Origin of the sequence: Streptomyces sp. SID5643 (assembly GCF_009872555.1) — a bacterium.
GTDB classification, from domain to species: Bacteria; Actinomycetota; Actinomycetes; order Streptomycetales; family Streptomycetaceae; genus Streptomyces; species Streptomyces iakyrus.
Genome location: NZ_WWIC01000100.1, coordinates 1 through 47,354 on the forward strand (window position 1 = coordinate 1; position 47,354 = coordinate 47,354).

38 protein-coding genes are annotated in these 47,354 nt (G+C 72.1%); 13 read left to right on the forward strand and 25 right to left on the reverse strand.

Features of this window, described 5'->3' with window-relative positions:
• Nucleotides 1-300: 300 nt before the first annotated feature.
• Entirely contained in the window at nt 301-2,673 is a 2,373-nt protein-coding gene (locus tag GTY56_RS12405) for a polysaccharide lyase family 8 super-sandwich domain-containing protein (RefSeq protein WP_161365187.1), read from the reverse strand.
• Nucleotides 2,674-2,888: 215 nt separating this feature from the next.
• Entirely contained in the window at nt 2,889-3,746 is an 858-nt protein-coding gene (locus GTY56_RS12410) for an SDR family NAD(P)-dependent oxidoreductase (RefSeq protein ID WP_161365190.1), read from the reverse strand.
• Between the two features lie 351 nt (nt 3,747-4,097).
• On the opposite strand from GTY56_RS12410, the gene GTY56_RS12415 reads away from it, so the two are divergent.
• Together GTY56_RS12415 and GTY56_RS12420 are read left to right on the forward strand one after the other, a co-directional pair.
• Nucleotides 4,098-4,700 carry a YceI family protein gene (locus GTY56_RS12415; RefSeq protein ID WP_161365192.1) on the forward strand — a complete coding sequence of 201 codons (603 nt, stop codon included), beginning with the start codon at nt 4,098-4,100 and terminating at the stop codon, nt 4,698-4,700.
• A gap of 217 nt (nt 4,701-4,917) precedes the next feature.
• The gene (locus GTY56_RS12420; RefSeq protein ID WP_161365194.1) at nt 4,918-5,703 is read left to right on the forward strand and encodes a S1 family peptidase; all 786 of its coding nucleotides are present in this window, start codon (nt 4,918-4,920) and stop codon (nt 5,701-5,703) included.
• An 80-nt stretch (nt 5,704-5,783) separates the two neighbouring features.
• Here GTY56_RS12420 and GTY56_RS12425 read toward each other — a convergent pair whose 3' ends face one another.
• Together GTY56_RS12425 and GTY56_RS12430 are read right to left on the reverse strand one after the other, a co-directional pair.
• A complete protein-coding gene (locus tag GTY56_RS12425) occupies nt 5,784-6,362 on the reverse strand; it encodes a YdeI/OmpD-associated family protein (protein WP_161365198.1) in 579 nt (192 codons plus the stop codon).
• 220 nt (nt 6,363-6,582) lie between these two features.
• Complete coding sequence (locus tag GTY56_RS12430; RefSeq protein WP_161365201.1) at nt 6,583-7,938, reverse strand: hypothetical protein; 1,356 nt, start codon at nt 7,936-7,938, stop codon at nt 6,583-6,585.
• A gap of 149 nt (nt 7,939-8,087) precedes the next feature.
• Here GTY56_RS12430 and GTY56_RS12435 point away from each other — a divergent pair, with 149 nt between their 5' ends.
• Entirely contained in the window at nt 8,088-8,747 is a 660-nt protein-coding gene (locus GTY56_RS12435; protein WP_161365208.1) for an SLATT domain-containing protein, read from the forward strand.
• 36 nt (nt 8,748-8,783) lie between these two features.
• Here the strand turns inward: GTY56_RS12435 and cimA are convergent, their stop codons facing one another.
• The 6 genes from cimA to ureA all read right to left on the reverse strand — a co-directional run bounded on the left by cimA (nt 8,784) and on the right by ureA (nt 16,181).
• Nucleotides 8,784-10,388, reverse strand: a complete 1,605-nt coding sequence (gene cimA / locus GTY56_RS12440; protein ID WP_161365210.1) for a citramalate synthase — start codon at nt 10,386-10,388, stop codon at nt 8,784-8,786.
• Nucleotides 10,389-10,689: 301 nt separating this feature from the next.
• On the reverse strand, nt 10,690-11,328 hold the full coding sequence (locus GTY56_RS40500) for a TolB family protein (protein ID WP_237524728.1): 639 nt from the start codon (nt 11,326-11,328) through the stop codon (nt 10,690-10,692).
• A 784-nt stretch (nt 11,329-12,112) separates the two neighbouring features.
• Nucleotides 12,113-12,712 (reverse strand): TetR/AcrR family transcriptional regulator, encoded by a 600-nt coding sequence (locus tag GTY56_RS12455; protein WP_161365212.1) that lies wholly within the window; start codon nt 12,710-12,712, stop codon nt 12,113-12,115.
• An 8-nt stretch (nt 12,713-12,720) separates the two neighbouring features.
• The gene (locus tag GTY56_RS12460) at nt 12,721-13,758 is read right to left on the reverse strand and encodes an agmatine deiminase family protein (RefSeq protein ID WP_161365214.1); all 1,038 of its coding nucleotides are present in this window, start codon (nt 13,756-13,758) and stop codon (nt 12,721-12,723) included.
• 9 nt (nt 13,759-13,767) lie between these two features.
• On the reverse strand, nt 13,768-15,477 hold the full coding sequence (locus GTY56_RS12465; protein ID WP_161365216.1) for an urease subunit alpha: 1,710 nt from the start codon (nt 15,475-15,477) through the stop codon (nt 13,768-13,770).
• Nucleotides 15,474-16,181: an urease subunit gamma gene (ureA, locus tag GTY56_RS12470; protein WP_161365218.1), complete on the reverse strand. Its 708-nt coding sequence runs from the start codon at nt 16,179-16,181 to the stop codon at nt 15,474-15,476. The genes GTY56_RS12465 and ureA overlap by 4 nt, the downstream gene beginning before the upstream one ends.
• A gap of 114 nt (nt 16,182-16,295) precedes the next feature.
• On the opposite strand from ureA, the gene GTY56_RS12475 reads away from it, so the two are divergent.
• A complete protein-coding gene (locus GTY56_RS12475) occupies nt 16,296-17,732 on the forward strand; it encodes a cytosine permease (RefSeq protein WP_161365220.1) in 1,437 nt (478 codons plus the stop codon).
• Between the two features lie 34 nt (nt 17,733-17,766).
• Here the strand turns inward: GTY56_RS12475 and GTY56_RS12480 are convergent, their stop codons facing one another.
• Entirely contained in the window at nt 17,767-18,855 is a 1,089-nt protein-coding gene (locus tag GTY56_RS12480; protein WP_033313230.1) for a branched-chain amino acid aminotransferase, read from the reverse strand.
• Nucleotides 18,856-19,097: 242 nt separating this feature from the next.
• On the reverse strand, nt 19,098-20,141 hold the full coding sequence (locus tag GTY56_RS12485) for a 3-isopropylmalate dehydrogenase (RefSeq protein WP_033313231.1): 1,044 nt from the start codon (nt 20,139-20,141) through the stop codon (nt 19,098-19,100).
• 154 nt (nt 20,142-20,295) lie between these two features.
• On the opposite strand from GTY56_RS12485, the gene GTY56_RS12490 reads away from it, so the two are divergent.
• Nucleotides 20,296-21,876, forward strand: a complete 1,581-nt coding sequence (locus GTY56_RS12490) for a purple acid phosphatase family protein (RefSeq protein WP_161365222.1) — start codon at nt 20,296-20,298, stop codon at nt 21,874-21,876.
• 61 nt (nt 21,877-21,937) lie between these two features.
• Here GTY56_RS12490 and GTY56_RS41125 read toward each other — a convergent pair whose 3' ends face one another.
• The 4 genes from GTY56_RS41125 to GTY56_RS12505 form a co-directional block, all read right to left on the reverse strand.
• Nucleotides 21,938-22,069, reverse strand: coding sequence for a hypothetical protein (locus GTY56_RS41125; RefSeq protein ID WP_272923361.1), 132 nt, complete (start codon nt 22,067-22,069; stop codon nt 21,938-21,940).
• Nucleotides 22,070-22,318: 249 nt separating this feature from the next.
• Nucleotides 22,319-22,861, reverse strand: a complete 543-nt coding sequence (locus GTY56_RS12495) for a GNAT family N-acetyltransferase (protein WP_161365224.1) — start codon at nt 22,859-22,861, stop codon at nt 22,319-22,321.
• Nucleotides 22,862-22,934: 73 nt separating this feature from the next.
• Nucleotides 22,935-24,566, reverse strand: coding sequence for an L-glutamate gamma-semialdehyde dehydrogenase (pruA, locus tag GTY56_RS12500; protein WP_161365226.1), 1,632 nt, complete (start codon nt 24,564-24,566; stop codon nt 22,935-22,937).
• Nucleotides 24,567-24,620: 54 nt separating this feature from the next.
• Complete coding sequence (locus GTY56_RS12505; protein WP_161365227.1) at nt 24,621-25,547, reverse strand: proline dehydrogenase family protein; 927 nt, start codon at nt 25,545-25,547, stop codon at nt 24,621-24,623.
• Between the two features lie 153 nt (nt 25,548-25,700).
• On the opposite strand from GTY56_RS12505, the gene GTY56_RS12510 reads away from it, so the two are divergent.
• The 5 genes from GTY56_RS12510 to GTY56_RS12530 all read left to right on the forward strand — a co-directional run bounded on the left by GTY56_RS12510 (nt 25,701) and on the right by GTY56_RS12530 (nt 32,194).
• Nucleotides 25,701-27,194 (forward strand): PucR family transcriptional regulator, encoded by a 1,494-nt coding sequence (locus tag GTY56_RS12510; RefSeq protein WP_202510069.1) that lies wholly within the window; start codon nt 25,701-25,703, stop codon nt 27,192-27,194.
• A gap of 108 nt (nt 27,195-27,302) precedes the next feature.
• Nucleotides 27,303-28,796, forward strand: coding sequence for an ABC transporter substrate-binding protein (locus tag GTY56_RS12515; RefSeq protein WP_161365231.1), 1,494 nt, complete (start codon nt 27,303-27,305; stop codon nt 28,794-28,796).
• Nucleotides 28,793-30,556 carry an ABC transporter permease subunit gene (locus GTY56_RS12520; RefSeq protein WP_346345471.1) on the forward strand — a complete coding sequence of 588 codons (1,764 nt, stop codon included), beginning with the start codon at nt 28,793-28,795 and terminating at the stop codon, nt 30,554-30,556. The genes GTY56_RS12515 and GTY56_RS12520 overlap by 4 nt, the downstream gene beginning before the upstream one ends.
• Nucleotides 30,546-31,514, forward strand: a complete 969-nt coding sequence (locus GTY56_RS12525) for an ABC transporter ATP-binding protein (RefSeq protein WP_161365232.1) — start codon at nt 30,546-30,548, stop codon at nt 31,512-31,514. Before GTY56_RS12520 ends, GTY56_RS12525 begins: the two co-directional genes overlap by 11 nt.
• Nucleotides 31,511-32,194: an ATP-binding cassette domain-containing protein gene (locus tag GTY56_RS12530; RefSeq protein WP_161365234.1), complete on the forward strand. Its 684-nt coding sequence runs from the start codon at nt 31,511-31,513 to the stop codon at nt 32,192-32,194. Before GTY56_RS12525 ends, GTY56_RS12530 begins: the two co-directional genes overlap by 4 nt.
• Here GTY56_RS12530 and GTY56_RS12535 read toward each other — a convergent pair.
• Nucleotides 32,181-32,759, reverse strand: a complete 579-nt coding sequence (locus GTY56_RS12535; protein ID WP_161365236.1) for a TetR/AcrR family transcriptional regulator — start codon at nt 32,757-32,759, stop codon at nt 32,181-32,183. The two genes, GTY56_RS12530 and GTY56_RS12535, sit on opposite strands and share 14 nt — an antisense overlap.
• A gap of 85 nt (nt 32,760-32,844) precedes the next feature.
• Here GTY56_RS12535 and GTY56_RS12540 point away from each other — a divergent pair, with 85 nt between their 5' ends.
• Nucleotides 32,845-34,386, forward strand: a complete 1,542-nt coding sequence (locus GTY56_RS12540; RefSeq protein ID WP_161365239.1) for an MFS transporter — start codon at nt 32,845-32,847, stop codon at nt 34,384-34,386.
• Between the two features lie 28 nt (nt 34,387-34,414).
• Here GTY56_RS12540 and serA read toward each other — a convergent pair whose 3' ends face one another.
• The 6 genes from serA to GTY56_RS12570 form a co-directional block, all read right to left on the reverse strand.
• Nucleotides 34,415-36,004, reverse strand: a complete 1,590-nt coding sequence (gene serA / locus GTY56_RS12545) for a phosphoglycerate dehydrogenase (protein WP_033313244.1) — start codon at nt 36,002-36,004, stop codon at nt 34,415-34,417.
• Between the two features lie 272 nt (nt 36,005-36,276).
• Nucleotides 36,277-37,275 (reverse strand): ketol-acid reductoisomerase, encoded by a 999-nt coding sequence (gene ilvC, locus GTY56_RS12550; RefSeq protein ID WP_161365241.1) that lies wholly within the window; start codon nt 37,273-37,275, stop codon nt 36,277-36,279.
• Between the two features lie 121 nt (nt 37,276-37,396).
• Nucleotides 37,397-37,921 carry an acetolactate synthase small subunit gene (ilvN, locus tag GTY56_RS12555; RefSeq protein ID WP_003993148.1) on the reverse strand — a complete coding sequence of 175 codons (525 nt, stop codon included), beginning with the start codon at nt 37,919-37,921 and terminating at the stop codon, nt 37,397-37,399.
• A gap of 21 nt (nt 37,922-37,942) precedes the next feature.
• Nucleotides 37,943-39,793 carry an acetolactate synthase large subunit gene (locus GTY56_RS12560; protein WP_161365243.1) on the reverse strand — a complete coding sequence of 617 codons (1,851 nt, stop codon included), beginning with the start codon at nt 39,791-39,793 and terminating at the stop codon, nt 37,943-37,945.
• A gap of 224 nt (nt 39,794-40,017) precedes the next feature.
• Entirely contained in the window at nt 40,018-43,062 is a 3,045-nt protein-coding gene (locus GTY56_RS12565) for an EAL domain-containing protein (protein WP_161365245.1), read from the reverse strand.
• A 437-nt stretch (nt 43,063-43,499) separates the two neighbouring features.
• Entirely contained in the window at nt 43,500-44,450 is a 951-nt protein-coding gene (locus GTY56_RS12570; RefSeq protein ID WP_202510070.1) for a 2-hydroxyacid dehydrogenase, read from the reverse strand.
• A 77-nt stretch (nt 44,451-44,527) separates the two neighbouring features.
• Between GTY56_RS12570 and GTY56_RS12575 the strand changes: the two genes are divergently transcribed.
• The gene (locus GTY56_RS12575) at nt 44,528-45,526 is read left to right on the forward strand and encodes an aldo/keto reductase (protein ID WP_161365247.1); all 999 of its coding nucleotides are present in this window, start codon (nt 44,528-44,530) and stop codon (nt 45,524-45,526) included.
• A gap of 125 nt (nt 45,527-45,651) precedes the next feature.
• A complete protein-coding gene (locus tag GTY56_RS12580) occupies nt 45,652-46,824 on the forward strand; it encodes a PQQ-dependent sugar dehydrogenase (RefSeq protein ID WP_202510071.1) in 1,173 nt (390 codons plus the stop codon).
• On the opposite strand, the gene GTY56_RS12585 is transcribed toward GTY56_RS12580, so the two are convergent.
• Together GTY56_RS12585 and GTY56_RS12590 are read right to left on the reverse strand one after the other, a co-directional pair.
• Complete coding sequence (locus GTY56_RS12585; protein ID WP_161365251.1) at nt 46,817-47,023, reverse strand: DUF6191 domain-containing protein; 207 nt, start codon at nt 47,021-47,023, stop codon at nt 46,817-46,819. The two genes, GTY56_RS12580 and GTY56_RS12585, sit on opposite strands and share 8 nt — an antisense overlap.
• Before the next feature lie 48 nt (nt 47,024-47,071).
• On the reverse strand, nt 47,072-47,354 hold a 283-nt coding region (locus GTY56_RS12590), incomplete at its 5' end, for a helix-turn-helix domain-containing protein (RefSeq protein WP_161365253.1).

Here is a 47,354-nt window from a genome sequence, read left to right on the forward strand (position 1 = left end):
CGCGCGGTCAGCTTGCCCTTGGCGTGCTGCGCGCTGGTCGCCTTCTCGCTCGGTCCGGCCACCGCCTGCGCACGGATCTCGTGCAGTTCGGCCACGCGTCCGCGCGCGTCGGTCGGCTCACCCGGCGCCTCATCCAAAACGGTCATGTAGTGACCTTACGAAGTCGAGCGAGGAATGCGGGCCGTCGACTCCTCACAGTCTCCGGCGTGTTTTCCTGGTACCCCTGAACAGAACCGTGGCGAGGTTGAGCCTTTCCAACTGCTCACGTGGCGTGTCGCTTGTAGGGGTCGCACAAAGCGGTCAGGCGAGAGTCACCTCACAGACATGGGTGGCACATGCCTCCCCCGGGGTGACGCGCACGCGCAGCCGGCGGCCTGTGGAGAACACCTCGACGGTCTCGTCCGCACGGTCGACCCGGCGGACCGGGTGGTCCCAGACGACCTCCAGCGGTTCGCCGGTACGGGGCGGTTCGCTCACGCAGAGGGTAGCGGTGCGGTCCCGGCGCACGACCAGCACGCTCGCGCCACCGGATGCGGAGAGCGGGCCCGCCGTCCCCGCCCGCCAGAAGGTGGCGGCCGTGCAGCCGAGGGAGGGCACGCTGACCGCCTGGCGGCCGGCGTCGTTGGCGAGGACCGACAGCCAGCGGCGGTCTGCGGCACGGCGCGCGACCGAGCGGCGGGAGGCCCCGGGCATCAGGACGTAGGCATACGTGGCGTCCTCGGGGTCGGTGCCGTGGTCGAGCCACAGGGTCTGCCAGCGGCGGGTGCGCCGCTCCGGCGTGCTTCCGGTGTTGATGTCGGACCAGGCGCCGGTGCGGTCCTCGCGCAGCGCCTTCGGCTCGCGGCCGAGGAGGATCCAGCCGCCGTGGTCCTCCAGATGGGCCCAGTTCGGGCCCTTGACGAAGCGCTGGGTGCCGGACGCGCCGAGGTTGCGGTTGTCGACGACCGTCTCGACCGGGACGCCGTCGGAGCAGGTGATCCCGGCACCCAGGCAGATCACCGCGTCCTCGACGCAGAACCAGGACTTGCGGGCTTCGAGGGTGGAGGCGAGGCCCTTGAGGTGCTGGCCCAGGGCCGCGTACGAGCCGTCGGTGGTGCCGCCGACCCAACGCGCGTCCGGGCGGGCCGTGCCCCACTCGCCGCCTTCACCGTCGGCGAGCCGCTTGGTCGAGACGGTGGTGCCGGGCAGGCGGTACCAGTCGACGGTCGGCCAGAACCAGTCCGTGTACTGGTCGCCGGCGCCCTCCGCCCACCAGCTGACCATGCCGGCTCCGGTGTGCCAGCCGCGGGGGTTCTCGCCGTTGCCGCACTCGTAGTGGGCGATGCGGTCGCTGGCCATGGCGATGTTCACGGTGAAACCGGGGCCGCGGTGGACGGCGCGGTCCATGGCGGCGAAAAGGTGGTGCCCGGGAGGTTCGGGCGCGGCCGGGACGGGTGAGACGGAGATGGCGTGCAGCCGGGCCAGGTCGGCAACGCCGAACTGGGGTGCCGTCAGGATCGGGCTCACGGTGTCGCGTTCCATCCAGCCCTTGACGCGGGCGTGCCAGCGCTCGCGTTCGGCGGGGCTCGCGCCGGCCGCGAGCAGGGCGATCGCGGCGATGAGCTGGTGGCCGTGGTAGTGGTCGCTGCGCAGCAGCTTGCGGTCGTCGGTGGTGAGGTGACCGCGGCTGATGGCCCGGCCGTTGACGCTGTCCATGACCAGCCCGTCGTGGATGAGCGGCGCGTAGGCGCGCTCGACGCTGTCCAGGACGATCTGCCGGCTGGGGTCGGTGACCTCCCAGTCGGATCCGGCGAGCAGGGCGAAGAGCCGGCCGAGACCGTCGAGCACGACCTGGCCGTACGTACCCGAGTAGGCGACCCAGGTGTGCTGGACGAACGAGCCGTCGGCGTAGAGGCCGTCGCCCCGGGTGACATGGGGGAAGACCGGGGAGAGGGCGTCCCGGCCGAGGGCGGTCCTGGCGGGGTCGCGGCCGAGGATGCCGCGCAGGATGACGGAGCGGCACAGGTCGACGCGGTTGGCGCCGGTGGAGGTGCCGCTGTAGTCGGCGAGGGCCGCATCGGGGATGAAGTGGTCGACGGCGTCGCAGGCGGCACGGACGCGCGCCTCCCCCAGCTCCTCGTACAGGGCGGCCGTGATGTCCATCAGCAGGCGGGGGCTGCCGATCTGCCACTCCCACCAGTTGCCGTAGCGGGTGGTTGCGGGGTGGTAGACGGTGGCGGAGAGGTGGTCGAGGCCGTGCAGGATGCCGTCGAGAAGGGCGGGGTCGGCGGTGGAACCGGTGCCCTGCTGGACGTAGGCCCGGGTCATGGTCCAGAGCCGGCCGTAGCTGAGGGTGATGCCGGCCGGCGGATCGAAGGGGTGGCCGGGCCAGAGGGAGTCCGCCGCCGGAGCCATGCTCGCGCGCAGATCGCGGGCGAGTGCGCCGGTCTCGGCGAGGCGGGCGGCGTAGGGCTCGGCCGCCGGGTCGTAACCGGCGCCGAGCGCGATGTCGAGCCAGCGGCGGCGCAGGGTGTCGTACGGATCGCCCGGCACGTCGGCGCCCCGGCCCGCGGCGGCCGCGCTCCCGGTCGCCGCCAGCGCCGCGGCGGCCAGCAGCAGGGCTCGGCGGCCGGGGCGGAACGGGGCGGCGGCCCCGGCGGTACGACGAGGGCGGACGCGGCGCTGGGGAGTCATGCCCATGCCCTACCACGGGGAGGCGGTCACCTGAACGGTGCGTCCGGCCGGAGTGACCGGAACGGGGGAACGGCCGGCCGGGCGCCGGAGCGCGCCCCAGGGGAGCCCGCACAGCTCTCGCCTGCTCCGCGACGCCCGGCACGCCGAGAGCGCGCACCGAACGCCGCGGCGTAGGCCCTCCGGTCGAACGGCGCGACCTTGCCTGCGGACACCCCCTAGCCGAAGCGGTTCAGCAGGCGGCGGTACAGGCCCGGCGCGAGGCCGCGGACCCGGCCGGGGACGGTCAGCCAGGTGGGGACGTAGGCCTCGTCGCGGTTGTGCCGGACGGCCTCCCAGATGGTGCCGGCGACGCTGCCGGGCGAGAGGAGGCCGGTGCGGGTGCCGTCGTAGGGCCTGCCGCGGCGGGTGTGGAAGGGCGTGTCGACGGCTCCGGGCACGACGAAGGTCACGCCCACGCCCGTGCCGCGCAGTTCTTGGCGCAGCGCCTCGGCGAAGGCGGCCAGGCCGGCTTTGGCGGCGGAGTACACCGCCTCCTCCCGCAGGCCCACGCAGCCGGCGACCGAGCCGAGCAGCACCACGCGGCCGCGTCCTGCCGCGATCATGGAGGGCAGTACCTCGCGCACGAGGTGCAGGGTGGCGTTGAGGTCCAGGGTCAGCACCCGGTCGATGTCGGTGTGCGGCATGGTCGCGAAGGGGCCCGCCCAGCCCATGCCCGCCCCGGCGACCAGGACGTCGATCCGGCCGGTGGTGTGCAGCGCCGAGCGGGCCAGCAGGCGCGGGCCGTCCGGGGCGGCGAGGTCGGCGGGCAGGACGACGGCCGTGGTGCCGGACGCCGTCTGCTCCAGGCGGTGCCGGTCGCGTCCGCTGAGGAGCAGCTGCCAGCCGTCCATCGCGAACCGCCGGGCCGTGGCCGCCCCGATACCGGAGGAGGCGCCGGTGACCAGGGCGACGCGCCGGTCGAGACGTCGCGGCGGCCCGTACTGGTTCACCCGGACGGGGACGGGGGTCGTGGAGCGGCGCGGGGCGGGGTCCGCCGGTGGGTCGTAGGCCGAGCCGGAGCCGGTGAGTGTCACGAGTCGCTCCCCTGCGCTGTGCGTCCGCCGTGGTCTCGTCTGTCTCCATACGGTCACTGAAAACGGAACCCCGTCTTGCCGGAGGCCGCCACCGCAGGGTGGGCCGGCCGGGGCCGGGTGCCCGGGCTCCATCGGCCCCCGGCCCTGGGAGGACCGCGTGCCGGGGCGCGGTGCGCCGCATCCGGCAGGACCACTCCCGCGGACGGGGCATTCGGCCAAGCGGGCGTACGGGAGGCACGCACGTCCTTCGGCCCACCCGCCGAAGATGTTGAACATTGAACGGAATAGGTCTACGGTGGGTCGCGTTGGAGTAGTTAAAGATTCAACATCACAACGCAGGAGGCGTACCCCATGAGCATCTTCAGCCGCAACGACGCCCAGACCGCCACCGCCACCGGTGCCGTGAACCCCGAGCCGGCCGCCCTGACCGGCGACTACACGATCGACCCCGCGCACTCGACGATCGGCTTCGTCGCCCGGCACGCCATGGTCACCAACGTCAAGGGCGGCTTCCAGGACTTCACCGGCACGCTCCACCTCGACGGCAGCGACCCGTCGCGGTCCACGGCCTCCATCGACGTCGTGATGGACAGCATCAGCACGGGCAACGCCGACCGCGACGGCCACCTCAAGAGCGCGGACTTCTTCAAGGCGGACGAGTTCCCGGCCATGACGTTCCGCTCCACCAAGGCGGAGGCGCTCGGCGGTGACGACTACCGGATCACCGGCGAGCTGACGATCCTCGGCACGACCCGTCCCCTCGCCATCGACCTGGAGTTCAACGGCGCCGCGAAGGACCCCTTCGGCAACGAGCGCGTCGGTTTCGAGGGCAAGGCGGAGATCCTTCGTTCCGAGTGGGGCCTGACCTGGAACGCCGCACTGGAGACCGGTGGTGTCCTGGTGTCGGACAAGATCAAGCTCAACTTCGACATCTCGGCCATCCGGACCGCGTGAGCTCCGTGGGACCGGCCCGGTGATCCCACCCGGGCCGGTCTGGCCGGTTCCCGCCCCTTGTGAAAAGACTGTCGGCGTTCCCATAATCCAGCAGCGATATTTTGACCAGTCCATGCCAGCACATGGACGTTCTTTTTGCTCCTGCTGCTGTCATGCGCTCGTCAATTTGATGCTTCGGTTGCACCTCCCCAGTCAACCCCCCACGGAAGGCATCACGTTGAAGAGACTCCTCACGGCCCTCAAGAGATGCGCGGCCCTCGGCGCCGCCGCGCTCGCGATCGCCAGTCTCCAGCCCGTTTCCGCCGCGCACGCCGCGCCGTCGCCCGTGGTCGGCGGGACCCGGGCCGCACAGGGCGAGTTCCCGTTCATGGTCCGGCTCTCCATGGGCTGTGGCGGCGCGCTCTACACCCAGCAGATCGTGCTCACGGCCGCGCACTGTGTGGGCGGTTCAGGCAACAACACGAGCATCACCGCCACTGCGGGGGTCGTCGACCTCCAGTCCACCAGCGGCCGGGTCCAGGTCCGCTCCACCAAGGTGCTGCGCGCCCCCGGCTACAACGGCACCGGCAAGGACTGGGCGCTCATCAAGCTCGCCCAGCCCATCAACCTGCCGACGCTCAAGATCGCCACGACCACGCAGTACAACGCCGGTGACTTCACGGTCGCCGGCTGGGGCGCGAACCGCGAGGGCGGCTCCCAGCAGCGCTACCTCCTGAAGGCGACCGTGCCCTTCGTCAGCGACGCCGCGTGCAAGGCCTACGGCGGTCTGTACAGCGGCCTCGTCGCGAACGAGGAGATCTGCGCCGGCTTCGACGCGGGCGGCGTCGACACCTGCCAGGGCGACTCCGGCGGCCCGATGTTCCGCAAGGACAACGCCGGCGGCTGGATCCAGGTCGGCATCGTGAGCTGGGGTGAGGGCTGCGCCCGGCCCGAGGCCCCCGGCGTCTACACGGAGGTCTCCACCTTCGCCTCCGCCATCGCCTCGGCGGCGTCGACCCTCTGACCGACGGCTTTCAGGGCCCGACACCGTCGCGGTGTCGGGCCCGTCCTCATCGCGCTCGCGCCACGGTCGCCCCGTGGGGGTCAGCGCGTTGAGACGCCGGATTCCAGCTTCTTCACCGTCGCCGCCACCTGCGCGGCGCGCCTTTTCGTCGTCCTGGCGCGGAGCACGCCGAGCATCGCCAGGTAGCGGTCCGTGCGGCCCAGGGTCTCGAAGGCCGCGGCGGCGCGGGGACTGCGGGCCAGGGCCGCCGCCAGGTCGGCCGGGACCTCGGCCTCCTTCTGGGACGCGTACGCCGCGTCCCACCGGCCGTCCGCCCGGGCGGACGCCACCTCCGCGAGGCCGCCGGGCCGCATCCGCCCGGCGGCTGTCAGTTCCTCGACGCGCCGGACGTTGACCATGGACCAGAGACTGCCGGGGCGGCGCGGGGTGATCCGCTGGAGGTAGTACGACGTGTCGAGTCCCTTGCGCTGCCCGGTGATCCAGCCGTGGCACAGCGCCACGTCGTTGACGTCGGCGGCCGTGACGGAGGGGACCCCCGAGCCCTTCTTCGCGACCCTGACCCAGAGGCCGGGGTGCGGGGCAGGGTGTGCCGTCAGCCAGGAGTCCAGGTCGGCCACGGTCGCGAAGGAGAGAGGGCCGGCGCCGTCGGAGGTGGTCATGGCGCCACCGTAGGGAGGAAGTAGGACAGGTGCCGTCCGCTGTGCGAGCAGCATGCGTGCCCTGGCCCCCTGGGCCGCACGCTCCGTCCCGGCACTCGCGCTCGTCGTCGCCCAGGGTGCCCTGTCCTTCGGTGTCGGCTCCACGTCGATCGCCCGGGCACCGTGCGCGGCCCTGGGGGCACCGACCGGCCCGGGAGGTTCCCGACGGCCCCCGCCTCCGTCAGAACCCGCCTCCGAAGTCCCCTCCCCCGCCGAAGCCGCCCCCGCCGCCGAAGTCTCCGCCGCCGAAGTCACCGCCGAAATCACCGGTGTCGAAGTCCGCGCCGGAGACGTCGCCGCCCTCGTAGCCGCCGAAGTCGCCGTAGCCGGAGCCGTAGTCGGCCGCGTAGGCGGGGCCGGCCATCATGCTGCCGAGCATGGTGCCGACGAGGAGGCCGGGCAGCAGTCCGCCACCGAAGTAACCGCCGGCCCAGGGGCCGTACGCCGGCCCGGCCTCCCAGTAGGGGCGGCGGCCGTAGTCGGTGTCGACCTCGCGGATCGCCGGGTCGCGGCCCTCGGCGAGACGCCTCTCGTCGGCCGCGCAGACCGGGACCTCGCGGGCCGCACCGCCCGGGGGCGTCCAGGTGGCGTCGGCGACGGAGGGCCCGTGGCGCGGGTCGAAGAAGCAGGGCGGGCGGCGCTCCGGCAGGACCCCGCCCTCGCGGCGGGCCGCGAGCCGGGCCAGGGAGAACCGGCCGTCCTCCACGGCCTGGGTGACGGCCCGGACGTCCTCCGGTTTCGCCGCCGCCGCCATGAGGGACTTGGCCTGTTCGTAGGAGTCCAGGGCACGCTCGTAGTCGGTGCGCATCGCGTCGTCGGCGCCGGGCTCCCCGGGGTGGAAGTCGAGGCGGTCGAGTTCCTCGCCGAAGGCGGTGATGTCCTCGTCGACGACCACCCGCAGCTTCTCCAGCGCGGCCCGCTGCTCCTCTTCGTGGCGGCGCCGGTTGCGGCGGACCAGGGCGTAGGCGCCCGCGCCGCCGGCCGCGACCAGCGCGCCGACCGTGATCAGGCCGCCGACCGGCACGTCGGTGCCCGGGCCGCCGCTCCAGCTGCTCGGCGCCGAACCGCCCACGTTGCGCAGGGCGTCGTCGACGAAGTCGTTCAGCTGGGCCTTGGTGTCACCCGCGTCCTGCACCGCCGTGACCAGGTTGGACACCGCCTGCCGGCTCATCACGGAGCTGTCGGCACGGGCGTCGAACCGGTCACCGAGGTGGATGCCGTAGAGGCCGGTGACGCCGGTCTGCGTGCGCAGGTTCCGGAAGAGGTCCTGCGTGGGGTAACCGGCCGGGAGGACGGCCACGAAGACGGGCTTGTCCGCGTCCTTGATCTTGTCGGCGAGCGCCTCGGCGTCCGACGCGGCCAGCTGCCCGGAGGCGGCCGGATCGACGTAGACGGGACTCTCGCGCAGTTCCTGGGCGACCTCCGAGAGGTCGGTGGCCGCGTGCGCACCCGGCGCACCGGCCAGCAGCACCGCCAGTACGGCGGCGACCGGCACGATCAGCAGACGTACGACGGTACGCACCAGTGCGGCCTTCATATGTTCGAAGCTACCCGAAACCACCCATAAAGGGTTATCCGTCGAGACAGGGATTTGTGACCGGGGCTGGGCCTAGGATGCCCTCTGGCCACGGGCCAACCAGGAGGGGCGGTATCAGGGGCATGTTCGGAAGACGCAGGGCCGCGGACATGACGGTGTCCGAACTGACCGAGCTGGACCGCTCGCGCACGCGGGCCGACCTGCTGTGGGAGCTGTTCCGGCACGCCGAGGCGGAGGTGACGTCGGCGATCGGCTGGTACCTGGCGCGGCGCCGGGGGCCGTCGCTGTGGTCGCGCTCGCTGCGGGCGCTCGCCACCCTGCTGGGCATCGTCGGCACGATCACGCCGCTGGTGCACGCGGCCGCACCCACGGCCGTGCAGCCCGAGTGGGGCTTCGTGTTCCTGGCCGGCGGCGCCGGCTGTGTGCTCTTCGACCGGATCTTCGGGTTCTCGGCGTCCTGGACCCGCTACATCCGAGCGGAGATGGCACTCCAGCAGATCCTCAAGAAGGCGCAGTCCGACTGGGCGCAGGCGTTCCTGAGGACCACCGACTCCCCCAGCGACAAGGAGCAGGCCGCCCTGCTCGGGGTGATCGAGCGGCTGCGGGCCGACGCGCAGCGGATCATCGAGGACGAGGGCGCGGCGTGGGTCGGCTATCTGGCCGACGGCGTCGAGGAGCTGACCCGCTCCACGACCAGCGCCACCGGCCAGCGCCCCCACACGGCGGGGCTCTTCCGCCTCGACCGGACCCCCGGCCGTGACCGGGGCGGCGAGGTCCCGGTCCCGCGGTCCCGGGACACGGCGATGTGACACGCGCCCCGGGGCACCCGGCCCGGCCGGCCTGCGCTACTCCGCCGGTGCGACGCCCGCGCGCAACAGCCCGTAGGTGTAGGCGTCCTCCAGGGCCTGCCAGCTCGCGGCGATGACGTTGTCGGCGACGCCGACCGTCGACCACTCACCCGTGCCGTCGGACGTGGAGATCAGCACGCGGGTCGTGGAGTTGGTGCCGTGCTTGCCCTCCAGGATGCGCACCTTGTAGTCCACCAGCTCCAGCTTGGCGAGCGGGGGGTAGATCTTCTCCAGGCCCACGCGCAGGGACCGGTCCAGGGCGTTGACCGGGCCGTTGCCCTCGGCGGTGGCGACGATGCGCTCCCCCTTGGCCCACAGCTTGACCGTGGCCTCGTTGGCGTGGGAGCCGTCGGGCCGGTCCTCGACGATGGCGCGCCAGGACTCGACCTCGAAGTAGCGCAGCGGCCCGCCCTGGACCTCGGCGCGCAGCAGGAGTTCGAAGCTGGCGTCGGCCGCCTCGTACGTGTAGCCCTTGAGCTCGCGTTCCTTCACGCGCTCGACCACCCGGCCGACCAGCTCGCGGTCGCCGCCGAGGTCGATGCCGAGCTCCTTGCCCTTGAGCTCGATGGACGCCCGCCCGGCCATGTCGGAGACCAGCATGCGCATGGTGTTGCCGACCTGCTCGGGGTCGATGTGCTGGTACAGGTCCGGGTCGACCTTGATCGCCGAGGCGTGCAGTCCGGCCTTGTGGGCGAAGGCAGAGAGGCCGACGTAGGGCTGGTGCGTGGAGGGGGTGAGGTTGACGACCTCGGCGATGGCGTGCGAGATGCGGGTCATCTCGCGCAGGTGCCCGTCGGGCAGGACCTTCTTGCCGTACTTCAGCTCCAGGGCCGCCACGACCGGGAAGAGGTTGGCGTTGCCGACGCGCTCGCCGTAGCCGTTGGCCGTGCACTGCACGTGCGTCGCGCCCGCGTCGACGGCGGCCAGGGTGTTGGCGACCGCGCAGCCCGTGTCGTCCTGGGCGTGGATGCCGAGCCGGGCGCCGGTGTCGGCGAGGACCGTGGAGACGACGGCCTGGATCTGCGCGGGGAGCATGCCGCCGTTGGTGTCGCACAGGACGACGACGTCCGCGCCGGCCTCCGACGCCGTGCGGACGACCGCCTTGGCGTACTCGGGGTTGGCCCGGTAGCCGTCGAAGAAGTGCTCGCAGTCGATGAAGACGCGGCGGCCCTGCTCCTTGAGGAAGGACACGGTGTCGCGAACCATCGCCAGGTTCTCGTCCAGGGTGGTGCGCAGGGCGAGTTCGACATGGCGGTCGTGCGACTTGGCGACCAGCGTGATCACCGGCGCGCCGGACTCCAGGAGCGCCTTGACCTGCGGATCCTGATCGGCGGTGGTGCCGGCGCGGCGGGTGGAGCCGAACGCGACGAGCTGGGCGTGCCGGAAGTCGATCTCCTGCTGGGCGCGGGCGAAGAACTCGGTGTCCCGGGGGTTGGCGCCCGGCCAGCCGCCCTCGATGAAGCCCACGCCGAAGTCGTCCAGGTGCCGTGCGATGGCCAGCTTGTCGGCGACGGTGAGGTTGATGCCCTCGCGCTGGGCGCCGTCGCGCAGGGTGGTGTCGAAGACGTGGAACGAATCGTCGAGGTCGCTGGTAGCGGTCATGGTCTCAAGGCTCCTGAGGATGGGATCTCGGTCGTACCGGAATGACCGGCTCCACCGCCCTCACATACTCCCTCGCGCTCTCGCCTCCGGCTGTGGGTGGGCCAGAAATGCGAAAAACCTCTCGCGGGTGCGAGAGGTCTGCGCGCGGGTCGAGGACGACGGTGTCCACCCGTACCTGGTCGTACGTGGTGGTCACTGCGGACCGGCGCGCCTGCTGCCAATAATCATGGCGAACGAGAGCACGGAGGCAGTCTGGCACAACCCCCGCGCTTCGCTCACGGTTGTCTCAGGATGCGGTCGGTCACTTCATGTGACGGACGTAGACGTGCGAGGTGTCGTACATGTCGCCGGGCACGAGGTCGGGTGAGGCGCTGCCGAAGGCGATGGTGCGGCCGTGGCGGTCGGTCACCGGGGCGGACACGCTCTGGTCGTTGGCGCCGCCCCCGGCGTCCGGGCTGGCGAGGACCGTGGTCCCGGTGCGCAGGTCGCGGACGTAGGCCCGGGTCGTGCGGTTCGTGTCACCCGGGTCGGCTGAGGTGAAGGCCAGGTGGCGGCTGTCCGCGCCGAGGCTCGGATGCGCGGTGAAGGCGGCCGGGTCGGCGGCGTCGATCCGGCGCAGCTCGCCCGTCCTCAGGTCGCGGACGAAGACGTTGTGCCCCTGGTTGGTGTCTCCCGGGGTGAGCCGCGAGTCGAGGGAGTTGAAGACCGCGTACCGGCCGTCCGCGCTGACCTGCGGGAACTCGCTCTGCCCGTCGGAGGTCCGGCCGGCCGGGGCCCGGTCGGCCTGGATCAGCTCGCCGCTCGGGACGTCGCGGACGTAGACGTCGCTCCAGTCGCCCGAGGCGGGGTGCGGGACGAAGAACCGGTAGCCGACGCGCTTGCCGTCGGCACTGATGGACGGGTGGCCGGCGGCGGTCTTGCGGTCGCCGGCCGCGGGCACCTGGCTGATGCGGACGGCCTTGCCGCCGGTGCGGTCGACGCGGTAGACCCGGCCCCAGCGGTCCTCTCCCTCCCCGGGGGCGGACTGCTGGGCGACGAAGGCGACGTAGCGGCCGTCGGCGCTGATGGCGGGCTGCCGGGCGGTGTCGTAGCCGGCTGGCGACGGTGTCCTTGACGCGCTGCACGGCGCCGGTTGTGAGGTCCTCGACCCAGATGTGGCTCAGGCCGTCGCCGCTGCCGGTGGCACTGAAGGCCAGGTACCGGCCGTTGCCACTCAGGGCGACGGCGTCGACGGAGCCGTCGGGCGGGCCGCCGGCCATCCTGGTCGTCCCGGTCCTCAGGTCGCGGACGAAGGCGTCGGCGGCGCCGTCGGTGTCCCCGGCGACGAGGTTGTCGGCGCTGGAGACGAACGCCAGCAGGCGGCCGTCGGCGCTCAGGCTCGGTCCGCCGGAGGGGCCGTTGCCGTCGGTGCCGTCCGGGGCGATGCTCGCCTTCTGGGTCCGCGGCGCCGGTGCGGGCACGGCGGTCGCCGGCAGCGCTGCGGCGGCGCCGAGCGTGCCGGCCAGGGCCACGCCGAGCGCGACGGAAGCGGCCCTCCTGATGCTGGTCATGTGCTGTTCCCCCTGTGTTCCCCGTGTCCCCGCGTCCCCGTGTCCCCGCGTCCCCGTGTCCCCGTGGACGCGTGGACGCGTTTCCCCCGGCCCCGCACCGAGGGCTCCCCAGAGCCAACATCACGACGGTCCGGTGGGTCAATCCGTCGTATTGAGTACAACCCGGGCGGGAGTTCAGGTGTCCGCGAAGAGGCTGTCGGCGAGGAACTCGCGCACGTGTCCGAGGACTTGGGCCCGGTCGGTGCCGCGCAGGCCGATCGCCACGTGGATGGAGAAGCCGTCCAGCAGCGAGCGCAGCCGGGTGGCGAACCGGTCCGGGTCGACCCGGCGGAACTCGCCGCGCGAGACGCCCTCGGCGAGCAGGGCGACGAGGTCGCGGTGCCAGGCGCCCTCGATGGCGGCCTGCCGGTCCCGGGCGTCGGCGTCGGCGTTCTGCGAGCGGTTCCAGACCTCCAGCCACAGCGTCCAGTGCGGGTCGCGGTGACGGTCGGGGACGTACAGGTCGACATAGGCGTCGAGGCGCTCACGGGCAGGAGCGGTCCGGGTCAGCAAACGCCCCCGCTCGGCCCCGAGCCGGCCCTCGCTCCACTCCAGGGTGCGCAGCAGCAGTTCGTCCTTGGAGCCGAAGTAGTAGAGCAGGTGGCCGCTGCTCATGCCGACCTCGCGGCCGAGCGCCGCCATCGTGAGCTTCTCCAGGCCGCGCTCGGCGATCATCTCCATGGCGGCGGCGAGGACGTCCTCGCGGGGCGGGGCCTGCCTGCGCCCACCGGCCATCTGCGCTCCTAGGTCCTCGGCTGCTGCTGGGTGATGCAGTGGATTCCACCACCGCCCGCGAAGATCGTACGGGCGTCCAACAGCGTCACGGTCCGCTCGGGGAAGAGGCGGCGGAAGATGCCGGCCGCGATCTCGTCACGCGGGTCGTCGAAGCCGCACAGGACCACGCCGCCGTTGCAGAGGTAGTGGTTGATGTAGGAGTAGTCGGCCCAGTGGCCGTCGGCCTCCAGAACGGTCGGGGCGGGGACCTCGACGACCTCCAGGCGCCGTCCGCGCGCGTCCGTCTGCGACTTCAGCAGGCCGATGACCTCCCGGGTCACCTCGTGGTCGGGGTGGGCCGGGTCCGGCTGGGAGTGCGCCACGACGACGCCCGGGCGGGCGAAGGCCGCGACGATGTCGACGTGGCCGAGGGTGCCGAAGCCGTGGGGAGCGTAGTCACCGGTCAGGCCGCGGGGCAGCCAGATCGCCTTGCGGGTGCCGAGCTGGGCGTGGATCTCGGCCTCGGCCTGCTCGCGGGACCAGCCCGGGTTGCGCTCCGGGCCGAGCTGGACGGTCTCGGTGAGCAGGACCGTGCCCTCGCCGTCGACGTGGATCGCCCCGCCCTCGTTGACGAGCTTCGAGGCGTACGTGCGCGCCCCGGCAAGGCCGGCGACGTACCCGGCGATCTTCGCGTCGTGGTCCCACCGGGCCCACTCCTGGGCGCCCCAGCCGTTGAACGTCCAGTCGACAGCGGCCAGTTCCCCCGTGCCGTCGGTCAGGAAGGTGGGTCCGATGTCGCGCATCCAGGCGTCGTCGAGGTCCCGCTCGACCGTGTCGACGCCCTCCCCCAGCAGCGCACGCGCCTCGCCCGACTGCCCCGGCCCGCACACCACCGTCACCGGCTCGAAGCGGCGCACGGCCCGGGCGACCGCGGCCCAGGAGACCCGGGCGGCGGCCAGCTCCCCCGGGTCGTCGAAGGTCTCGTTCGGGCCCGGCCAGGCCATCCAGGTCCGCTCGTGCGGGACCCATTCGGCGGGCATGCGGAAGCCGTCGGCGGCTGCGGACATCGTTGATCCTCAGAGGAAGTAGAGACGGTTGAGGGAGACGGACTCGGCGGGTTCGGAGCGCAGCGGCTCGCCGTCGAGGGTGACGAGACCGGTGCGCCGGTCGACGTCGACGGCTCCGGTACGGGAGTTGCGGTGCAGGTCGGCCGGGCCGATGCCGCGGGTGCCGCGCACGGCGACCCTGCGGCGCCGGGTCGGCAGGGTGTCGTGCCCCTGGTCGAGTGCGGCCCGCGCGACGAACGCCACCGATATCTCGGCCGGTGTCGCGCCGTGCGCGCCGAACTGCGGTCCGAGGACCAGGGGTTCGCAGGTGTCGGTCGCCGCGTTCGGGTCGCCGGTCACGCCGTACGCGGGGAAGCCGGCCTTCAGCACCAGCTGCGGCTTGGCGCCGAAGTACTCGGGCCGCCACAGCACGATGTCGGCGAGCTTGCCGGTCTCGATGGACCCGACCTCGTGCGAAAGCCCGTGCGCCAGGGCGGGGTTGATGGTCAGCTTGGCCAGGTAGCGCAGGACGCGCTCGTTGTCGTGCCGGTCCGGTGCGCCGAACTCGGCCTTCATCTTCCCGGCCATGGCGAACGTACGGCGGACCGTCTCGCCCGCGCGGCCCATGCCCTGCGCGTCCGAGGAGGTGATGCCGATGGCCCCCAGGTCGTGCAGGACGTCCTCGGCGCCCATGGTGCCGGACCGGATGCGGTCCCGGGCCATGGCGGCGTCGCCCGGCAGGTCGGTCTTGAGGTCGTGGACCGAGACGATCATGCCGTAGTGCTCGGCGACGGCGTCCCGGCCGAAGGGCAGGGTCGGGTTGGTGGAGGAGCCGATGACGTTCGGCACGCCCGCCATCTTCAGCACGTTGGGCACGTGTCCACCGCCGCAGCCCTCGATGTGGAAGGCGTGGATCGTCCGGCCCTCCAGCACGCGCAGGGTGTCCTCCACCGACAGGCATTCGTTCAGCCCGTCGCTGTGCAGCGCGACTTGGACGTCGTGCTCCTCGGCGACGCGCAGCGCGGTGTCCAGGGCGCGGGTGTGGGCGCCCATGTCCTCGTGCACCTTGAAGCCGCTCGCCCCTCCCTCGGCGAGGGCCTCCACGAGGGGCGCCGGGCGGGACGACGAACCCCGGGCCAGGAAGCCGATGTTGACGGGCCAGGCGTCGAACGCGCCGAACGCGTGCCGCAGCGCCCAGGGCGAGTTGACGCCGACGCCCCACACGGGCCCGAACTCCTGCCCGATGATCGTGGTCACGCCGGACGCCAGCGAGGCCTCCATGACGCGCGGCGACAGCAGGTGGACATGGGTGTCGACGGCCCCGGCGGTGGCGATGAGGCCCTCGCCGGAGACGATCGAGGTGCCCGTGCCGACGACGACGTCGACCCCGTCGAGGGTGTCGGGGTTGCCGGCCCGTCCGATCGAGCAGATCCGGCCCTCGCGGATGCCGATGGACACCTTCCGGACGCCCTGCACGGCGTCGATCACGACGACGTTGCTGACCACGACGTCACAGGTCTCCCGGACCGCGGCGGCCTTCAGGTGCAGCCCGTCCCGGGCGGTCTTGCCGAATCCGGCGAGGAACTCGTCGCCGGGGCGCTGGGAGTCGGACTCGACCTCGACGACCAGCCCCGAGTCACCCAGACGGATGCGGTCGCCGGCGCGGGGCCCGTGGGTGGCGGCGTACTCGTACGGGGTGAGGCGGCGGGCCTCGGCGGGGTGGCCTCCCGGGCGGCTCATCGTCCGGCCTCCTGGTCAACTGCGGTTTCCGGTACGCCGAGATAGCCGCAGGCGGCGGCCCGCCGCAGCGCCTCCTCCTTGGCGCCCGGCGCGTCCAGCGGCCCGTCGACGAGCCCGGCGAACCCCATCGCGATCCGCTCGCCCCCGATCGGGAGCAGCCCGACCTCGGCACTCTCCCCCGGCCCGAACCGCACGGACGACCCGGCGGGCACGGCCGGCCGCATGCCGTAGGCCCTCCCGCGGTCGAAGCGGAGCCGGGGGTTGGCCTCGAAGAAGTGGAAGTGGGAGGTCACCGAGACGGGCACGGTCGCGGTGTTGGTGACGGTCAGCCGTAGGGCCGGCTCGGGTTCGGGCTGCCCCGGCCCGGGCAGCAGGGCGCCCGGGGCGTCCGCCCCCGAGCCGCCTCCGATGGGGTCGCAGACGACGGCGAGCCGTGAGCCGTCGTCGAAGACGGCCTCGACGTGCACCTCGGTGACGACGTCGGCGACGCCGGGCAGCACGTCATCCGGCGCGAGGACGGACCGGGCGGCCTCGACGGCCTCCGCGAGCCGCTTGCCGTCCCGGGCGGCCTCGCACACCGTGTCGGCGATGAGCGCAGTCGCCTCGGGGACGTTGAGCCTCAGGCCCCTGGCCCTGCGGGCGCGGGCCAGTTCGGCGGCGCCGAAGAGCAGCAGCCGGTCGCGTTCGGTCGGGGTCAGCCGCATGTCACTCCCTCCACTTAGAGCATCACTCTAAACCAAGTTTCCCCTATTTGAAGGGTTGACGACGACGCACTGACCGCATCACATTGAACGTCGCTCTAACCGAGGGAGACCAGCATGCCGATCGAACAGCGCGGAGTCGACACCATCCCCGAGGAGGAACGCACCAGCGGGCCGCGTGATCTCGTCTCGATCCTGCTCGGCTCCAACCTCTGCCTGGGCGTGATCGTCTTCGGCTGGCTGCCGCCGTCCTTCGGTCTGGACTGGTGGTCGTCGGTCAGCGCGGTGCTCGCGGGCACGGTGGTGGGCGTGCTGTTCACGGCCCCGCTGGCCCTGGTCTCGCTGCGCACCGGAACCAACCTGTCGACTTCCTCCGGCGCCCAGTTCGGGGTCCGCGGGCGGCTGGTCGGCTCGGTGGTCGGGCTGCTCCTTGCCCTCGGCTACACGGCGCTGACCGTGTGGATCGGCGGCGACGTGATGGTGAGCGTGCTGGGCCGGCTGGCGGGGCTGCCGCAGGGCGGGGTGTCGTACGGCGTCGTCTACGGGCTGCTCGCCGCGGCCACCGTCGCGGGCGCCGTCCACGGCTACCGGGTGCTGCTGGCGATGTCGCGGATGCTGGCGTTCGGCATGACGGCCCTGCTGGGGCTGGGTGTGATCGCCTACGCCCCCGGCTTCACCACCGCCGCGCTGCCGGAGGCCGGCGGCTACCTGCTGGGCGGGTTCTGGCCCACCTGGCTGCTCGCGGCCGTGGCCGCCGGGCTGTCCGGGCCGGTCGCGTTCATCACGCTGCTCGGCGACTACACCCGTTACATCTCCCCGGTCCGCCACTCCTCCCGCCGGGTGCTGCACGCGACCTGGCTGGGGCTGATGCTGGGCCTGCTGGTGCCGCAGCTGTTCGGCACGTTCACCGCGTACGCGGCCGGGGCGGCCCTGGACTACGCGGGCCCGCTGGTGGACGCGGCCCCGTCCTGGTACCTCGTGCCGCTGCTCCTGGCGGCCTCGGCCGGGTCGGTCGGCAACGCGGGGCTGATGCTCTACTCGATGGGCCTCGACCTGGACGCGATCCTGCCGCGTGCCTCCCGGGCCCGGGCGACGTATGCGGTGGCGGCCGTCGCCACGGGCTGTGTCCTCGCCGGGCACCACTACTCGACCGCGCAGGACGCGATGACGTCCTTCGTGCTGCTCCTGACGGCCATCGGTACGCCGTGGGCCGTCATCACCCTCATCGGCTTCGCCCGCTGCGGCGGGGTCTACGACGCGGACGCCCTCCAGGTCTTCAACCGCAGCGCCCGGGGCGGTCTGTACTGGTACCGCGCCGGCTGGAACCTCCCGGCGACCGCCTCCTGGGCGGCCGGCGCGACCGTCGGCGTCCTGGCGGTGTCCCTGCCGTCGTACGAGGGACCGCTGCTGTCCCTGACCGGCGGGGTGGACTGCAGTTTCCTGCTGTCGGGGGTGGTGGGAGGGGTGGCTTACACGCTGACGACCCCGGGTTCCGTGCGTCAGGAACCCGGGGCCGATGAGGCACGTCGTGCTTCCAGCCCGACCGCTTCATAGGTCCGGGGGCGGAGCCCCCTGGGGCCAGGGCGGCTCAGCCCAGGCGGTGCATCCAGCCGTGGGCGTCCGAGGCCGTGCCCCGCTGGATGTCGAGCAGCGCCTGACGCAGCCGCAGCGTGACCTCGCCCGGCTCTCCCCCGCTCTGCTTCCACTCCGCCCCGGCCCTCTTCACCGTACCGACCGGGGTGATCACCGCGGCCGTACCGCACGCGAAGACCTCCGTCAGCGACCCGTTCTCCGAGTCCCGCTGCCACTGGTCGACCGAAACCCGGCCCTCCTCCGCCTCGTACCCGAGGTCACGGGCGACGGCGAGCAGGGAGTCACGCGTGACGCCCTCCAGGATCGAGCCGGTGAGGGAGGGCGTCACGATCTTGTCGCCGTACACGAAGTACAGGTTCATGCCGCCCAGCTCCTCCACCCACGTGTGCTCCACGGCGTCGAGGTAGCAGACCTGGTCGCAGCCCTTCGTGGCGGCCTCGGCCTGCGCGAGCAGGGACGCCGCGTAGTTACCGCCCGTCTTCGCGTCACCCATGCCGCCGGGGACGGCCCGGACCCGGTCCTCGGAAACCCAGATGGAGACCGGCTTCACGCCCCCGGGGAAGTACGCCCCGGCCGGGGAGGCGATCACCAGGAACAGGTACTCGTTGGCCGGCTTCACACCCAGCCCGACCTCGGTCGCGATCATGAACGGGCGCAGGTAGAGGGACTCCTCACCGCCGTGCGCCGGCACCCATGCCTTGTCCTGCCGCACCAGGGCGTCGCACGCCTCGATGAACGTCTCGACCGGCAGTTCGGGCATCGCGAGCCGGCGTGCGGAGCGCTGGAACCGCTCGGCGTTCTTCTCGGGGCGGAAGGTGGCGACCGAGCCGTCGGGCTGGCGGTAGGCCTTCAGGCCTTCGAAGATCTCCTGGGCGTAGTGCAGGACCGTGGTGGCGGGGTCGAGGGAGATCGGCGCGTACGGCACGAGCTGGCCGTCGTGCCAGCCGCGGCCTTCCGTCCACTTGATCGTCACCATGTGGTCGGTGAAGTGGCGGCCGAACCCGGGGTTGGCCAGGATCCCCTCGCGTTCCGCGGCGGACAGCGGGTTGGCGGAGGGCTTGAGCTCGATCGTGGGCGTCGTCATGGGTTGATGTCCTTCACCGGTTGTAGTGACGGGCCGCGCTCGGTACTGCTCTGATGGTGACCAGTGCTAGGACGTCCGAGCATTCCCTCATTCCGCGGCCTCGCGTTCGATTATCGCCCGGGGGCGGCGGCGGAAGGAACGGGGTGAATGCGGCCCGGTGGTCGATGGTGGCACCCGGCGGGAACATGCGGAAGCCGCCGGGTGCGGTTGCGACCCGGCGGCTTGCGGTGTGCAGCGGCGGGTCAGCCGGCTACGCGTACGGCGAGCGCGTCGCCGATCTCCGAGGTGGAGCGGGCGGGCTTGCCGGTGCGCTCCGACAGGTCGGCGGCGACCGCGTCGTCGATGCGGGCGGCCTCGGCCTCGTAGCCGAGGTGGCGCAGCAGCAGGGCGACGGACAGCACGGTGGCGGTCGGGTCGGCCTTGCCCTGGCCGGCGATGTCCGGGGCCGAGCCGTGCACGGGCTCGAACATCGACGGGAACTCTCCGGAGGGGTTGATGTTGCCGGAGGCCGCCACGCCGATGCCGCCGGAGACGGCCGCGGCGAGGTCGGTGACGATGTCGCCGAAGAGGTTGTCGGTGACGATCACGTCGAAGCGCTCGGGCTGCGTGACTAGGTAGATCGTCGCCGCGTCCACGTGCATGTACTCGGTGGTGACCTCGGGGAACTCCTCGGCCACCTTGTTGAAGATGTTCGTCCACAGGTGGCCGGCGAAGGTCAGCACGTTGTTCTTGTGGATCAGCGCGAGCTTCTTGCGCGGGCGGGCCTGGGCCCGCGCGAAGGCGTCACGCACCACGCGCTCGACACCGAAGGCCGTGTTCACGGAGACCTCGGTGGCGACCTCGTGCTCGGTGCCCTTGCGGATCGTGCCGCCGTTGCCGGTGTAGGGGCCCTCGGTGCCCTCGCGGACCACGACGAAGTCGATCTCCGGCTCGCCCGCGAGCGGGGTGGCGACACCCGGGAGGAGCTTCGACGGACGCAGGTTGACGTGGTGGTCGAAGGCGAAGCGGAGCTTGAGCAGGAAGCCGCGCTCCAGGACGCCGGAGGGCACGGACGGGTCGCCGATCGCGCCGAGCAGGATGGCGTCGTGCCGCTTCAGGGCGTCGAGGTCTGCGTCGGTGAGGGTCTCACCGGTGGCGTGGTAGCGCCGGGCACCGAAGTCGTACTCCTCGGTCTCCAGCTTCACATCCTGCGGAAGGACGGCGGAGAGGACCTTCAGGCCTTCGGCCACGACCTCCTGGCCGATGCCGTCACCGGGGATCACTGCGAGATTGATGCTGCGAGACATGCGGGCACCCTACTCCTCGTCCCATGGAATGACATGGGGTGTCCGTGATGCGGACAGCGGGACGGCACCCGCCCGGGGGACGGCACGCGTCCGTCGGTTCGCGTTCACCCGTACGTGGTGGGGACGTTGGCCGCCGCTGGGAAGTTCACTGGACATGGAGATCCCCCACTTCGGCATCCCGCCCGAGCTCGCCCGCCGGATGAGCATGGCGGAGCAGCACGAGTACCTGCGGACGCGACTGTCGCGGCGGCGCACCCTGGTGACCGCGGGCGCGGTGGCGAGCGGGCTGCTGACCGGCTGCTCCGGTTCCGGATCCCGGTCCGGGCAGGGCGGCGCCACGACGGCCGGGAGCCCGTCGCCCGGCACTTCGAAGGCACCCGGTTCCCTCATCACGCCCTTCGGCCGCCATCTCGCCTTCGGCGCCGACCCGAAGACGCAGATGCGGATCTCCTGGCAGGTGCCGCTCGCGGTACGGAAGCCCTACGTCCGGGTGGGCCTGCGCCCGGACGACCTCGGCCGCAGAGTCGAGGCGGAGCTGCGCGACCTGCACACCCCGGAGCTGAAGGGCGTACGGGCGGCGGTCGACCAGTACTACCTGCACGCCGCGCTGGACGGCCTGCGCCCGGACACCACGTACTACTACGGCGTCGGCCACGAGGGCTTCGACCCGGCCTCCCCGCGGCACCGGCGGACGGTCACGTCCTTCCGCACGGCACCCGCGCGCCCGCCGGAGCGGTTCGTGTTCACGGCGTTCGGTGACCAGGGCGTGGGCGACGAGGCGGCTCTCAACGACCGTACGCTGCTGCGCCGGGAGCCCGCCTTCCATCTGCACGCGGGCGACATCTGCTACGCCGACCCGACCGGCAAGGGCAAGGAGTCGGACGTCTTCGACGCGAGCCAGTGGGACCGGTTCCTCAAGCAGACCGAGCCGGTGGCCCGGTCGGTGCCGTGGATGGTGACGACCGGCAACCACGACATGGAGGCCTGGTACTCACCGGACGGCTACGGCGGCCAGTTCGCCCGCTTCTCCCTGCCGGACAGCGGCTTCGACGCGCGTACGGCACCGGGCGTGTACGCGTTCACGTACGGCAACGTGGGCGTGGTCGCGCTGGACGCGAACGACGTGTCGTACGAGATCCCCGCCAACTTCGGTTACACGGAGGGGAGGCAGACGAAGTGGCTGGACGCCAAGCTCGGCGAGCTGAGGTCCGCGAAAGACGTGGACTTCATCGTCGTCTTCTTCCACCACTGCGCGTACTCGACGTCCACGCACGCCTCCGACGGCGGGGTGCGCGCCGAGTGGCTGCCGCTGTTCGCGCGGCACGAGGTGGACCTGGTGATCAACGGGCACAACCACGTCTACGAGCGGACGGACGCCATCCGCAACGGCGAGGTGGGCCGGCCGGTGCCGGTCGGCGGGACGACGGATCCGCGGCGGGACGGGATCGTCTACGTGACCGCGGGCGGCGGCGGCAAGGAGCTGTACGGCTTTCCCGATGGCGTGAAGGAAAGCTACGAGGGGAACACCGCCGACCACGAGCCGGTCACCACGTTCCGGTGGACCAAGTCCCGGGACACCAAAGCGGAGTCGGCGCAGTGGTCGCGGGTGCGCTACCGCGGCTTCTCGTTCCTCTCGGTGGAGGCGGTCAGCGGCGCCAGGCCGGAACTGAAGGTGTCAGCGCTGGCGTCGAGCGGTGTGCGGATCGACCACTTCGAGGTGCGGCGCGGGGCGTGAGGCCCCGCACCGCTCCCCGTCGGGCGGCTCCCGGTCCTGTAGGCGGTGCGCGGTGTGCGGCTCAGTGGCCGCTGGATCCGCCGTTGTCCCTGCGGTCGAGGGCGCGCTGGAGCGCGGCGGCGGCGTTCTTGCGGTCGGACTCGGTCGCACGGGAAACGTGACGGACTCGGCGGCGGACGGTCGTCTCGGCCATGGGAAATCGACTCCTTCGACAGCACGGAGTGCATGGGGGAGGGATACGAGACGCCGGAAGGGGCGGGGAGCGGTGCCGCAGGGGTTGCCTGCACGGGGCCCGGCTCACGACCGCCATTCGCTTGGTCGAGCGAGACGTTCGGCTCCTACAAAGCTAAGGGAGCGCGGAGCGTCTGTCTCCACAATTACTCGGACTTCCTACTATCTGAGACGGTGGACTGGGTCACACTGCTCTGACCTGCGGTGATTTCTAGAGCACGTCGCCGTCGCGCCAGTCGAAGAGCAGCTCGTACGCGGGGTCGAGCGGACCGGCGAGGGCGGGCCGTACGTAGGTGCTGTCCTCTTCCTCCGGCAGGCGGAGCACGCCGTCCCGTGGGCTGAGGGCGTGCACCTGACCACTCCAGAGCCGCCACCCCCGGGAGGTGTAGAGCCGGGCTCCGTCGTCGCTCGCGGAGAGGGCACCGAGGTCGTAGGCACGGTCGACGACGCGTTCCAGTTCCGCCATGACCAGCCCGCCGAGGCCGGTGCGGCGCGCGTCGGCGCGGACGGCTACGTTCTCGACGTACCCGGTGCGCAGCCACCGGCCGCGGTGCCGTACCCGGCGCATCACGACCGCCCCGTGCGCGGCGAGGCCGGAGTCGTCGTGCACCAGGGCGTGCATGCCGCCGAGACCGTGGTCCCAGTCCTCGTCACCGAAGTCGCCGTCGAAGGCGGCGTCCAGAAGGCCCCGTACGGCGTCGAGTTCCGCGGGGCTCAGATCGGCGGTGTGGGCGGTGCGCACTCGGATGCTCATCGGCCCAGTCTTTCCCCGGACATGGCGACGGGCCAGGTCTTTTCGACCTGGCCCGTCGGTGCGCCGCGGGGTGTCAGCCCATGTGCGGGTACGTGTAGTCCGTCGGCGGGACCAGCGTCTCCTTGATGGCGCGGGTCAGGGTCCAGCGCATCAGGTTCTGCGGGGCGCCGGCCTTGTCGTTGGTGCCGGAGGCCCGGCCGCCGCCGAAGGGCTGCTGGCCGACGACAGCACCGGTCGACTTGTCGTTGATGTAGAAGTTGCCGGCCGCGTAGCGCAGCTTGTCGGCCGTGTAGGCGGCCGCCGCGCGGTCGTTGGCGATGACCGAGCCGGTCAGCGCGTAGTCGGAGACGGACTCCATCTGGGTCAGCATCTCGTCGTACCTGTCGTCCTCGTAGACGTGCACGGCGATGATCGGGCCGAAGTACTCGGTGCGGAAGACCTCGTTCTCCGGGTCGGTGCACTCGATGACGGTCGGGCGGACGAACCAGCCCTCGGAGTCGTCGTAGGTGCCGCCCGCGACGATCGTGCAGGTGGGGTCCTCCTTGGCGCGGTCGATGGCGGCCTTGTTCTTGGCGAAGGCACGCTCGTCGATGACGGCGCCGATGAAGTTCGACAGGTCCGTGACGTCACCCATCTTGATGCCGTCGACCTCGGCGGCCAGCTCCTCCTTGAAACCGGAGTTCCAGATGGAGGCGGGGATGTACGCCCGGGAGGTGGCACTGCACTTCTGGCCCTGGAACTCGAAGGCACCGCGGGTGAAGGCCGTCTTCAGGATCGCCGGGTCGGCCGAGGGGTGGGCGACCAGGAAGTCCTTGCCGCCGGTCTCGCCGACCAGGCGCGGGTAGGTGCGGTACTTCTCGATGTTGTTGCCCACCGTCTTCCACAGGTACTGGAAGGTGGGCGTCGAGCCGGTGAAGTGGATGCCGGCGAGGTCGCGGTGCTCCAAGGCGACCTTGGAGACCTCGATGCCGTCGCCGGTGACGAGGTTGATGACGCCCTTGGGCAGACCGGCCTCCTCCAGCAGCTGCATGAGCAGCACGGCGGCGTGGGTCTGCGTCGGGGACGGCTTCCAGACGACGACGTTGCCCATCAGGGCCGGGGCCGTCGGCAGGTTGCCGGCGATGGCGGTGAAGTTGAAGGGCGTGATCGCGTAGACGAAGCCCTCCAGCGGGCGGTGGTCCAGACGGTTCCAGACGCCCGGGGAGTTGGCCGGCGGCTGCTCGGCCAGGAGCTTGCGGGCGTAGGAGACGTTGAACCGCCAGAAGTCGATCAGCTCGCAGGGCGTGTCGATCTCGGCCTGCTGCGCGGTCTTGGACTGGCCGAGCATGGTCGAGGCGGCGAGCGTCTCGCGCCACGGGCCGGACAGCAGCTCGGCGGCGCGCAGGATGATCGCCGCGCGGTCGTCGAAGGACATCGCACGCCAGGCGGGAGCGGCGGCCAGGGCGGCGTCGATGGCGTCCTGGGCGTCCGCCTGCGTGGCGTTGCGGTAGGTGCCGAGCACAGCCTTGTGGTTGTGCGGCTGGACGACCTGGAAGGCCTCGCCGCCGCCCATCCGCTTCTCGCCGCCGATGGTGCAGGGCAGGTCGACGGGGTTGTCGGCCAGCTCCTTCAGCTTGGCCTCCAGCCGGGCCCGCTCGGGCGAGCCGGGGGCGTAGCCGTGCACCGGCTCGTTGACGGGGGTGGGGACCTGGGTCACAGCGTCCATGTTTTCCGTAACTCCTTACTGAGCGGTGTGTCGGTCTCAGCCCGTGAAGGGCTGTCAGCCCTTGGTGAGCATCGAGCGGGCGAAGAAGCGCAGGTTGGCCGGCTTCTCCGCGAGACGGCGCATGAAGTAGCCGTACCAGTCGGTTCCGTAGGCGGTGTAGACGCGCATCCGGTGGCCCTCGGCGGCCAGCCGCAGGTGCTCGTCGGAGCGGATGCCGTAGAGCATCTGGAACTCGTACTCGTCGAGCTTGCGCCCGGCCTGGTGGGCGAGTTCCTGGCCGATCGCGATCAGGCGCGGATCGTGGGACCCGATCATCGGGTACCCCTCCCCTGCCATCAACGTGCGCAGAACGCGGACGTATGCCCGGTCGATCTCGTGCTTGTCCTGGTGGGCGACCGAGGCGGGCTCCTTGTACGCGCCCTTGACCAGGCGGACCCGGCTGCCGCTCGCGGCGAGGCGGCGGGCGTCGCCCTCGGTGCGGAAGAGGTAGGCCTGGATGACGCAGCCTGTCTGCGGGAAGTCCTTCCGCAGCTCTTCATGGATGGCGAACATCGAGTCGAGGGTGGTGTGGTCCTCGGCGTCGAGCGTGACCGTGGTGCCGATCTCGGCGGCGGCCTCGACGACCGGGCGGACGTTCTTCAGGGCCAGCTCGTGGCCGTCCTCCAGCGCCTGCCCGAACATCGACAGCTTCACCGACATCTCGGCGCGGGTGCCGAGCTCCAGCGGCTTGAGGCGGTCGACGAGCTCCAGGTAGGCGTCCCGGGCGGCGGCGGCCTGCGCGGGGCTGGTGATGTCCTCGCCGACGACGTCCATCGTCAGTTCGAGGCCGTTGTCCGCGAGGTCCCGGACGACGGGAACGATGTCGTCGACGTCCTCGCCCGGGATGAAGCGGTCGACGACCTGCTTGGTCACCGGGGCCGCCGAGATCAGGCGTCGCATCCGGTCGCTGCGTGACGCGGCGAGAATCACGGGACCCAGCACGGGGCACCTCCAGAGCACAGGCAACGTGAGGGCCGGACCCCTCGCGAGACGACGCGTCGGGTACGGCACGGAGAACCACCGTGAAACCTAAGGATCCCTCCGATCGTCGGCCATCGACAGCTGTCACGCATTCGTGCCGCAGATCTCAGACAGATGTATGAAGGGGTCCGGGAAGTGCGCGACAATGCCCGGGTGACGTCGGAACACAGGGGCGACTACGAGGAGCTGGTCGACGAGATCTCGGAGCTGCTCGGCGCGCCCGCGACCCTGGAGAACCGGGACTTCGAGCTGATCGCCTTCGGGGCGTACGACAGTGAGGGCGACCTCGATCCGTCGGCCCTGGACCCGGTGCGCACGCGTTCGATCCTCACCCGCCGCTCGACCACGGCGGTCCGGGCCTGGTTCGAGGGTTTCGGCATCACCCGGGCGACGGGCCCGGTCCGCATCCCCCCGACCCCGGAGGCCGGGGTCTACCGGGGCCGGATCTGTCTCCCCGTCCGCCACCGGGGCGTGGTGCACGGCTACGTCTGGCTCCTGGACGACGATCCAGGCCCGGGCGACGCCCGGCTCGATGCCGCCATGCGGGTCACGGCCCGCATCGGCGCCCTGCTCGCGGACGAGGCCCAGCACGGTGCCGACCTGAGCCGCGAGTTGAGGGCGGTGCTCACCGCCGAGCCCGGCTGGCAGAGCGACATGGCGGTCGCGGAGCTTCGCACCGCACTCGGCACCCGCGCCGACGGCCCCCACACGGTGGTCTGCGTCGCCCCGTGGCCTTCGGCCGACCCGGACGACGCGCCGTCGGTCCGCACGATGCCGGGCGCGACGGCACTGTGCACGCTGCCGTGGGGGGCGGCCGAGCAGTGCGTGGCGGTTCTGATGCGCCTGCGCTCGACGGACGTGCTGACACCGGCGACGACGGCGGCAGGACGGTTGCTGGAGCGCGGGCGAGCGGGTGGCGGGCCGGGGGGACCTCCGGCAGGGACGGGCCCGGCCCCGGGCGGGCCGTCCCCGGGCGGTGCGGCCGCCCGCGGGGCGGACGGACCACGTACGGACGCCGCTCCGGGCGGACGGACGCCCGGCACTCCGGGCGCCAGGAGACACCCCGCCGACACCATCCCGGGCGCACCGGCGAGTGGGGCTTCCGCCAGTACCCCGCGCAAGGCCGGGGGGCCGTTCGCGCACGGGCCGGCCGGGAGCGACTCCCGCGGTCCCGCCGCCGGTGTCGCCACCCCCCGCACCGGTCTCGCCGAGCTGGGCTCCGCCTGGCGGGAGGCCTCGGCCGCCGCTCGGGCGGCGCTCGCGGAGCCCCGTTTCGGGCCGGTCGCCGAGTGGTCCGCGATCGGGCCGTTCCGGCTGCTCACCGCCCTGCCGCCGGAGCTGGCCCACGACCCCGCCGTCCAGGCGCTGCTCTCCCGCGCCCACCGCGAACTCGCCCGCACCGCCGAGGTCTACCTGGACTGCGCCGGCCAGGCCGCCCGGGCCGCCGCCGAACTGGGCATCCACCGCCAGACCTTGTACTACCGGCTCTCCCGCGTCGAGAAACTCACCGGCCTGGACCTGGACGACGGCGAAGACCGGCTGCTGCTGCACATGGCGCTGAAGGGGGCCCGGCTCGCACGTGGCGCGGCGCCGGGGGCGGCCGGCTGAGGGCCTTCACCCGGACACCTCGCTGTTGAAAACGATTGTCATCGTGCTACGGTCGTGGCGCATTCAACCATTGACCTTCGCTTGCCCATGCCTTGACCGAGGTGTCCCGTGCGCGTCCCCGCTCGTCTCATCCCCCTCACCGCCCTGACCGCGGCCTCCGCCCTGCTCACCGGCTGCTTCGCCGGCGGGCAGTCGGCCACGGACGACTCCGGGCCGGGAGGGAAGCGCATACGCGTCGCCATGATGCAGCCGCCCCGCTCGGCCCTGTCGCCGCTGTCGGACGACGCCTTCAAACTGTCGCGCTGGTCGACGGCGGAGACCCTGGTCAAGCTGGACGCCGACGGCGACGCCGAGCCGGCGCTCGCCACCGGGTGGAAGCAGTCCGGCAGGACCTGGACCTTCACCCTGCGCGACGGCGTCACCTTCCACGACGGCACGAAGCTCACCGCCGAAGCCGTCGTCAACTCGCTCACCAGGGCCGCCGGGGCCTCTCCCAAGCCCCGCATCCTCGACGGCGTGGACCTGACCGCGAAGGCCGACGGCGACGAGGTCACCGTCACCACCGCCACCGAGGACCCGCTGGTCCCGCAGCGGCTCAGCTCTCCGCAGCTGTCGATCCTGGCCGCCAAGGCCTACCGGGGGAAGACGGTCGACCCCGTCGGCGCGGGCACCGGGCCCTTCGAGCTCACTGAGGTCAACGGCACCACCTCCGCCGCCCTGGACCGCTACGACCGCTACTGGGGGAAGAAGGCCAAGGCCCCCGGGATCGACGTGCGGTTCGTGCCCGACGGCACCGCCCGCGCGGCCTCCCTGCGCAGTGGCGAGGCCGACATCGTCGAGGCGGTCCCGGTCTCGCAGGCGGCGGTCCTGGACCAGGACCTGATCACCGAGGTGCCCATGCCGCGCACCAACACCCTCTACCTCAACACCGAGAAGGGCGTCTTCAAGGACGCCGGGCTGCGGGCGGCGGCCCGTGCGGCGATCGACGCCGAGTCGATCGTGAAGGGCGTGTACGAGGGGCGCGCCGACGTCGCCGAGGGGCTGCTCGGCCCCGCCCTGCCATGGGCGGCGGAGCTGCGCAAGCCGGTGCGGCGGGCCGCGGCGGGCGACCCGGCCGGCCGGACGATCACCATCGGCACCTTCACCGACCGCGCCGAGCTGCCCGAGGTCGCCGCGGCACTGCAACAGCAGTTGCAGAAGGCGGGGTTCAAGGTGAAGCTCGACGTGCGCGAGTACGCCAACATCGAGTCCGACGCGCTGGCGGGCGAGTTCGACGCGTTCATCCTCTCCCGCGCCACCGTCCTCGACTCCGGCGACCCCGCCGCCTACCTCTACAGCGACTTCGCCTCCGACGGCTCCTTCAACCTGGCCCAGCTCGCCGACCCGGCCGTCGACAAGGCCCTGAAGAAGGCCGGCGAGACCAGGACCGGTGACCCGCGCCGGGCCGCCGTCATCGCCGCCGAGGCCGCCGTGCTCGGTACCGACGCGGCCGTGCCGATGCTGCACGAGCGGGTGATCCAGGGCGACGCCGCGGGCGTCACCGGCGCCGCCCACGACCCGCGGGAGCGGGAGCTCGTCACGGCGGACACCTACGTCAAGTGAGATCACGGATACGGCGGTTGGCCGGTGCCGCCGCGCTGACCCGCCTGTGCTGCCTGATCGCCGTCCTGGCCGCCGTCGGCCTGCTGCCCTGGCTCTCCGGCCGGGACCCGGCGCTGGCCGTGCTGCGCGCCCGCTCCGCCGAGCAGGACCCCACCGAGGAAGCTCTGGAGGCCGTGCGGCGCGACCTCGGTCTGGACGCCGGACCACTGTCCCTGCTGGGCGGCTGGACCTCCGACCTGCTGCGCGGCGACCTCGGCACCTCCTGGGTGTCGGGCACCGAGGTCCTGCCCTCCGTGGTCTCCGGGCTCCAGGTGTCGCTGGCGCTGATGGGCGCCTCGCTCGGTGTCGCGGTACTGCTGGCGTGCGCGCTGGTCGCGCCGGTGCTGGTGCGGGGCCGGGCCTCGGCCGGGGCGTGGGCCGCGATGCTGGCCGCCGTGCCCGAGTTCCTGCTGGCCACGGTCGTGCTGCTGGTGTTCGGGGTGTGGCTGGGATGGCTGCCGACCTCGGGCTGGGTGGGACCGGAGAACATGGTCCTGCCCGCCGTGGCCCTCGGCGTCCCCGCGGGCGGCCTGCTCGGCCGGCTGGTCGCGGACGCACTGCCCGCCGTGTTCGACGAGCGGTGGGTGGAGCTGTGGCGGGGCGCCGGGGTGAGCCGGCCGGGCATCGCCGCGGCCGCGCTGCGCCGCGCCCTGCCGCCGCTGGTCCCGCAGTTCGGCATGGTCGCCGTCGGGCTCACCGGTGGCGCGGTCGCCGTGGAGACGGTCTTCGCCGTGCCGGGCATCGGCCGTACCGCGCTCGGCGCGGCCAAGTCGCAGGACCTCCCGCTGCTCCAGGGCGCGGTGCTGGCGCTGCTCGCGCTCGGCCTGGCCACCGGCGCGCTGGCGGCGTTCGCGCGGCGGCGGTTGCTGGGCCCGGCCCTGCGGGACGCCTCGCTGGCCCTGCCCCCGGTCCAGCCGGTACGGGCCCGTCCCGCGGTGCCGGTGACGCTGTTCGCCGTCCTGGCCGTGACCATCGGCTGGGGCCTGCTGCGGGACCCGTACGCGGTGAACACCACGGCCAGGCTGGCCGCGCCCTCGTGGAGCCACCCGCTCGGCACCGACGGCCTCGGCCGTGACGTGCTCGCCCGGCTCGGCCACGGCGCCGCCTCCACGGTGGGTACGGCGGCGGCCGTCTGCCTGCTGAGCCTGCTGGTCGCGCTCGCGCTGGGGTTCCTGCCGCGGATCGCGGAGGGCGCGGCGGACATCGCCAACGCCCTGCCCCCGGTGATCGTCGGCATCCTCGTCGCGGCGGTCGTCGGGCCCGGCACCGGCGGTGCGGCCCTCGCGGTCGCGCTCATCTCCTGGCCGGCGCTGTCCGCACACGCGGCGGCCCTGGTGCAGGAGGTGCGCGCGTCGGCGTTCCTCACCGCCCAACGGGCCATCGGGGCGAGCCCGTTGTGGATCCTCACCCGGCACGTCCTGCCGTCCGTGGCCGCCCCGGTCGCCCGGCACGCGCTGCTGCGGCTGCCGGGCATCGCCCTGGCCCTGGCGTCACTGGGCTTCCTCGGTCTGGGCGCTCAGCCACCCGCTCCCGAGTGGGGTCTGCTGCTCGACGAGTCCCGCGCCTATGTGGAACGCGCCCCGTGGGCGGCCCTCGCCCCGGCGGTGGCGCTGGCCCTGCTGGCCGGTCTGGCGGTGTCGGGTGCCTCGCTCGCGCGGGGCCGCAGGACACGGCGCGCCACCCCGGCTCCGGTCACGAAGGAGGCCCCCGTTGGAGTCTGAGCCCCTGCTGTCGGTGCGCGAGCTGCGGATCGCCTTCGACGGGGTCGAGGCCGTGCGCGGCGTGTCCTTCGACGTCCGCCCGCGCGAGGTGCTGGCCGTCGTCGGTGAGTCGGGAGCGGGCAAGTCCCTCACGGCCCGCGCCCTGCTCGGCATGCTCCCGCGCTCCGCGACGACCAGCGGGACGATCCGCCCGGACCTCTCGGCCCACCGCGGCCGGCGCATCTCCCTGGTCCCGCAGGACGCCCTGTCCGCGCTCTCCCCGGTGCACCCGGTGGGCGACCAACTGGCCGCCGCCGTCCGGTCGGTGGCCCGGGTGTCCCGCAAGGAGGCGCGGGCCCGGGCGGTCGCCGCCCTGGACCGGGTCGGCATCCCGGACGCGGCACGCCGGGCGCGGGCTTATCCGCACGAGTACTCCGGCGGCATGCGGCAGCGCGCGGTGATCGCCATGGCGACGATCAACGAACCGGACGTCGTCGTCGCCGACGAGCCCACCACCGCTCTCGACGAGGAGCGGCGCGACCAGGTGCTGCGGCTGCTGGCGGAGCAGCGGGAAGCCGTCGGGGCCGCACTGGTCCTGGTGACGCACGACATGGACGTCGTCGGCGGCCACGCGGACCGCGTGCTGGTCATGTACGCAGGGCGCCTCACCGAACTGGGCGCGGCGCACGAGGTGCTGGCCCGCCCCCGTGCCCCCTACACGGCCGGCCTGCTGGCATCGCTCCCCCGCAACGCGCTGCCCGGCCGGCGTCTGCCAGCCCTGCGGGGGACCCCGCCCGCCCCGGGCGCACTCCCGCCGGGCTGCGCCTTCGCCCCGCGCTGCCCGCTCGCTGCGGACGCCTGCCACACGGCGCAACCGGAGCCCCGGGAGCTGGACGGACGCCTGCTCGCCTGCCACCGCGCCGAGGAACTCCCCCATCCCGCCGACGCGTTGTTCCTGAAGGAGCCCCAGACCGCATGACCGACGACCTTCTGCTGGACGTCCGGGACCTGGTCGTCCGCTACGGCCCGGTCACCGCCGTCGACGGCGTCTCCTTCTCGCTGGCCGCCGGCGAGACCCTGGCCCTGAACGGCCCGTCCGGCTGCGGCAAGTCCTCCACGGCCCTGGCGGTGCTCCAGCTGCGCCGCCCGGTTGCGGGCCAGGTGCGTTTCGAGGGACGGGAGTTGACGAGCCTCTCCGACCGCGAGCTGCGTCCGCTGCGCCCCCGCCTGCAACCGGTCTTCCAGGATCCCTACGGCACCCTCAGCCCCCGCCACCGCATCCGGGACGCCATCGCCGAACCCCTGAAGGTCCAGGGCCGCTGGCATCCCGTCGACGGCCCCGCCCGGGTCGCCGAACTCCTCGACCGGGTCGGCCTCGGCCCCGCGTACGGGGACCGCCGGCCGCACGAACTCTCCGGCGGCCAGTGCCAGCGGGCCGGCATCGCCCGCGCCCTCGCCTCCGACCCGCGCCTGCTGGTCCTGGACGAGCCGGTGTCGTCCCTCGACCCGTCGGTGCGGGCGGGCGTGCTGAACCTGCTCGCCGACCTCCAGGACGACCTTGGCCTGGGCTACCTGTTCATCTGCCACGACCGGGCGGTCGTACGGCACTTCGCGGACCGGGTCGTCGAGATGCGCGAGGGGCGCGTCACGTCCGGGTAGCGCCCTCGATCGCCTGGCGGAGCCCCTCGGCGAGCTGACCGGCCTCGGGTGCGCTCTCGGGGTCGAAGGTCCACTGCGCCATGAGCCCCATCATCAGGGTGAGGTAGAAGTAGCCGAGGGTGTCCACCCGCTCCTCGGGGACGTCCTCCTCGCGTCCGCCGTGGAAGAGCGTGACGATCCCGCGCGCCCCCTCGCGCTGGGCCCGCGCCAGATGCTCCCGCACCTCCGGCAGCTGGTCCCCCATGGCGACGATCTCCATGCTGAGCCGCCAGAGCGAGCCGGGCTCCCGCATGGTCCCGATGATGTTCGCCCACACCTCGGTGAAACGCTCCAACGACCCCGGCTCGCCCGGCAGTTCGCCGCCGCCCTCGAAGGCGTCGGACATGCCCTCCACCATCTCGACGTACGCCCGCGCCAGCAGAGCGTCCTTGGAGCCGTAGTGGTAGCCGATGGACGCCAGGTTGGTCCCCGACTCCTTGACGATGTCGCGCGCGGTCGTGCGCAGGAAGCCCTTCGCCAGCAGGCAGCGCTTGGCGCCTTCCAGCAGATCCTCACGGTGTCCCATGGCACGCCACCCTACCCCGGTATCCAGACGGACGTATTAAACGCCCGTACTAGACACGCGTTTAATACGCTCGTACAGTCTGCTCATGACGACGACACCCCACCCCCCGGCCCGCGCGGGCCGTCGCGAGTGGTCCGCCCTGGGCGTGCTGATGCTGCCGCTGCTGCTGGTCTCGATGGACGTCTCGGTCCTCTACTTCGCGATCCCGGCGATCAGCGCCGATCTGGAACCCAGCGCCACCGAGCAGCTGTGGATCTTCGACATCTACGGTTTCGTGCTGGCGGGTCTGCTGATGACGATGGGCGCGCTCGGCGACCGCATCGGCCGCCGCAGGCTCCTGCTGATCGGCGCCGCCGCCTTCGGCACGGCGTCCCTGGTGGCGGCCTACGCGAACAGCGCCGAGACGCTGATCGCGGCCCGCGCCCTGCTGGGCCTCGGCGGCGCGACGCTGATGCCCAGCACGATGGCGCTGGTCCGCACGATGTTCACCGACCCCGGGCAGCGCGCGAAGGCCATCGGCCTGTGGTCGGGTGTGATGACGGCCGGCATCGCCCTCGGCTCGGTGCTGAGCGGCGTCCTGGTCGAGCACTTCTGGTGGGGGTCGGTCTTCCTGGTGAACCTGCCCGCGATGGTGATGCTCCTCGTCCTCGGCCCGCTCCTCCTGCCGGAGTCCAGGAACCCGCACCCCGGCCGCTTCGACTGGCTGAGCGTCCCGCTGTCCATGGCCGCGGTGCTCCCCGTGATCTACGGCCTGAAGGAGCTCGCCTCACAGGGCTGGAACGTGCGGTACGCGCTGTCGGTGTCGGCCGGATTGCTCTTCGCCGCGCTGTTCGTGCACCGTCAGCGCACGGCGGTGTCCCCGCTCATCTCACCGGAGCTGTTCCGTCGCCCCGGCTTCAGCCCGGCCATGGCCCTCAACCTGGTGGCGGCCTTCGGCATGATGGGCTCGGCGTACTTCACGACCCAGTACATCCAGTCGGTCCTGGACAACAGCCCGCTGGAGGCGGCGCTGTGGAGCCTGCTGCCGTCGGTGCCCATCGGCCTGGCGGCTCCGGTCAGCGCCCAGCTGGTGCAGCGGGGCGTGCCCCGGGGGTACGTCGTCGGCGGCGGCTTCGCGGTCACCGCGTCCGGCTATGTGCTGCTGGCCCTGACCGGGACGGATTCCCTCTGGCTGCTGCTGGCCGCCTGCGGCGTCCTGGCCTGCGGCGTCGTCACCGTCATGTCCCTGGTGGTCGACCTGGCCCTGAGCGCCACTCCGGTGGAGAAGGCGGGTGCCGCCTCGTCCCTGATGGAGACCGGCACGGAGTTCGGCGGCGCGCTCAGCATGGCGTTCCTCGGCTCCATCGGCACGGCCGTCTACCGCCACGAGATCCCCGCCTCGGCACCCGCCGCGGCCCAGGAGACCCTGGGCGGCGCCCTGGCGGTGGCCGGCCGGATGCCGGGGCGCGCGGGGGACGCCCTGGCAACGGCGGCGCGGGAGGCCTTCACGAGCGGCATGCACGCGGCCGCGGTCACGGGGACGGTGCTGATGGCCGTGGCGGCGGCAGCGGCGGCGGTGACCCTGCGGCGGGTCCGTGCAACGGACGACGCCGGACGCGCTGATCAGCTCAGCTCGTCCGGCGTCTGAGGTCCAGGGGCGGAACCCCGGGGGGGGGTCAGGCCAGGTTCACCGACCGGGCCGAGGTCGCGCCGATCTCCGCGGCCACCTCGGCCAGCACCGTCGCGGTCACCGTGTCGTCCACGGTCAGCACGGCCAGCGCCTCGCCGCCGGCCACGGACCGCGACACCTGCATGCCGGCGATGTTGAGGCCCGCCTCACCGAGGATGCGGCCCACCGTGCCGACCACACCGGGACGGTCCTCGTACTTCAGCACGATCATGTGGTCGGCGAGCGCGAGGTCCACGTCGTAGTCACCGACGGCGACGATCTTCTGGAGGTGCTTCGGGCCGGCCAGCGTGCCGGACACGGACACCTCCTCGCCGTCGGCGAGGGTGCCGCGCACCGTGACGACGTTGCGGTGCTCGGTCGCCTCGGAGCTGGTGGTGAGGCGTACCTCGACACCACGCTCCTGCGCGAACAGCGGGGCGTTGACGTAGGACACCGTCTCGTCGACGACGTCCTCGAAGACGCCCTTGAGCGCGGACAGCTCCAGCACCTTCACGTCGTGCTGGGTGATCTCGCCGTACACCTCGACGTCGAGGCGGACCGCGACCTCACCGGCGAGCGCGGTGAAGATCCGGCCCAGGCGCTCGGCGAGCGGCAGACCCGGCTTGACGTCCTCGGCGATGACGCCGCCCTGCACGTTCACCGCGTCCGGCACGAGCTCACCGGCGAGGGCGAGGCGCACCGAGCGGGCCACCGCGATACCGGCCTTCTCCTGCGCCTCGTCGGTGGAGGCACCGAGGTGCGGGGTGGCGACGACCTGGTCGAACTCGAAGAGCGGGGAGTCCGTGCAGGGCTCCTTCGCGTACACGTCGAGACCGGCGCCGGCGACCCGGCCCTCCTTCAGCGCCGAGTACAGCGCCTCCTCGTCGACGATCCCGCCGCGCGCGGCGTTGACGATGCGCACGCTCGGCTTGACCTTGCGCAGCGCCTCGTCGCCGATCAGGCCGAGGGTCTCGGGGGTCTTGGGGAGGTGGACGGTGATGAAGTCGGAGACCTCCAGCAGCTCGTCCAGCGACAGCACCTTGACGCCCATCTGGGCGGCGCGCGCGGGCTGCACGTAGGGGTCGTAGGCGACGACCTTCATGCCGAAGGCCGACATGCGCTGCGCGACGAGCGCGCCGATGCGGCCGAGGCCGACGACGCCGAGGGTCTTCTCGGCCAGCTCGACGCCGGTGTACTTGCTGCGCTTCCACTCGCCGTTCTTCAGCGCGGCGTTGGCCTGCGGGATGTTGCGGGCGGTGGCGACGAGGAGACCGCAGGCCAGCTCGGCGGCGGTCACGATGTTGGAGGTGGGGGCGTTGACGACCATCACGCCGGCCTTGGTGGCGGCGGAGACGTCCACGTTGTCCAGGCCGACGCCGGCTCGTGCGACGACCTTCAGCTTGTTCGCGGCGGCGATCGCCTCGGCGTCGACCTTGGTGGCCGAACGGACCAGGATCGCGTCCACGTCGGCGATGGCCGGGAGCAGCTCGGCCCGGTCCGCGCCGTTGCAGTGCCGGATCTCGAAGTCCGGGCCCAGCGCGTCGACGGTGGCGGGCGACAGCTCTTCAGCGATGAGTACGACGGGTTTCGAGCTCACGTGAGTCCTCACAAGTCCAGTGCTGCGGACGGCCGTCCCGACGGCCGCAGGCGGTGGAGGGATGCTTGCCGCGTGGAAGACGCACGACGCTGTGGGCCTGACGCGTATGTATGTGTGCAGCAGTCTAGTGGCGCACGGGGCGTCGTCCTGTGCCGCTGCGGAAGGATCACCCGTCCGTGGCCGGACGGGATGGACAACGCCGTACCACCGACGTTACCCCGGGTTCACCGAAGGGGCCGGAGCGGGATGCTCCGGCCCCTCGGCCGTGAGGCTTACGCCTCCTCGTCGACCCAGCTCATGAGCTTGCGCAGCTCCTTGCCGGTGGTCTCCAGCAGGTGCTCGGAGTCCTGCTTCTTGTACTCGCCGTACTTCTTCAGGCCGCCGTGGTACTCGTCCATCCACTGCTGCGCGAAGGTGCCGTCCTGGATCTCGGCGAGGACCTTCTTCATCTCGGCCTTGGTGGCGTCCGTGATGATCCGCGGGCCGGTGACGTAGTCGCCCCACTCGGCGGTCTCGGAGATCGACCAGCGCATCTTCTCCAGGCCGCCCTCGTACATGAGGTCCACGATCAGCTTCAGCTCGTGCAGGCACTCGAAGTAGGCGATCTCCGGCTGGTAGCCGGCCTCGGTCAGCGTCTCGAAGCCCGCCTTGACCAGCGCCGCGGTGCCACCGCACAGGACGGCCTGCTCACCGAACAGGTCGGTCTCGGTCTCCTCGGTGAAGGTCGTCTTGATGACGCCGGCGCGGGTGCCGCCGATGCCCTTCGCGTACGACAGGGCCAGCGCGAAGGCGTTGCCCGTGGCGTCCTGCTCAACGGCGGCGATGCACGGAACGCCGCGGCCCTCCTCGTACTGGCGGCGGACCAGGTGGCCCGGGCCCTTCGGGGCGACCATGCAGACGTCGACACCGGCCGGGGGCTTGATGAAGCCGTAGCGGATGTTCAGGCCGTGGCCGAAGAACAGGGCGTCGCCGTCGTTCAGGTTCGGGGCGATGTGCTCCTCGTAGACCTGGGCCTGGATGGGGTCCGGGACGAGGATCATGATGACGTCGGCCTCGGCGGCGGCCTCCGACGGGCTCACCACGCGCAGGCCCTGCTCCTCGGCCTTGGCCTTGGACTTGGAGCCCTCGTGCAGACCGACGCGGACGTCGACACCCGAGTCACGGAGCGACAGCGCGTGGGCGTGGCCCTGGCTGCCGTACCCGATGACCGCGACCTTGCGGCCCTGGATGATGGACAGGTCGGCGTCGGCGTCGTAGAACAGCTCGGCCACTTTGGGTTCTCTCCTCGGGAGTGCAGGTGTTGCGTCCCACCGTATGACGGGGGGCGGAAGGGAAGTCTGAGGGTCTCGGAATACGGGCGGCCGACGGCGCGCCGACCGCCCGTCCCGGGTCTTATGCCGACCGGTCCAGGGCGCGCAGCGACCGGTCCGTGATGGAACGGGCGCCACGGCCGATCGCGATCGTGCCGGACTGGACGAGCTCCTTGATGCCGTACGGCTCCAGCATCTTGAGCATCGCGGTCAGCTTCTCGCCGGATCCGGTGGCCTCGATGGTCACGGCCTCCGGGGAGACGTCGACGGTCTTGGCGCGGAACAGCTGGACGATCTCGACGATCTGGGAGCGCGTCTCGTTGTCGGCGCGCACCTTCACCAGGACGAGTTCGCGCTGCACCGCCTGCGACGGCTCCAGCTCGACGATCTTCAGCACGTTGACGAGCTTGTTGAGCTGCTTGGTGACCTGCTCCAGCGGCAGGTCCTCCACGCCGACGACGATGGTGATGCGGGAGATGTCGGGGTGCTCGGTGACGCCGACCGCGAGCGAGTCGATGTTGAAGCCGCGGCGGGAGAACAGGGCGGCGATCCGGGCGAGGATGCCGGGGGTGTTCTCCACCAGGACGGAGAGCGTGTGCTTGGACATGGTCTTTTACGTCTCTCTCGCTCAGTCGTCTTCGTTGTCGCCGAAGTCGGGGCGGACATCCCGGGCGGCCATGATCTCGTCGTTGGAAGTGCCGGCGGCGACCATCGGCCAGACCATCGCGTCCTCGTGGACGATGAAGTCGACCACGACCGGGCGGTCGTTGATGGAGTTCGCCTCTTCGATGACCTTGTCGAGGTCGTCCGGGGACTCGCAGCGGATCGCGTAGCAGCCCATGGCCTCCGACAGCTTCACGAAGTCGGGGACGCGGGTGCCGCGGGCCTCCGGGTTGACGTCGTCCGGGCCGGAGTGCAGGACGGTGTTGGAGTACCGCTGGTTGTAGAAGAGGGTCTGCCACTGGCGGACCATCCCGAGGGCGCCGTTGTTGATGACGGCGACCTTGATCGGGATGTTGTTCAGGGCGCAGGTGGTGAGCTCCTGGTTGGTCATCTGGAAGCAGCCGTCGCCGTCGATGGCCCAGACGGCCCGCTCGGGGGCGCCGGCCTTGGCGCCCATGGCGGCCGGGACGGCGTAGCCCATCGTCCCGGCGCCGCCGGAGTTCAGCCACGTGCCGGGCTTGTCGTACTCGATGAAGTGCGCGGCCCACATCTGGTGCTGGCCGACGCCGGCCGCGAAGATCGTGCCCTCGGGGGCCAGCTGTCCGACGCGCTCGATGACCTGCTGCGGGGAGAGCGAGCCGTCGTCGGGCTGGTCGTAGCCGAGCGGGTAGGTGTCGCGCCAGCGGCTCAGGTCCTTCCACCAGGCGCTGTAGTCGCCCCGGTGGCCCTCACTGTGCTCCTTCTGGACGGCCTGGATCAGGTCGGCGATGACCTCGCGGGCGTCACCGACGATCGGCACGTCGGCGGCGCGGTTCTTGCCGATCTCGGCCGGGTCGATGTCCGCGTGGACGATCTTGGCGAACGGGGCGAAGCTGTCCAGCTTGCCGGTGACGCGGTCGTCGAAGCGGGCACCGAGGGCGACGATCAGGTCGGCCTTCTGCAGGCCGGTGACGGCGGCCACCGAGCCGTGCATGCCGGGCATGCCCAGGTGCTGCGGGTGCTTGTCGGGGAACGAGCCGAGCGCCATCAGGGTGGTGGTGACGGGCGCGCCGGTCAGCTCTGCCAGGACCTTCAGCTCCGCGGTGGCCTTGGCCTTGATCACGCCGCCGCCGACGTACAGCACGGGCCGCTTGGCCTGGGTGATCAGCTTGGCGGCCTCGCGGATCTGCTTGGCGTGCGGCTTGGTCACCGGGCGGTAGCCGGGCAGGTCCATGGCGGGCGGCCAGGAGAAGGTGGTCTTCGCCTGGAGGGCGTCCTTGGCGATGTCGACCAGGACCGGGCCGGGGCGGCCGGTGGAGGCGATGTGGAACGCCTGGGCGATGATCCGCGGGATGTCCTCGGCCTTGGTGACGAGGAAGTTGTGCTTGGTGATCGGCATGGTGATGCCGACGATGTCCGCCTCCTGGAAGGCGTCCGTACCGATCGCCTTGGACGCCACCTGGCCGGTGATCGCGACCAGCGGCACGGAGTCCATGTGCGCGTCGGCGATGGGCGTGACCAGGTTGGTGGCGCCGGGCCCGGACGTGGCCATGCAGACGCCGACCTTGCCGGTGGCCTGCGCATAGCCGGTGGCGGCGTGACCGGCGCCCTGCTCGTGCCGGACCAGGACGTGGCGCACCCTGGTGGAGTCCATCAGCGGGTCGTAGGCCGGGAGGATCGCACCGCCGGGAATGCCGAATACCGTGTCGGCGCCGACCTCCTCGAGAGAGCGGATGAGGGACTGCGCGCCCGTCACCTGCTCGGGGGCGGAGTGTCCTCCGGATCGGGGCCGGGGCTGCGGGTGGTGGGCCCCGGTGGCCTGCTCGGTCATCGGCATTCTCTTCTCAGATGCTGAGGGTTTTTGCGAGGTTTGTACGGTCTTCGGCTGTTGCACGAAAGGTGCCTGTGCAACAAAAAACCCCTCGTGCCGTAAGGCAAGCGAGGGGAGCGCGCCGGGTGGAGTCGCTGAGCGGTCGAGGCTCAGCGTCAGCCGACGCGCTTTCCAAGTACGAGAATTCGGGTGCGCATGGCACTGACCCTCCCCCCGGCACGCACTCACTGTCAAGTGGGTGGGACGGGAGTCTCATTATGTGAGCGGAGGGCCGTACCGCCTCCGATGACGGCGGACACACCCGAGCTGTACACCCGCGGGGCGCCGCCCGCGAACGCCGGTTCGACCGGTCCGTCCGGCACCGGATAGCGGCCGCCGGCGAGCGCCCGGCGCAGCCGGTACTCGTCGAGCGGCCCGGAGAACGCCATGCCCTGCCCGTGCGTGCAGCCCATCGCGCGCAGCGCGATCACCTGCTCGGGCAGATCCACCCCTTCGGCCACGGACTTCAGCCCGAGGTCCCCGGCGATGCGCAGCAGCCCACCGGTGATCTTGTGCAGGCGCGCCGATTCGACGACGCCCTCGACCAGACCGCGGTCCAGCTTGAGGACGTCGACGGGGAGCCGCCGCAGGGCCGTGATCGCCGCGTAGCCGCTGCCGAACCCGTCGAGCGCGATCCGTACGCCGACCCGCCGCAGGGCGCCCAGGCGCCGCTCCAGCTCGTCCAGCGAGACCCTGGGGTCGACGTCCGACAGCTCGATGAGCAGCGACCCGGACGGCAGGCCGTGCCGCGTGAGCAACGCCTCGATCGAGCCGAGCGGCATCGACCGGTCCAGCAGCCGACGGGCGCTCATCCGCACCACGACCGGCACGGACAGCCCGGTCGCGTGCCGCTCGGCGGCCTGCTCGACGGCCTCCTCGATCAGCCACCGGCCCAGCTCGGCGGTCTTGTCGCTGTCCTCGGCCACGCGCAGGAACTCCGCCGGGGTGAAGAGCACCCCTTGCGAGGAGCGCCAGCGCGCCTGCGCGGACACCGACGTGATCCGGCCGTCCTCCAGGGACACCACCGGCTGGTGCAGCAGGGCGAACTCCCCGTCGTGCAGGGCGGCTCGCAGGCGGGTGGCGAGCTCGGCCTTGCGGGCGACGTCCTGCTGCATCTGCGGCTTGTACAGCTCGACACGGCCCTTGCCGCCGGCCTTGGCCCGGTACATGGCCAGGTCGGCGTTGCGCAGCAGTTCGCCCGCCCCGAGTCCGGCCTCGGCGAAGGCCACACCGATGGAGGCGTTGACACGGACATCGTTGCCGTCGATGAGGTAGGGCTGGGACAGCGTCGTCCTGAGGCGGTCGGCGAGCTCCAGGATGTGCCGCTCCCGGGCGTCCCGGTCGCGGGTGTTGTCCCCGGCGATCAGGGCCGCGAACTCGTCCCCGCCGAGCCGGGACGCGGTGTCGCCGTGCCGGACGGAGTCCTGGAGCCGGCGGGCGGCCTGGACGAGCAGTTCGTCCCCGGCCTGGTGCCCGATGGTGTCGTTGACGGCCTTGAAGCCGTCGAGATCGATGAACAGCACGGCCGTGTTCCGCAGGGCCACGCCCCGGTCGGAGGCCCGGCGGCCCGAGAGGGCGTGCTGGACGCGCTTGGTGAACAGGGCGCGGTTGGGCAGGTCGGTGAGCGGGTCGTGCTCGGCGTTGTGCTGCAACTGGGCCTGGAGCCGCACTCTTTCGGTCACGTCGCGGCTGTTGAAGATGAGGCCGCCGTGATGACGGTTGACGGTCGACTCGACGTTCAGCCAGCCTCCCTCACTCTCGGCTTCGCTCGACCGGGAGGTGCCCCCACCGCCCGAGCGGAAGCGGCACTCGATGCGTGTGGTGGGTTCCTCGACCGGGTCGGCGGCGAGGAATCTGCGCACCTCGTGCACGACGCAGCCCAGGTCCTCGGGGTGGATGAGGTGGGCCAGTTCCGTGCCCACCAGTTCCTCCGCCGGGCGGCCGTACACCCCGGCGGCGGCCGGGGAGACGTACCTCAGGACTCCACTCGGAGCGGCGATCATGATGACGTCGCTGGATCCCTGCACCAGCGAGCGGAAGTGGTTCTCCTTCTGCGCCAGTTCCTGGGTGAGGGTGATGTTGTCGAGCAGCATGATGCCCTGGCGTACGACGAGCGCGAGCACCACGGTGCCCCCGGTCAGCAGGACCACGCGGTCGACGCTGCGGCCGTTGAGGACGTTGTAGAGGATCCCCAGGGTGCACACGGCGGCCGCGAGGTAGGGCGTGAGTGCGGCCAGGGAACCGGCGATGGGCCGGGCGGCCGGGTACCGGCTGTGGTCGGCGCCCGGCAGGGGCACGGGGTGGTGGGGGCCGCTGCGCTGTCCCGGCACGTGCTCATGGACCACGCGGGTGTGCCCCGTACCGTGCCGGTCGGCGCCGTGGCGGTCGGCCTCCGCGCGGGGCGCGGCCCATGGGGCGTACGCCAGCAGCAGCGAGCCCGCGAACCAGCCGGCGTCGAGCAGCTGGCCGGAGCGGTAGTCGTGCTGCATGAGCGGCGAGGTGAACAGGGCGTCGCACATCACGGTCAGCGCCAGGGCGCCGATGGCGGTGTTGACCGCGGAGCGGTTCACCGCGGACCGCCTGAAGTGCAGGGCGAGGACCATGCTGACCAGCGCGATGTCGAGCAGCGGGTACGCCAGCGACAGCGCGGTGTGCGCCACGCCCGGCCCTTCGGACTTCGCGGCCTGGGCGAGGGCGAGGCTCCAGGCCAGCGTCAGCAGCGAGCCGCCGATCAGCCAGGCGTCCAGCCCGAGGCAGACCCAGCCGGCCTTGGTGACCGGCCGTTTGGCGAGCACGAGCAGTCCGACGATCGCGGGCGGCGCGAAGCAGAGGAAGAACAGGTCGGCGTAGCTGGGGTTGGGCACGGGCAGTCCCAGGACCACCTCGTACCACCCCCAGACCAGATTGCCCAGGGCGGCCATGGTCGAGGAGAGGCCGAACAGCAGCCAGGCGGGCCGGAAGCCGGGGCGGCGGCTGCGGGCGTAGAGGAAGCACGAGACGGCGGCGGTGCCTGCCGCGGCGCTGAGCCCGAAGTCGCCCATGATCAGGGCCAGCTCGGTCGAGCCCCAGCCGAACGCGGACCCTGCGGCGTACCCGGCGCAGACCAGGGCGAGGGCGAGCTGGAGGGCCAGGCCCGGCCGATGGCCGGTGACCGGCGTGCGGGGCAGCAGCGCGCCGGGGGACGGCTGCTGTGCCCGCAGCGCTCCGTCCAGCGTGGAGGTGGGGGGCGCGCTCACCGGGCCCTCCCGGCCCGCTGCGCTTGCGGGCCCCACGGGTCCCGGCGGGCGGGCTGGTCATGCCTCCTGCGGCTGCCGGGCCTGCGGTGGTGATGGCTGTGTTCGCTGTGGTGCCCGCCGTGGCGTTTGCTGTGGCGGGTGTGGTGGCCGACGTGATCGGCGTGCCGTCCGCGGCTGCCCGCGGTCGTGCGCCAGGGTCGCCGCCGGCAGCCCCGCCCCGTCGGATCGCTCGTCCAAAGGCCGTGCATCGCCTGTCGCCCCCCTCACAGTCCGAAGTGTCCATCCCCCGCGCCGGAACGGTCCCCGGCGCTGCCCCTGTCGGGACGATACACCAGTCTCGTCACTCAGGGACATAGGTTCTCTACGCTCCGTGACGATCAACAGATATATGAGTACCCACCGCACCCGGAGGATTGCGGACGGTACTCAAAGGTCTCTCAACCGGTTGATGCACCCGTCGTAAGGATCACGTTGCGGAGCGGCTCCCGGTTCACATAACGGTTCAACTGGTCCACCAGGAGCCGCTTGGCGCGCGGGAGGAACGCGGAGGTGGGTCCGCCGACATGCGGGCTGATGAGTACCCCCGGCGCACGCCACAGGGGGTGTTCGCGCGCCAGCGGCTCCGGGTCGGTGACGTCCAGGGCTGCGGTGATCCGGCCGGTCTCCAGCTCGGCGAGCAGGGCCTTGGTGTCGACGACGGGACCGCGGGCGACGTTGACCAGGAGCGCGCCGTCCTTCATCCGGGACAGAAAGTCGGCTCCGGCCAGACCGCGGGTGGTTTCGCTGAGCGGGGTGGACAGGATGACGACGTCCGCCTCCGGCAGCAGCGCGGGGAGTTCGGTGAGCGGATGCACCGGACCGCGCGCCGTGGTGCGCTCGGAGCGCGCGACGCGCGCCACCCGCGCCACCTCGAACGGAACGAGCCGGTCCTCGATGGCCTCGCCGATCGAGCCGTATCCCACGATGAGGACGGTCTTGTCGGCGAGGGCGGGCCGGAAGCCGCCGAGCCACTCCCCCCGGTCCTGCGCCCGCACGAAGTCGGGGATCCCGCGCAGCGAGGCCAGGATCAGCGCGAGGGTGAGCTCGCCGGTGCTGGCCTCGTGCACCCCGCGCGCGTTGCACAGCCGCACGCCCGCGGGCAGCTGCCCGAGCCCCGGCTCCACGTGGTCGGTCCCGGCGGAAAGGGTCTGCACGACCCGGACGTTGGTCATGCGCCCCATGGGACGCACGCACAGCGGGCTGGGCTTCATGTAGGGGACGACGTAGAAGGCGCAGTCGGCCGGGTCCGCGGGGAAGTCCTCCCCGCCGTTCCAGAAGCGGTAGTCCGGGCCCTCGGGGAGTCCGTCGATCTCGTCCGGCGGGATGGGCAGCCACACGTCAGCAGTCATGCTCTGGAGGCTATGTCAGGAGCGTGCGACGGCAGAGGTTAGGTTGGGGTGGCTCGAACAGGGAGGGTCACGACCAGGTGGAGCGCAGGACGATCGGCGCGGCGGCGCTCGCGGTGGGGGCCGTCGGACTCGGGTGCATGCCGATGAGCTGGGCCTACAGCGCGTCGAGGCGGCGTGGCGACGAGTCGCTCAGGGCGGTGCACCGGGCGCTCGACCTGGGCGCGTCCCTGCTGGACACGGCCGACATGTACGGCCCCTTCACCAACGAGCTGCTGGTGGGGCGGGCGTTGAAGGAGCGGCGGTCCGACGCGTTCGTGTCGACGAAGGTCGGGCTGCTCGTGGGCGACCAGCACATCGTCGCCAATGGCCGCCCCGGGTACGTGAAGCGGGCCTGCGACGCGTCGCTGCGGCGGCTCCAGACGGACGTCATCGACCTCTACCAGCTGCACCGGGCCGACCCCGAGGTGCCGGTCGAGGAGACGTGGGGCGCGATGGCGGAGCTCGTCCGGGCCGGGAAGGTGAGGGCGTTGGGCCTGTGCGCGGTGGGGGCGCGGACCGGCCGCCGGACCGGGGCCCGGTTGCACGACGGTACGATCCGGCAACTGGAGCGGGTGCAGCAGGTCTTCCCGGTCAGTGCGGTGCAGGCGGAGCTGTCGGTGTGGTCGCCGGAGGCGCTGGAGACCCTGCTGCCCTGGTGCCGGACACGGGGGGTCGGTTTCCTCGCCGCGATGCCGCTGGGCAACGGCTTCCTGACCGGCCGGCTGCGGCCCGGCGCGGGCTTCGAGGCGGACGACCCGCGCGCCCGGCACCCCCGCTTCACGGCCGAGATGATGGCCGCGAACCAGCCGGTCGTCGCGGGACTGCGCCGCGTGGCCCGCCGGCACGGCACCGACGTCACGCCCGCCCAGGTCGCCCTCGCGTGGGTGCTGGCCCAGGGCCCGCACGTGGTTCCGGTCCCGGGTACGAAGCAGGAGCGCTGGGTCACGGAGAACACGGCCGCGGCGGCACTGCGCCTGAGCCCCGGTGATCTGAAGGAGATAGCGGAGCTGCCCCCCGCCCGGGGGTCGTGGGACTGAGGCCCGGTTCCGCCCCGGTGCGTTCCGGGCAAACCCCGTGTTCCCGGTTCGGCGTTGCGTGATCGGGAACCTGGGAGCCGCGAGCGGTGTATGACAGGGAGAGGACCCGCCCCGTCGAAGGGACCATGATCGTGCAACGTCGAGTCGTGCCGACCGTGTTGGCCGCCGCCGCGCTCCTGCTGACGGCCGGTTGTTCGTCCGGCGGCCCAGGGTCGTCGGGCACCGACGAGGGCGCCTCCCCGAGCCGTAGCGCACCGGGGTCGTCCGCGCCGCCGCGCCGGGCCGCCGAGGAGACACCTCCCGCCGAGGGCTCGGTGAAGGTCGTGCGAACCGTCGCCGAGGGGCTGGACTCCCCCTGGGGCCTCGCTCCCCTGCCGGGCGGTGGCCTGCTGGTGTCCTCCCGGGACGACGGGACGATCGTCCGGGTCGACGAGAAGACCGGCAGGAAGACCGAACTGGGCGAGGTACCGGGGGTCTCCGCGGCGGGCGAGGGCGGCCTCCTCGGGATCGCCCTGTCCCCCGACTACGCCTCGGACCGCATGGTCTACGCGTACTTCACCTCGGCCTCCGACAACCGCGTCGTCCGCATGATCTACGACCAGCAGAAGCCCTCCGGCGAGCAGCTCGGCGCGCCCGACACGGTCTTCCGGGGCATCCCCAAGGGCTTCATCCACAACGGCGGCCGCATCGAGTTCGGCCCGGACAGGATGCTGTACGTGGGCACGGGCGAGAGCGGCGACACCGGCCTGTCCCAGGACAAGGACTCGGTGGGCGGCAAGATCCTCCGCCTGACCCCGGAGGGCGAGCCGGCGCCGGGCAACCCGTTCCCGGACTCGCCGGTGTACTCCTACGGCCATCGCAATGTGCAGGGCCTGGCCTGGGACGGCAAGCAGCGGCTGTTCGCCTCGGAGTTCGGCCAGGACACCTGGGACGAGCTCAACGCGATCAAGCCGGGTGACAACTACGGCTGGCCGCAGGCCGAGGGCCGGTCCGACGACGGGGAGTTCCACAACCCGGTCGACCAGTGGACCACGGCCGAGGCCTCCCCCAGCGGCATCGCCTACGCCGAGGGGTCGGTCTGGATGGCGGGCCTGCGCGGCAAGCGGCTGTGGCGCATCCCGCTGAACGGCACCGAGGCCTCGGCCGAGCCGCAGGCCTTCCTGGAGGGCGAGTACGGCCGGCTGCGCACGGTGGTGCCGGCGGGCGGCGACCGGCTGTGGCTGGTCACCAGCAACACGGACGGCCGGGGCAGCCCGAAGGACGGGGACGACCGGATCCTGGAGCTGCGGGTCACGTAGGGCCCGTCCCGGCCTGGTCGCCCGGGTTCTCCGTGTCCTCCTCGGAGGGGCGCACGACGACCTTTCCGGACGCCAGGTCTATCGGGCCGCGTCCGGGGTCGGCGTCCCCGACGTCCTCACGGGTCAGTTCCAGGCGGTTCTGCTCGTCGCGGGTGTGCTTGCGCCCGGGCGAGAACAGTTCCTCGAACATGTTGAACACGGAGCCTCCCTGGGCCGCGGAGCCGCGACGTCCTGTCCAGCGTAGGCCTCAGCCCGCCGGACCGGGCATGAGCATCTCGGCCGGGAACAGTCCCAGCCGGTGCGCCACCGCCGCCGCCTCGCCCCGCCCGGAGACACCGAGTTTGCCCAGGATGTTGGAGACGTGGACGCTCGCGGTTTTCGGTGAGATGAACAGCTCCTGCGCGATGCGGCGATTGGTGTGGCCGGCGGCGACCAGGCGCAGCACGTCCCGTTCCCGGCTGGTGAGCCCCAGGGCCTCGGCCGGGTCGGCGGGCGCGGGGCCGGGCGCCGCGGCGGGCGTGAGCGGGAGG

Excerpts from the sequence above, each read along its gene's own strand:
- cimA (WP_161365210.1), bottom strand. The coding sequence starts at position 10,388 with ATGACCGCTACCAGCGACCTCGACGATTCGTTCCACGTCTTCGACACC.
- GTY56_RS41125 (WP_272923361.1), bottom strand. The coding sequence starts at position 22,069 with ATGGCCGAGACGACCGTCCGCCGCCGAGTCCGTCACGTTTCCCGTGCG.
- GTY56_RS12540 (WP_161365239.1), top strand. The coding sequence starts at position 32,845 with ATGACGACGACACCCCACCCCCCGGCCCGCGCGGGCCGTCGCGAGTGG.
- GTY56_RS12405 (WP_161365187.1), bottom strand. The coding sequence starts at position 2,673 with ATGACTCCCCAGCGCCGCGTCCGCCCTCGTCGTACCGCCGGGGCCGCC.
- GTY56_RS12460 (WP_161365214.1), bottom strand. The coding sequence starts at position 13,758 with ATGTCCGCAGCCGCCGACGGCTTCCGCATGCCCGCCGAATGGGTCCCG.
- GTY56_RS12490 (WP_161365222.1), top strand. The coding sequence starts at position 20,296 with ATGGAGATCCCCCACTTCGGCATCCCGCCCGAGCTCGCCCGCCGGATG.
- GTY56_RS12530 (WP_161365234.1), top strand. The coding sequence starts at position 31,511 with ATGACCGACGACCTTCTGCTGGACGTCCGGGACCTGGTCGTCCGCTAC.
- GTY56_RS12415 (WP_161365192.1), top strand. The coding sequence starts at position 4,098 with ATGAGCATCTTCAGCCGCAACGACGCCCAGACCGCCACCGCCACCGGT.
- GTY56_RS12430 (WP_161365201.1), bottom strand. The coding sequence starts at position 7,938 with ATGAAGGCCGCACTGGTGCGTACCGTCGTACGTCTGCTGATCGTGCCG.
- GTY56_RS12475 (WP_161365220.1), top strand. The coding sequence starts at position 16,296 with ATGCCGATCGAACAGCGCGGAGTCGACACCATCCCCGAGGAGGAACGC.
- GTY56_RS12425 (WP_161365198.1), bottom strand. The coding sequence starts at position 6,362 with ATGACCACCTCCGACGGCGCCGGCCCTCTCTCCTTCGCGACCGTGGCC.
- GTY56_RS12535 (WP_161365236.1), bottom strand. The coding sequence starts at position 32,759 with ATGGGACACCGTGAGGATCTGCTGGAAGGCGCCAAGCGCTGCCTGCTG.
- GTY56_RS12480 (WP_033313230.1), bottom strand. The coding sequence starts at position 18,855 with ATGACGACGCCCACGATCGAGCTCAAGCCCTCCGCCAACCCGCTGTCC.
- GTY56_RS12455 (WP_161365212.1), bottom strand. The coding sequence starts at position 12,712 with ATGGCCGGTGGGCGCAGGCAGGCCCCGCCCCGCGAGGACGTCCTCGCC.
- GTY56_RS12580 (WP_202510071.1), top strand. The coding sequence starts at position 45,652 with ATGATCGTGCAACGTCGAGTCGTGCCGACCGTGTTGGCCGCCGCCGCG.
- GTY56_RS12485 (WP_033313231.1), bottom strand. The coding sequence starts at position 20,141 with ATGTCTCGCAGCATCAATCTCGCAGTGATCCCCGGTGACGGCATCGGC.
- GTY56_RS12510 (WP_202510069.1), top strand. The coding sequence starts at position 25,701 with ATGTATGAAGGGGTCCGGGAAGTGCGCGACAATGCCCGGGTGACGTCG.
- GTY56_RS12465 (WP_161365216.1), bottom strand. The coding sequence starts at position 15,477 with ATGAGCCGCCCGGGAGGCCACCCCGCCGAGGCCCGCCGCCTCACCCCG.
- GTY56_RS12560 (WP_161365243.1), bottom strand. The coding sequence starts at position 39,793 with ATGCCGATGACCGAGCAGGCCACCGGGGCCCACCACCCGCAGCCCCGG.
- pruA (WP_161365226.1), bottom strand. The coding sequence starts at position 24,566 with ATGGACGCTGTGACCCAGGTCCCCACCCCCGTCAACGAGCCGGTGCAC.
- GTY56_RS12570 (WP_202510070.1), bottom strand. The coding sequence starts at position 44,450 with ATGACTGCTGACGTGTGGCTGCCCATCCCGCCGGACGAGATCGACGGA.
- GTY56_RS12495 (WP_161365224.1), bottom strand. The coding sequence starts at position 22,861 with ATGAGCATCCGAGTGCGCACCGCCCACACCGCCGATCTGAGCCCCGCG.
- ilvN (WP_003993148.1), bottom strand. The coding sequence starts at position 37,921 with ATGTCCAAGCACACGCTCTCCGTCCTGGTGGAGAACACCCCCGGCATC.
- GTY56_RS12435 (WP_161365208.1), top strand. The coding sequence starts at position 8,088 with ATGACGGTGTCCGAACTGACCGAGCTGGACCGCTCGCGCACGCGGGCC.
- ureA (WP_161365218.1), bottom strand. The coding sequence starts at position 16,181 with ATGCGGCTGACCCCGACCGAACGCGACCGGCTGCTGCTCTTCGGCGCC.